The organism is gamma proteobacterium symbiont of Axiagastus rosmarus (assembly GCF_059730925.1).
The window spans coordinates 1,432,445-1,490,115 of sequence record NZ_AP035925.1 but is presented as its reverse complement, the minus strand read 5'-3'; the positions used below and the strand labels follow the sequence as shown (position 1 = coordinate 1,490,115).

The 57,671-nt window shown below is 57.4% G+C and carries 49 protein-coding genes, 1 tRNA gene and 1 pseudogene (2 of these 51 running past the window's edge); 21 read left to right on the top strand and 30 right to left on the bottom strand.

Annotation, left to right across the window (positions count from 1 at the left end; all coding sequences use genetic code 11):
* The 3 genes in view from AC6I8F_RS06860 to yejF are tightly spaced (each overlapping or abutting the next) and all read left to right on the top strand, a layout consistent with a single transcriptional unit that may run on beyond the window.
* Positions 1 to 201, top strand: partial view of a microcin C ABC transporter permease YejB gene (locus tag AC6I8F_RS06860; RefSeq protein WP_059009158.1) — the end only. It extends 891 nt beyond the left edge of the window; the window shows 201 of its 1,092 coding nt (coding positions 892-1,092); its start codon lies off the left edge, out of view; its stop codon occupies positions 199 to 201.
* Entirely contained in the window at positions 201 to 1,223 is a 1,023-nt protein-coding gene (locus AC6I8F_RS06855) for an ABC transporter permease (RefSeq protein WP_058780318.1), read from the top strand. The genes AC6I8F_RS06860 and AC6I8F_RS06855 overlap by 1 nt, the downstream gene beginning before the upstream one ends.
* On the top strand, positions 1,224 to 2,813 hold the full coding sequence (yejF, locus tag AC6I8F_RS06850; protein WP_348879205.1) for a microcin C ABC transporter ATP-binding protein YejF: 1,590 nt from the start codon (positions 1,224 to 1,226) through the stop codon (positions 2,811 to 2,813).
* On the opposite strand, the gene AC6I8F_RS06845 is transcribed toward yejF, so the two are convergent.
* The 3 genes from AC6I8F_RS06845 to rsuA all read right to left on the bottom strand — a co-directional run bounded on the left by AC6I8F_RS06845 (position 2,807) and on the right by rsuA (position 5,393).
* Complete coding sequence (locus AC6I8F_RS06845) at positions 2,807 to 3,133, bottom strand: YejG family protein (protein ID WP_021509254.1); 327 nt, start codon at positions 3,131 to 3,133, stop codon at positions 2,807 to 2,809. The genes yejF and AC6I8F_RS06845 overlap by 7 nt on opposite strands.
* Positions 3,134 to 3,464: 331 nt before the next feature.
* Entirely contained in the window at positions 3,465 to 4,658 is a 1,194-nt protein-coding gene (locus tag AC6I8F_RS06840; RefSeq protein ID WP_021509253.1) for a Bcr/CflA family multidrug efflux MFS transporter, read from the bottom strand.
* A gap of 12 nt (positions 4,659 to 4,670) precedes the next feature.
* Positions 4,671 to 5,393, bottom strand: coding sequence for a 16S rRNA pseudouridine(516) synthase RsuA (rsuA, locus tag AC6I8F_RS06835; protein WP_021509252.1), 723 nt, complete (start codon positions 5,391 to 5,393; stop codon positions 4,671 to 4,673).
* 225 nt (positions 5,394 to 5,618) lie between these two features.
* On the opposite strand from rsuA, the gene radD reads away from it, so the two are divergent.
* Entirely contained in the window at positions 5,619 to 7,373 is a 1,755-nt protein-coding gene (radD, locus tag AC6I8F_RS06830) for a DNA repair helicase RadD (protein WP_498028659.1), read from the top strand.
* 131 nt (positions 7,374 to 7,504) lie between these two features.
* A complete protein-coding gene (gene rplY / locus AC6I8F_RS06825; RefSeq protein WP_010618083.1) occupies positions 7,505 to 7,789 on the top strand; it encodes a 50S ribosomal protein L25 in 285 nt (94 codons plus the stop codon).
* 64 nt (positions 7,790 to 7,853) lie between these two features.
* On the opposite strand, the gene yejK is transcribed toward rplY, so the two are convergent.
* Complete coding sequence (yejK, locus tag AC6I8F_RS06820) at positions 7,854 to 8,858, bottom strand: nucleoid-associated protein YejK (protein ID WP_498028658.1); 1,005 nt, start codon at positions 8,856 to 8,858, stop codon at positions 7,854 to 7,856.
* A 158-nt stretch (positions 8,859 to 9,016) separates the two neighbouring features.
* On the opposite strand from yejK, the gene AC6I8F_RS06815 reads away from it, so the two are divergent.
* From AC6I8F_RS06815 to AC6I8F_RS06805, 3 genes are all read left to right on the top strand, one after another.
* Positions 9,017 to 9,244 (top strand): YejL family protein, encoded by a 228-nt coding sequence (locus AC6I8F_RS06815; protein WP_021509249.1) that lies wholly within the window; start codon positions 9,017 to 9,019, stop codon positions 9,242 to 9,244.
* A gap of 23 nt (positions 9,245 to 9,267) precedes the next feature.
* A complete protein-coding gene (gene yejM / locus AC6I8F_RS06810) occupies positions 9,268 to 11,016 on the top strand; it encodes an LPS biosynthesis-modulating metalloenzyme YejM (protein WP_159378539.1) in 1,749 nt (582 codons plus the stop codon).
* Between the two features lie 72 nt (positions 11,017 to 11,088).
* Positions 11,089 to 11,165: transfer RNA gene (locus AC6I8F_RS06805), tRNA-Pro, on the top strand.
* Between the two features lie 116 nt (positions 11,166 to 11,281).
* Here the strand turns inward: AC6I8F_RS06805 and AC6I8F_RS06800 are convergent.
* Positions 11,282 to 11,554: a hypothetical protein gene (locus AC6I8F_RS06800; RefSeq protein WP_132465053.1), complete on the bottom strand. Its 273-nt coding sequence runs from the start codon at positions 11,552 to 11,554 to the stop codon at positions 11,282 to 11,284.
* Positions 11,555 to 11,696: 142 nt separating this feature from the next.
* Positions 11,697 to 12,200 (bottom strand): hypothetical protein, encoded by a 504-nt coding sequence (locus tag AC6I8F_RS06795; RefSeq protein WP_394517295.1) that lies wholly within the window; start codon positions 12,198 to 12,200, stop codon positions 11,697 to 11,699.
* A gap of 393 nt (positions 12,201 to 12,593) precedes the next feature.
* On the opposite strand from AC6I8F_RS06795, the gene AC6I8F_RS06790 reads away from it, so the two are divergent.
* Positions 12,594 to 12,797, top strand: a complete 204-nt coding sequence (locus tag AC6I8F_RS06790) for a hypothetical protein (protein WP_010618078.1) — start codon at positions 12,594 to 12,596, stop codon at positions 12,795 to 12,797.
* Between the two features lie 76 nt (positions 12,798 to 12,873).
* Complete coding sequence (locus tag AC6I8F_RS06785) at positions 12,874 to 13,599, top strand: 4'-phosphopantetheinyl transferase family protein (RefSeq protein ID WP_498028657.1); 726 nt, start codon at positions 12,874 to 12,876, stop codon at positions 13,597 to 13,599.
* Positions 13,600 to 13,752: 153 nt separating this feature from the next.
* Here AC6I8F_RS06785 and AC6I8F_RS06780 read toward each other — a convergent pair whose 3' ends face one another.
* The 3 genes from AC6I8F_RS06780 to apbE form a co-directional block, all read right to left on the bottom strand.
* Positions 13,753 to 15,405 carry a multidrug ABC transporter permease/ATP-binding protein gene (locus tag AC6I8F_RS06780; protein ID WP_498028656.1) on the bottom strand — a complete coding sequence of 551 codons (1,653 nt, stop codon included), beginning with the start codon at positions 15,403 to 15,405 and terminating at the stop codon, positions 13,753 to 13,755.
* A gap of 86 nt (positions 15,406 to 15,491) precedes the next feature.
* On the bottom strand, positions 15,492 to 16,133 hold the full coding sequence (alkB, locus tag AC6I8F_RS06775; protein WP_059009149.1) for a DNA oxidative demethylase AlkB: 642 nt from the start codon (positions 16,131 to 16,133) through the stop codon (positions 15,492 to 15,494).
* 17 nt (positions 16,134 to 16,150) lie between these two features.
* Positions 16,151 to 17,182, bottom strand: a complete 1,032-nt coding sequence (apbE, locus tag AC6I8F_RS06770) for an FAD:protein FMN transferase ApbE (RefSeq protein ID WP_498028655.1) — start codon at positions 17,180 to 17,182, stop codon at positions 16,151 to 16,153.
* 401 nt (positions 17,183 to 17,583) lie between these two features.
* Here apbE and AC6I8F_RS06765 point away from each other — a divergent pair, with 401 nt between their 5' ends.
* Positions 17,584 to 17,739 carry a hypothetical protein gene (locus AC6I8F_RS06765; protein WP_325969186.1) on the top strand — a complete coding sequence of 52 codons (156 nt, stop codon included), beginning with the start codon at positions 17,584 to 17,586 and terminating at the stop codon, positions 17,737 to 17,739.
* Between the two features lies 1 nt (position 17,740).
* Here the strand turns inward: AC6I8F_RS06765 and AC6I8F_RS06760 are convergent, their stop codons facing one another.
* Positions 17,741 to 18,196: a nuclear transport factor 2 family protein gene (locus AC6I8F_RS06760; protein WP_498028654.1), complete on the bottom strand. Its 456-nt coding sequence runs from the start codon at positions 18,194 to 18,196 to the stop codon at positions 17,741 to 17,743.
* 97 nt (positions 18,197 to 18,293) lie between these two features.
* On the opposite strand from AC6I8F_RS06760, the gene AC6I8F_RS06755 reads away from it, so the two are divergent.
* On the top strand, positions 18,294 to 18,857 hold the full coding sequence (locus AC6I8F_RS06755) for a TetR/AcrR family transcriptional regulator (RefSeq protein WP_058769916.1): 564 nt from the start codon (positions 18,294 to 18,296) through the stop codon (positions 18,855 to 18,857).
* A 22-nt stretch (positions 18,858 to 18,879) separates the two neighbouring features.
* Here AC6I8F_RS06755 and ompC read toward each other — a convergent pair whose 3' ends face one another.
* A complete protein-coding gene (ompC, locus tag AC6I8F_RS06750) occupies positions 18,880 to 19,989 on the bottom strand; it encodes a porin OmpC (protein ID WP_031280043.1) in 1,110 nt (369 codons plus the stop codon).
* An 893-nt stretch (positions 19,990 to 20,882) separates the two neighbouring features.
* On the opposite strand from ompC, the gene AC6I8F_RS06745 reads away from it, so the two are divergent.
* Genes AC6I8F_RS06745 through rcsB form a run of 3 tightly spaced genes read left to right on the top strand, consistent with a single transcriptional unit; the run spans position 20,883 to position 25,371 of the window.
* Positions 20,883 to 22,037, top strand: a complete 1,155-nt coding sequence (locus AC6I8F_RS06745; RefSeq protein ID WP_498028653.1) for an MFS transporter — start codon at positions 20,883 to 20,885, stop codon at positions 22,035 to 22,037.
* 24 nt (positions 22,038 to 22,061) lie between these two features.
* Positions 22,062 to 24,719, top strand: a complete 2,658-nt coding sequence (gene rcsD, locus AC6I8F_RS06740; protein ID WP_498028788.1) for a phosphotransferase RcsD — start codon at positions 22,062 to 22,064, stop codon at positions 24,717 to 24,719.
* 1 nt (position 24,720) lies between these two features.
* Positions 24,721 to 25,371 carry a response regulator transcription factor RcsB gene (gene rcsB / locus AC6I8F_RS06735; protein ID WP_013509853.1) on the top strand — a complete coding sequence of 217 codons (651 nt, stop codon included), beginning with the start codon at positions 24,721 to 24,723 and terminating at the stop codon, positions 25,369 to 25,371.
* Positions 25,372 to 25,413: 42 nt separating this feature from the next.
* Here the strand turns inward: rcsB and rcsC are convergent, their stop codons facing one another.
* Both rcsC and gyrA read right to left on the bottom strand, forming a co-directional pair.
* Positions 25,414 to 28,266: a two-component system sensor histidine kinase RcsC gene (gene rcsC, locus AC6I8F_RS06730; protein WP_498028652.1), complete on the bottom strand. Its 2,853-nt coding sequence runs from the start codon at positions 28,264 to 28,266 to the stop codon at positions 25,414 to 25,416.
* Positions 28,267 to 28,433: 167 nt separating this feature from the next.
* The gene (gene gyrA / locus AC6I8F_RS06725) at positions 28,434 to 31,073 is read right to left on the bottom strand and encodes a DNA topoisomerase (ATP-hydrolyzing) subunit A (RefSeq protein WP_498010183.1); all 2,640 of its coding nucleotides are present in this window, start codon (positions 31,071 to 31,073) and stop codon (positions 28,434 to 28,436) included.
* Between the two features lie 176 nt (positions 31,074 to 31,249).
* Here gyrA and ubiG point away from each other — a divergent pair, with 176 nt between their 5' ends.
* The 4 genes from ubiG to yfaE all read left to right on the top strand — a co-directional run bounded on the left by ubiG (position 31,250) and on the right by yfaE (position 36,356).
* Positions 31,250 to 31,975, top strand: coding sequence for a bifunctional 2-polyprenyl-6-hydroxyphenol methylase/3-demethylubiquinol 3-O-methyltransferase UbiG (gene ubiG / locus AC6I8F_RS06720; protein ID WP_498028651.1), 726 nt, complete (start codon positions 31,250 to 31,252; stop codon positions 31,973 to 31,975).
* A 627-nt stretch (positions 31,976 to 32,602) separates the two neighbouring features.
* Positions 32,603 to 34,888 carry a class 1a ribonucleoside-diphosphate reductase subunit alpha gene (gene nrdA / locus AC6I8F_RS06715; RefSeq protein ID WP_021509231.1) on the top strand — a complete coding sequence of 762 codons (2,286 nt, stop codon included), beginning with the start codon at positions 32,603 to 32,605 and terminating at the stop codon, positions 34,886 to 34,888.
* 74 nt (positions 34,889 to 34,962) lie between these two features.
* A complete protein-coding gene (gene nrdB, locus AC6I8F_RS06710; RefSeq protein WP_021509230.1) occupies positions 34,963 to 36,093 on the top strand; it encodes a class Ia ribonucleoside-diphosphate reductase subunit beta in 1,131 nt (376 codons plus the stop codon).
* 2 nt (positions 36,094 to 36,095) lie between these two features.
* A complete protein-coding gene (yfaE, locus tag AC6I8F_RS06705; RefSeq protein WP_021509229.1) occupies positions 36,096 to 36,356 on the top strand; it encodes a class I ribonucleotide reductase maintenance protein YfaE in 261 nt (86 codons plus the stop codon).
* 363 nt (positions 36,357 to 36,719) lie between these two features.
* Here the strand turns inward: yfaE and AC6I8F_RS06700 are convergent, their stop codons facing one another.
* Both AC6I8F_RS06700 and elaB read right to left on the bottom strand, forming a co-directional pair.
* Complete coding sequence (locus AC6I8F_RS06700) at positions 36,720 to 37,916, bottom strand: nicotinamide mononucleotide deamidase-related protein YfaY (protein WP_059009139.1); 1,197 nt, start codon at positions 37,914 to 37,916, stop codon at positions 36,720 to 36,722.
* Positions 37,917 to 38,069: 153 nt separating this feature from the next.
* Positions 38,070 to 38,378, bottom strand: a complete 309-nt coding sequence (gene elaB / locus AC6I8F_RS06695) for a stress response protein ElaB (protein WP_021509227.1) — start codon at positions 38,376 to 38,378, stop codon at positions 38,070 to 38,072.
* 288 nt (positions 38,379 to 38,666) lie between these two features.
* Between elaB and AC6I8F_RS06690 the strand changes: the two genes are divergently transcribed.
* Complete coding sequence (locus tag AC6I8F_RS06690) at positions 38,667 to 40,325, top strand: glucan biosynthesis protein D (RefSeq protein ID WP_031280040.1); 1,659 nt, start codon at positions 38,667 to 38,669, stop codon at positions 40,323 to 40,325.
* A 28-nt stretch (positions 40,326 to 40,353) separates the two neighbouring features.
* On the opposite strand, the gene AC6I8F_RS06685 is transcribed toward AC6I8F_RS06690, so the two are convergent.
* The 14 genes and pseudogenes from AC6I8F_RS06685 to AC6I8F_RS06620 all read right to left on the bottom strand — a co-directional run bounded on the left by AC6I8F_RS06685 (position 40,354) and on the right by AC6I8F_RS06620 (position 56,133).
* The gene (locus tag AC6I8F_RS06685; RefSeq protein WP_021509225.1) at positions 40,354 to 40,806 is read right to left on the bottom strand and encodes a GNAT family N-acetyltransferase; all 453 of its coding nucleotides are present in this window, start codon (positions 40,804 to 40,806) and stop codon (positions 40,354 to 40,356) included.
* 175 nt (positions 40,807 to 40,981) lie between these two features.
* On the bottom strand, positions 40,982 to 42,439 hold the full coding sequence (gene nuoN / locus AC6I8F_RS06680) for an NADH-quinone oxidoreductase subunit NuoN (protein WP_058769913.1): 1,458 nt from the start codon (positions 42,437 to 42,439) through the stop codon (positions 40,982 to 40,984).
* Positions 42,440 to 42,445: 6 nt separating this feature from the next.
* Entirely contained in the window at positions 42,446 to 43,966 is a 1,521-nt protein-coding gene (gene nuoM / locus AC6I8F_RS06675; protein WP_031280038.1) for an NADH-quinone oxidoreductase subunit M, read from the bottom strand.
* 208 nt (positions 43,967 to 44,174) lie between these two features.
* A complete protein-coding gene (gene nuoL / locus AC6I8F_RS06670; RefSeq protein ID WP_498028650.1) occupies positions 44,175 to 46,010 on the bottom strand; it encodes an NADH-quinone oxidoreductase subunit L in 1,836 nt (611 codons plus the stop codon).
* Positions 46,007 to 46,309, bottom strand: coding sequence for an NADH-quinone oxidoreductase subunit NuoK (gene nuoK, locus AC6I8F_RS06665; RefSeq protein ID WP_013509877.1), 303 nt, complete (start codon positions 46,307 to 46,309; stop codon positions 46,007 to 46,009). Before nuoK ends, nuoL begins: the two co-directional genes overlap by 4 nt.
* Positions 46,306 to 46,857 carry an NADH-quinone oxidoreductase subunit J gene (nuoJ, locus tag AC6I8F_RS06660; protein ID WP_021509221.1) on the bottom strand — a complete coding sequence of 184 codons (552 nt, stop codon included), beginning with the start codon at positions 46,855 to 46,857 and terminating at the stop codon, positions 46,306 to 46,308. The genes nuoK and nuoJ overlap by 4 nt, the downstream gene beginning before the upstream one ends.
* A 10-nt stretch (positions 46,858 to 46,867) precedes the next feature.
* Positions 46,868 to 47,410: an NADH-quinone oxidoreductase subunit NuoI gene (nuoI, locus tag AC6I8F_RS06655; protein WP_021509220.1), complete on the bottom strand. Its 543-nt coding sequence runs from the start codon at positions 47,408 to 47,410 to the stop codon at positions 46,868 to 46,870.
* A gap of 11 nt (positions 47,411 to 47,421) precedes the next feature.
* Positions 47,422 to 48,399, bottom strand: a complete 978-nt coding sequence (gene nuoH / locus AC6I8F_RS06650) for an NADH-quinone oxidoreductase subunit NuoH (protein ID WP_021509219.1) — start codon at positions 48,397 to 48,399, stop codon at positions 47,422 to 47,424.
* Positions 48,396 to 51,119 carry an NADH-quinone oxidoreductase subunit NuoG gene (gene nuoG / locus AC6I8F_RS06645; RefSeq protein ID WP_498028649.1) on the bottom strand — a complete coding sequence of 908 codons (2,724 nt, stop codon included), beginning with the start codon at positions 51,117 to 51,119 and terminating at the stop codon, positions 48,396 to 48,398. Before nuoG ends, nuoH begins: the two co-directional genes overlap by 4 nt.
* Before the next feature lie 100 nt (positions 51,120 to 51,219).
* Complete coding sequence (gene nuoF / locus AC6I8F_RS06640) at positions 51,220 to 52,560, bottom strand: NADH-quinone oxidoreductase subunit NuoF (protein WP_031280037.1); 1,341 nt, start codon at positions 52,558 to 52,560, stop codon at positions 51,220 to 51,222.
* A 2-nt stretch (positions 52,561 to 52,562) separates the two neighbouring features.
* A pseudogene (gene nuoE, locus AC6I8F_RS06635) lies at positions 52,563 to 53,106 on the bottom strand (NADH-quinone oxidoreductase subunit NuoE).
* Positions 53,081 to 54,880, bottom strand: a complete 1,800-nt coding sequence (nuoC, locus tag AC6I8F_RS06630) for an NADH-quinone oxidoreductase subunit C/D (protein WP_031280036.1) — start codon at positions 54,878 to 54,880, stop codon at positions 53,081 to 53,083. The pseudogene nuoE and the gene nuoC overlap by 26 nt, the downstream one beginning before the upstream one ends.
* A gap of 116 nt (positions 54,881 to 54,996) precedes the next feature.
* The gene (locus AC6I8F_RS06625; RefSeq protein WP_021509214.1) at positions 54,997 to 55,674 is read right to left on the bottom strand and encodes a NuoB/complex I 20 kDa subunit family protein; all 678 of its coding nucleotides are present in this window, start codon (positions 55,672 to 55,674) and stop codon (positions 54,997 to 54,999) included.
* A 15-nt stretch (positions 55,675 to 55,689) separates the two neighbouring features.
* On the bottom strand, positions 55,690 to 56,133 hold the full coding sequence (locus AC6I8F_RS06620; protein ID WP_021509213.1) for an NADH-quinone oxidoreductase subunit A: 444 nt from the start codon (positions 56,131 to 56,133) through the stop codon (positions 55,690 to 55,692).
* Positions 56,134 to 56,610: 477 nt separating this feature from the next.
* Between AC6I8F_RS06620 and AC6I8F_RS06615 the strand changes: the two genes are divergently transcribed.
* Positions 56,611 to 56,745: a hypothetical protein gene (locus tag AC6I8F_RS06615; protein WP_254919513.1), complete on the top strand. Its 135-nt coding sequence runs from the start codon at positions 56,611 to 56,613 to the stop codon at positions 56,743 to 56,745.
* Between the two features lie 48 nt (positions 56,746 to 56,793).
* Here the strand turns inward: AC6I8F_RS06615 and lrhA are convergent, their stop codons facing one another.
* Positions 56,794 to 57,671 carry the 3' portion of a transcriptional regulator LrhA gene (gene lrhA, locus AC6I8F_RS06610; protein ID WP_021509211.1) on the bottom strand. It continues 46 nt past the right edge of the window, so only the last 878 of its 924 coding nucleotides appear in the window; its start codon lies off the right edge, out of view — the gene reads right to left on this strand; the stop codon is at positions 56,794 to 56,796.

Here is a 57,671-nt window from a genome sequence, read left to right as displayed (position 1 = left end):
TTCACCAGCTCGGTGCTGATCGAGGTGATGTTCTCACTCAACGGCATGGGGCTGCTCGGCTATGATGCCACCATTCAGCGCGACTATCCGGTGATGTTCGGCACGCTGTATATCTTTACGCTGATTGGCCTGCTGATGAATATTCTCAGCGATCTGACCTATACGCTGGTCGATCCACGCATTGATTTTGAGGGCCGCTGATGCGTTTATCTCCCGTTAACCAGCAGCGCTGGCAGCGCTTTCGTCATAACCGGCGCGGCTACTGGTCGCTGTGGCTGTTTCTGCTCATTTTTGTGCTGTCGCTGGGCGCGGAATTATTAGCCAATGACAAACCGCTGCTGGTGCACTATCAGCAGCGCTGGTACGCACCGCTGCTGTTTAACTACAGCGAGAGCGATTTTGGCGGCCAGTTTGCCACGCCGGCCGATTACCAGGATCCGTGGCTGAAGCAACGTATTGACCAGCAGGGCTGGGCGCTGTGGGCCCCCATCCGCTTCAGCGACAGCACCATTCATTTCGCCACCGACGTGCCCTTCCCGTCACCGCCGTCCGCGCAAAACTGGCTGGGTACCGATGCTAACGGTGGCGATGTACTGGCGCGGTTGCTGTACGGCACGCGCATCTCGCTGCTGTTCGGTTTGCTGTTAACGCTGTTCTCCAGCGTGATTGGCATTGTGGTGGGTGCCCTGCAGGGCTACTTTGGCGGCCGCGTTGACCTCATCGGCCAGCGATTGATTGAAGTGTGGTCCGGCATGCCGACGCTGTTCATGCTGATTCTGCTCTCCAGCGTGATTCAGCCCAATTTCTGGTGGCTGTTACTGCTGACGGTGATCTTCGGCTGGATGAGCCTGGTGAGCGTCGTGCGCGCTGAGTTCCTGCGCACGCGTAACTTTGATTATATCCGCGCCGCGCGCGCGCTGGGCGTGAGCGATAGCCGCATCATGCTGCGCCACATGTTGCCCAACGCCATGGTCGCCACGCTCACCTTTCTGCCGTTTATCCTGTGCGGTTCGATTACTACCTTAACCTCACTGGATTTTCTCGGCTTCGGCCTGCCGGTGGGCTCGCCGTCGCTGGGCGAACTGCTGCTGCAGGGAAAAAACAATTTACAGGCACCGTGGCTTGGCCTTTCCGGCTTCTTCGCCCTCGCCCTGCTGCTGTCACTGCTGATTTTTATCGGCGAAGCGGTACGCGATGCCTTTGATCCGAGCCGGGGGCGCTAAATGAGTTTGTTAACGGTGAATCATCTGGCGGTGGCGTTCGGGCCGCGCCGCGTGGTGGAAGATATCTCGCTGCGCATTGACGCCGGCGAAACGCTGGCGCTGGTGGGCGAATCGGGATCGGGCAAGAGCGTGACGGCGCTGTCGATTATGCGTCTGCTGCCGCAGCCGCCGGTGAGTTATCCGCAGGGCGAGATCCTGTTTGACGGGCGCGATGTGTTACAGGCCAGCGAACGTGAGATGCGCGGGCTGCGCGGCAACCAGATGGCGATGATTTTTCAGGAGCCGATGGTGTCACTCAATCCGCTGCACAGCGTGGAAAAGCAGCTGTATGAAGTGCTGTCGCTGCACCGTGGCATGCGGCGTGAAGCGGCGCGCGCTGAGATTCTCAGCTGCCTCGATCGCGTAGGCATTCGCCAGGCCGCGACGCGCCTGCAGGATTTTCCGCACCAGCTGTCCGGCGGCGAGCGCCAGCGCGTGATGATCGCCATGGCCTTGCTGACCCAGCCCAAACTGCTGATTGCCGATGAGCCCACCACGGCGCTGGATGTCACGGTACAGGCACAGATTTTACAGCTGCTGCGCGAACTGCAGCGCGAACTGAACATGGGCATGCTGTTCATTACCCATAACCTGAACATTGTGCGTCAGCTGGCCCACAGCGTGACGGTGATGCGCAACGGGCGCGAGGTGGAACACAACCGCTGTGACGCGCTGTTTCGCCAGCCGCAGCAGCCTTATACCCGCGAGCTGCTGGCCGCCGAGCCGGACGGCGCGCCGGTACCGCTGATCGACGCGCCGCCGCTGTTGCAGGTGAATAATTTGCAGGTGGGTTTCCCGATTCGCCGTGGACTGCTGAAGCGCACCGTGGCGGAAAAAACCGCGCTACACAATCTCAGTTTTACCCTGCGGCGCGGCGAAAGCCTCGGGTTAGTCGGCGAATCCGGGTCAGGCAAAAGCACCACCGGCCTGGCGCTGCTGCGCCTGATTGCTGCGCGCGGCGAGATCTGGTTCGACGGCCAGCCGCTGCATCAGCTGAGCGCGAAGCAGCTACTGCCGCTGCGCCAGCGCATTCAGGTGGTGTTTCAGGATCCCAACTCTTCACTCAATCCGCGCATGACGGTACAGCAGGTGATTGCCGAAGGGCTGGCGGTGCACCAGCCGCAGCTCAGTGCTGCCGAACAGGAAGCCAGAGTCATTGCGGTGATGGAAGAGGTTGGTCTGGAGGCAACGAGCCGCAGCCGCTACCCGGCGGAATTCTCTGGCGGTCAGCGCCAGCGTATCGCCATTGCCCGCGCGCTGATCCTGCAGCCGCAGCTGATCGTGCTGGATGAACCCACCTCGTCGCTGGACCGCTCGGTGCAAAAGCAGATCCTCACCCTGCTGCGCCGTTTACAGCAGCAGCATCAGCTGGCGTATCTGTTTATCAGTCACGATTTGCAGGTGGTGCGCGCGCTGTGTCATCAGCTGGTAGTGTTGCGCCAGGGTGAAGTGGTGGAACAGGGTGAATGCGAAGCGCTGTTCAACGCGCCCGCAGCAGAGTATACGCGTCAGCTGCTGGCCTCCGCGCAGGGCGAGATCGGGCCTCAGTGACCGTCAAAGGTTTCGGCGATCGCCACGCCCTGATTTTTCAGACAGCAGTTAGTGGCGCTCTCGTCGCCGCGCTGAATCAGCAAACACGGCTGCCCTTCACATTCGGCAATTTTGCACTCGACCTGAATCTGCGCCAGCGTTTCCTGGAGCTGCTGCAGGATCTCTAGCGCCGGATGGCCATCATGGCTCAGCAGGCGCAGCGCGACCAGATCCCCGTCATGCGCGCCGTTCGCTGCTTCCTGGCGTTCAATGGCGCCGGCATGTTCCAGCGACCAGCGGTAAAGTTGTGGTAAACGATGCACAACCGAGAGTTGCAGCATAGTGTTTCGGTTCCCAGAGACAGTAACGTTATTCACAACGGACGACTTCATCGCGGTGAATCCCCACCTGGCAAGCTCAGCATACGGACGTCAAGGATAGCCTTCTCGTTTTAAGCACAAAGCGTGATGCAACTTTATTATTTGCGAGCTTTCTCGCATTTATGCCTATGTTTACCGCGTTACGCGGCGCTTAACAATCATTTTAGACGCAATGCCGTTACTTTTTTATCAATTAATTTTCACAATATGGAAACATTAAGCAGAGCGAGAGCGCGGAGAGGGGCAAATCAGGAGGTGAAATAACAGCGGGCTAAGCATAGACCCGCCGCCATCACGCGGTGTGGCGCGGACGGGCGGCGTAGCTGAACAGCACGATTGAGACGGTAGCGCACAGCGCGATGGTGGCGACCATTGGCCAGGCGCTGTTGACGCTGACCAGCGACAGCAGCGCGCCAACCAGCGCACCGACGCCGAAGCGCAGCGTACCGGCCAGCGAGGATGCGGTGCCGGCCATATGGGGAAATTCGTCGAGGATCACCGCCATCGCATTGGAGGAGACGGTCGATACGCAGCCAATGAACATTGCCACGCCAAACACCAGCGGCAGGAAACCGAGGTTGAGCGCGCTGACAATCAGCAGCCAGATGCCCATGGCAAACTGAATCAGCAGACCGAGGCGGAACATCGCCAGCGGTCCGAAACGGCGCACCGCGCGGCTGTTAATCAGCGTCATGACAAACAGAAACACCACGTTGAGGCCAAAGTAGTAGCCGAAATTCTGCGGCGACACATGGTTCACTTCAATGTAAACAAACGGCCCGGCGTTAAGAAAGGTAAACAGCCCGGCAAACGAGAAGCCGCTTGCCAGCATATAGCTGAAGGCGCGTTTGTGCCGCACCAGCGCGACAAAATTGCTCAGCGTGGTGCGCAGGTGAAAACGCTGCCGCTGCTCGGGCTTAAGCGTTTCGCGGATCTGCGTTACCACCAGCACGGTGGTAATCAGTGCGGCCAATGCCAGCGTCCAGAAGATGGCGTGCCAGTTCCACAGCAGCAGCAGCCAGCCGCCGATGATCGGGGCCAGCAGCGGCGCAATGGTGGTGATCAGCATGACAAACGACATCATGCGCGAGAAATCTTCTTTCGAATAACTGTCGCGCATCAGGGCGTTAATCACCACGCTGGCCGCGGCGGCGGAGAGCCCGTGCAGGAAACGCATCAGAATCAGCTGGTCAATGGATTGCGACAGCGCACAGGCTGCCGCCGCGCAGGCAAAAATCAGTGTGCCAAGCACAATCACCGGTTTACGTCCGTAGCTGTCCGCCAGCGGGCCATATACCAGCTGACCAATGGCGAAGCCGAGGATGTAGAGATTCAGCGTCATCTGTACGCTGCCGGCCGACACCGCGAATTCACGGGCGATTTGCGGCATTGCCGGCAGATACATATCAATGGAGAGCGGCATCAGCATGGCCAGCAATCCCAGAATCACCACTAATCCCACCGGTGAATTTTTTTCCTTACGCACCACTGTCTCCCGCTATTTACGCTGTTTCAGTTCGTCCGGCAGGCCGATGCTGTTGATTTCCGCCTCGGTCAGTTCACGGTATTCGCCTTCACCGAGCTCCTCATCCAGCACAATCTCACCGATGCTTTCACGATGCAGCGCCGTGACGTGGTTGCCCATCGCCGCAAACATACGTTTCACCTGGTGATAGCGCCCTTCACTGAGGGTGAGGCGCGCGGCTTTCTCATCGAGGATTTCCAGCTGCGCCGGTTTGGTCAGATCTTTCTCGTTGTGCAGCTGAATGCCGGCAGCAAATTTTTCGATCAGCCCCGCATCAAGCGGCTGCTCCAGTTCCACCAGGTAGGTTTTCTCCAGGTGATGGCGCGGAGAGGTAATGCGATGCGACCACTGACCATCATCGGTCAGCAGCACCAGCCCGGTGGTATCAATATCCAGCCGCCCTGCCGCGTGCAGTTTGAACGCCGCCGGCTCCTCAATGAAATAGAGAATGGTGGGATGATCCGGATCGTCGGTGGAGCAGACATAGCCCTGCGGTTTATTCAGCATGAAATAGCGCGGGCCCTGCTGCACCGTCAGCGGATTGCCGTCGTACTCTACGGCATCGTCCGGCAGGACTTTATACGCGGTGTCGCGCACCACTTCGCCATTGATGGTGATCTTTCTGCCACGTATTTCACGGCCGGCGATGGCACGGCTAACTTCCAGTTGCTGAGATATGAATTTGTCGAGTCGCATGAATTCGCTTTTTTGCCTGTTACTGCGGAGGGGAACTGAAACGGCGTTTGCCCGGTAAATCATTTACAGCGTAGCGCGGCGGCCACGGCATAATTGAGCGCAGGGTTAACCGTTGAAAAAGTGTGGGCAGTATAGCCTGAACATTCGCCTGCTAATAGTGCCGATCCTGCGTTTCAGCCACTTTCATGGCATAATGCGCGTCCGTTCCAGAAAAAGCCGGTTCCCATGTCGTTTACCCTGCGCCCCTATCAGCAAGAAGCCGTTGATGCCACCGTTGCCCATTTTCGCCGCCACGCCACGCCAGCGGTGATTGTGCTGCCAACCGGCGCCGGCAAAAGCCTGGTGATCGCCGAACTGGCGCGGCTGGCGCGCGGTCGCGTGCTGGTGCTGGCTCACGTCAAAGAACTGGTGGAGCAGAACCACAGTAAATATCAGGCGTATGGCCTGCAGGCGGACATCTTCGCCGCGGGCCTGCAGCGCAAGCAGAGCGACGGTAAAGTGGTGTTCGGCAGCGTGCAATCAGTGGCGCGCAATCTGGCCAGTTTTGACAGCGCCTTTTCGCTGGTGATCGTCGATGAGTGCCATCGCATCAGCGACAACGAAGAGAGCCAGTATCAGCAACTGTTCGCCCATCTGCGCCAGCACAATCCGCAGCTGCGTCTGCTGGGGCTGACCGCCACGCCATTCCGCCTGGGCAAAGGCTGGATTTACCAGTACCACTATCACGGCATGGTGCGCGGCGATGATAATGCGCTGTTCCGCGACTGCATCTACGAATTGCCGCTGCGCTATATGATCAAACATGGCTTTCTGGTGCCGCCCGAGCGGCTGGATATGCCGGTGGTGCAGTATGATTTCAGTCGGCTGATCCCGCAGAATAATGGCCTGTTCAGTGAGGCCGATCTTAACCGCGAACTGAAACAGCAGCAGCGCGTCACGCCGCAGATCATGCGACAGATCATCGAGTTCGCTGAGACGCGCCGCGGCGTGATGGTATTTGCCGCAACCGTTGAACACGCGCGGGAAATTCTCAGCCTGCTGCCGGAAAACAGTGCGCTGGTATCGGCGGAAACCCCGGTGAAGGAGCGTGACCGGCTGATTCAGCAGTTCAAAGCGCAGCAGCTTAAGTTTCTGGTTAACGTGGCGGTGCTGACCACCGGCTTTGACGCGCCACACGTCGATTTGATCGCCATTCTGCGCCCGACCGAATCGGTCAGCCTGTATCAGCAAATTGTCGGTCGCGGGTTGCGGCTGGCACCGGGCAAAACCGACTGCCTGATCCTTGATTACGCCGGAAACCCGCACGATCTCTTTACGCCCGAAGTCGGCGCACCGAAAGGCGCCAGCGATAACCAGCCGGTACAGGTGTTTTGTCCGGCCTGCGGCTTTGCGAATACCTTCTGGGGCAAGGCGACCGAAGATGGCCACGTCATTGAGCACTTTGGCCGCCGCTGTCAGGGCGTGCTCGACGATGACGAGGGCAATCGCGCGCAGTGCGACTACCGTTTCCGCTTTAAAAGCTGCCCGGACTGCGGTGCAGAAAATGATATCGCCGCGCGTCGCTGCCAGCAGTGCGACAAGGTGCTGGTCGACCCCGATGATATGCTGAAAGCGGCGCTGAAGCTGAAAGACGCGCGCGTACTGCGCTGCAGTGGTATGACGCTGGCGCACGGACGCGATGATGAAGGCGAATGGCTGCAAGCCACCTATTTTGATGAGGATGGCACCAGCGTCAGCGAGCGCTTTCGCCTGCGCACTCCGGCGCAGCGCACCGCCTTTGAGCAGCTGTTTATGCGGCCACATCAGCGTGCGCCCGGCGTGGAGCTCGGCTGGCAGACCGCCGCCGATGTGGTGGCGTTGCAGCCGCTGCTGCGCCATCCCGATTTTGTGGTGGCGCGCGCCAAAGGCCACTTCTGGCAGGTGCGGGAAAAAATGTTCGATTATCAGGGACGCTATCGCCGCGCCAACGAGCTGCGCTAAGCGGCGGAATCATTTGCCCCGCTGTGGCAATCCGGCTATAATGCCGCCCGCTTTTGCATCCGTAAAAGCGTATTGAATAACCGTCCTGTTGCTGGGTCGCCTGTAGCAGGAACTATAGAAGAGATCTTAAGATGTTCACTATTAATGCAGAAGTACGTAAAGAGCAGGGTAAGGGTGCGAGCCGCCGCCTGCGCGCAGCGAACAAATTCCCGGCCATCATCTATGGCGGTAAAGACGCTGCGGTTTCTATCGAACTGGACCACGACGCTGTGATGAACATGCAGGCTAAGCCTGAGTTCTACAGCGACGTGCTGACTCTGGTTGTTGACGGTAAAGAAACCAAAGTTAAAGTTCAGGCTGTTCAGCGTCACCCGTTCAAGCCAAAACTGCACCACATCGACTTCGTTCGCGCTTAATCGCTAACGGGTTGACGAAAAAACGCCGCATCTGCGGCGTTTTTTTATGGCGCAAATCCGGCGATCACTGGCCGCCGGTACGACGCTGCAGCTGATCGCGCAGATTCGGCGGCGTGCCTTTGATGGTCAGCGTATCGGTGGCCGGATCCCAGAAAATGCGCTCGCCCAGCAGCATGGCATCAAAGTTAAGCGTTAATCCCCCGCCGCTACCGGCAAATTTCGTCAGCTGACGCAGGGTGCTGCGGTCGGCCGGGAAATGTTCCTCCAGCTCATAACCCTGTTCCTGGGTAAACGCCTGAAAGGTTTTTTCGCCCAGTTGCGGCAGCTCGCTGGAGAGATCTTCCAGCGCAATCTCCTCGCCCGCCTGCAGCTGTTCATTGCAGTAGCTGTAGACCTGCTGGCGATAGTTCTGGCGCTCATTTTTATCCAGGCTGGACTCGGCACAGTAATCATCTACCGCCTGCAGCAGCCCGCGGTTCTGTGCTTTGGTGTCCAGACCGACGCTGGCGCCGAGGAAATCCATGAAGAAATCGGCCACTTTGCGCCCCACGCGTCCGCGCAGGAAGGTCAGGTAGCGCGTGGATTCCGGGTTGGTTTCCCACTCGGTGAGATCGATACGTGCCACGATATCGGCATGGTTGATGTCCAGATAGTGCGTGCTGCTGATGTCGAGCTGCTCGTTAACGCGCATGCTCGACTGGCTGTTCAGCACCGCCACCAGCAGATACTCCACCGCCAGATAGCGATAGTGCAGAAACAGCACCACGCCGCCTTCGGCGAACGGGTATTTGCTCAGCTCGTCGCGCAGGCGTCCGGTAGCCGCACGGCTGAACGCCAGGAAGTCATCCTGCCCTTTGCGGCAGTTGCGCAGCGCTTCCGCCAGCTCGCTGTCTTCATTAAACAGGCCGTAAGCCTTGCTTTTGGCGCTATAGACGCGGTGTAACTCTTCCGCCATCTCTTCCACCGCCTGCGTGGCAGGTAACAGGGTATCGCGCAGCACCAGTTCCAGCTGGTTTTCATCACGTTTGACTAACTGATGCAGGGCAATCTGGTCGATATCCAGACTCATGGTAGACTCTCCTTTTGGCTCAGGCGCGTATTCAAACACCGCCCGCAGCCGCTTTCAACTGCGCGCACAAACTGATCGTTCTGCTTGCGATAAAATTGCGGAAAAAAGTGCGTTGTTACGGTAATATACCGCGTTTTCACACTTGATTAGTCGACGATATGCCACAATCATCCCGTTACAGCGACGCGCGCGTCGAACAGCTTCTCGCGCAGCTGGCGCAGGTTCTTGAAAAAGACAAAGCGCCAACCGATCTTTCCCTGATGGTGTTGGGGAACATGGTGACCAATTTGATCAACACCGACATCGCACCGGCCCAGCGCCGCAGCCTCGCCCGCTCGTTTGCGGAAGCGCTGCAGTCTTCCGTGCGCGATGACAACGCCCACTAAATTGCAGATTTGACCTCATAAATATGGTAACCAACCGGCAGCGCTACCGTGAAAAAGTCTCCCAGATGATCAGCTGGGGGCACTGGTTTGCCCTGTTTAATATTCTGTTTGCGCTTATTTTAGGCAGCCGCTACCTGTTGGTCGCCGACTGGCCCTCTTCCCTCGCCGGCCGTATTTATGCGTTTACCAGCTGGATTGGCCATTTCAGCTTTATCGTGTTTGCCGCTTATCTGCTGATTATCTTCCCGCTGACCTTTGTCGCCATGTCGCAGCGGTTGCTGCGCGTGCTCTCCGCCGTGGTCGCCACGGCCGGGCTGACGCTGATTATGGTCGACAGCGCGGTGTTCAACCGTTTCCATCTGCACCTCAATCCGGTGGTGTGGGAACTGGTCGTCAACCCCGATCAAAGCGAGATGGCGCGCGACTGGCAGCTGATGTTTATCAGCGTACCGCTGATTTTCCTCGTTGAGATGCTGTTTGCCACCTGGAGCTGGCAAAAGCTGCGCAGCCTGAACCGGCGTTCGTTTGGCAAGCCGCTGGCCGCGCTGTTTATCAGCGCCTTCTTTGCCAGTCATCTGCTGTATATCTGGGCGGACGCCAACTTCTACCGGCCGATTACCATGCAGCGTGCCAACCTGCCGCTCTCCTATCCGATGACCGCACGGCGTTTTCTGGAGCGACACGGCCTGCTGGATGCGCAGGAGTATCAGCGCCGTCTGGTGCAACAGGGGGATCCGGAAGCGCTGTCGGTGCAGTATCCGCTCAGCGATATTACGTTCCGCGATGGCGGGACGCGCCACAACCTGCTGATTCTGACAGTGGACGGACTGAACAATGCCACGGTGGATAAAGCGCTGCCGTCGCTTAATCAGTTCGCCAGTGAAAACGTGCGCTTTACCCAGCATTACAGCGCCGGACTGCAGCCGGAAAAAGGCCTGTTCGGTCTGTTTTACGGTATCTCCTCCAGCTACATGGACGGCGTGCTGGCGGCGCGCATGCCCTCTGCCCTGCTCGGCGCGCTGAACAGTCAGGGTTATCAGTTCGGCCTGTTCTCTTCCGATGGCTTTAGCCAGCCGCTGTACCGTCAGGCGCTGCTGGCGGATTACAGCCTGCCGCAGGCCGACACCCAGCCTAACAGCACCACGGTGACGCAGTGGCAGAACTGGCTCAATGGTCAGAAAGGCGGTGCGCCCTGGTTCTCATGGATTGCGCTCAACGGCGTGACGGTAACCGGCGACAGCACCAAAGCGCGCCAGCGCAGCTATATGCGCCAGGCGACAAACGTGGATGAACAAATCGCGACGGTGCTGCATACGCTGCAGCAGAATGATGCGCTGAAAAATACCGTGGTGGTGATCACGGCGCAGCGCGCCATCACCTTCGACAACAGCGATAATCCGGGCAACCGCGCGACGCTGCAGGTACCGCTGGTGGTGCACTGGCCGAATACTCCAGCGCAGAGCATCGATCGCCTGACCGATCAGCAGGATGTGATGACCACGCTGATGCAGCGCCTGCTGCACGTGCGCACCAATCCGGTTAACTATTCACAGGGTGAAGATCTGTTTGCCGCGCAGCGCAGCCATAACTGGGTCGCCAGCAGTGAAGATGGCAAACTGGTGGTGACTACGCCAACGGTGACGCTGGTGCTCAGCAACAACGGTAACTACAGCGCGTACGATGCCCAGGGCAAAGAGCTGAAAGATCATAAACCTCAGCTGGCGCTACTGTTGCAGGTGCTGACGGAAGAGAAACGGTTCACGGCAAACTGATTAATTATGAGGCAGTTAAGCTGCCGGCATATTGCAATCGCCAACGGAACCAGTAGTATAACCCTCCACGTTCGGCACGTAGCGCAGCCTGGTAGCGCACTGTCATGGGGTGTCAGGGGTCGGAGGTTCAAATCCTCTCGTGCCGACCAAAATCCCAAAGAAAAGCAGCCTTTTACGGCTGCTTTTTTTATTGGCTGAACTTTGCGAGAGTAAAACCCGGCGCGCCCCTGGCGCGATGGTTTTCAGCGCGCGGACTGCCACGCGTCTACGGGTTAAACGTTAGCGGAACTTCCGTCTCGCAGGGTTGCACCAGAATCAGCGGGCATTTCTTCACCTTGCACGCCTGCGAATAAGCCAGCTCGCACACTTCGCAGATATCGCGTACGTCCGACTCATATTCATACTCCATGAAGTAGCGAAACGTACCGCTGCGCGTGTCACTGCGCCAGAAGCGTTGCGGTTCCAGTATTTCATCCAGCTGCCTGAAGGTCAGGGCTGAGGGGTTGTGAAAACCCACTCTTACACGATATTTAGTCATGCCCTGATAATTATCGAGTTTCCGCTGCGTTGCCAGCCGGAAACAATTCTCGCTGGGATAGGGAAAATCTTTGCTGTGGATAACGCATCGGGTGCCGCAACCAAACGCGCGACGATCGCGGCACAGATGAACGGCTAAACCGTCAGCGTTTGATTTTTAAATCATCATCCCAGCGGTCTGCCGCCGCGTGCGCGGGATCGTGATCCTGCAGCAAAAACTCGCCGTTTTGCTGGGCGATCTGCTCACCGGTATCGGTAATCGCGTTTTGAATAAATACCTTTGCCTGCGCGCCATTCACAAAGGTGAGCTGATGGAAGGCGGTTTTGTTGCCCCAGTCTTTTGACGGCGTTGAAATATAGCGGATGGTGTAACTCTGGTCCTCAACGCTGCCCTGCATCACGTAGAGGCCATAATGATTTTCGCCCTGCGACAGGATCTTATACACCCCGTTGCTGTAGTAATAAATCACCGCATCCGGGAACGGCTTTTCATCATAGAGTTTACGGTAGTGCAGTTTATGCACAAAGGTGGGTTTGCCGGGCACTACTTCAATATTGCCCTGCGCATTCTGGAAGCTGAGATCTGCTGCCTGTGCAGCGCCTACGCTCATGCAACCCAGTAACATTATGCCAGCCAGTTTTTGCATCGTTCGCTCCTTAGCCTCTTCGTCAGCCACCAGCATGTTACGCCCACGCTTTATCCCGCTTAAACGAAGCGGCTATCGATGTGTGATGGGCTTCATAATACAGCCACCACAGGAAGGATAGAGATGGAAAATGACGGCGCCATTACCGCGCCAGACGCGGCTATTCGTCACCACTGCGACAGGCCCTGACCTTACTGTTTAGGGTGCAAAATCCTGCAGTATAATCTTGCATCACACTTCATTCATGCTGCGAATCAGGCACTTAACTGAAGTCAGCAAAGCCGACCGGGATCACGTTTTTACTGATTTGTGACAGCAATTCATTAAAGTGAAACAAAACTGTCACAGATTTCCCCTACCCTAAAGCTCCCGTTTATTTGATGGAATCTCGTTATGGTCATCAAAGCAAAAAACCTGCAGGATGCGGAAGAACTCCTGCACTCAGGCATCAGCAAAGTGGAGCTGGCGTATGATATTGGCAGCGATGATTTCTTCCGCCTGGCGAGCCACTGGTGTGACCGTGGTGCACGCATTACCAAAGGCCACCACCATTTTGTGGTGCAGATGAAGAGCTTCGCTATCCCGCCAAATCGCTAACCCGCAGCAGCCTTTTCGGCTTGCTCTGCCCGCGGCTGACTGGTAAAACACGCTTTTCCATCAGCCGTTACTCGTTATGTTCTCAGCCGAAACGCCCCTGCCGCTGCCCGCTTGTGGTTTTATCACCGCCGCTGGCCACACCGCTGAATCGCTATCGCTGGCGTGGTGCCGCTTTGATCGGCAACAGTGGCACGCCGCTTTACCTGCGCAGTGGCAACTGCCGCTGCCGTCCGCGCTACAGCAGGCAGCCAGCAAACGCAAAATTGAATATCTCGCCAGCCGCTGGCTGGTGCGGCAACAGCTGGCGCAGCTGGGAATCACTGATTTTGTGCTGCACAACGCGCCGGATCGCTCACCGTGCTGGCCGGCAGGCATCCGTGCTTCACTGTCGCACAGCCATGACTGCGTGGTGCTGGCCGCGACGCGTGAGGCATTGTATGTGGGCATTGATGTTGAGCAGGTGATGGCAGAGGAAACCGCGCAGGACACGGCGGAACTGCTGATGAACGCGCAGGAGCGCGCGCTGCTTGAGAGCCAGCCGCTGCCCTTTGCGCAGACGGCAACGCTGCTGTTTTCGCTGAAAGAGAGTCTTTATAAGGCGTTATGGCCGCGGCTGCATCAGCCCATGGCGTTTCATCAGGCTGAGCTGATCGAGCTCGACCTGCCGCAGCAGCGCGCCAGGCTGCAGCTGTGTCAGGATTTCAGCGCGGAATTTACCCGCAGCACCGTGCTGGACGCACGCTTCTGGCTGCAACCGGCGCGCGTGATCACACTGCTCACTCACCCGGCCTGCACGCAATAAAAAACCGGCGCGGAATGAGCCCGGGCCGGTGACAACACAAGACGACAGAAGTGTTCCAGGGAGGCAGAGACGAGGATCTCTGCTGCCATTCACTGTATCCCGCTGACAACGTCTTGCCCAATAAGGGTTTTTGCTAAGCTTTGCCGCCAGCCGTCAATGGCCGGTATCGGTGCGTTTGACGGCATCCAGCGTGGCCATTTCGCGCTCGCGGCCGGTCAGCTCGCTTAACTGCCCATCGCGCATTTCCAGCAGCCGGTCGGCATGAATAAAGTAGTGATCGTCATGGCTGATGGCGAACACGGTTTTGCCGGATGCCTGGAGCCACGGCAGCAGCTCGCGGTAGAAGATACGGCGGAAGTGCGGGTCCTGATCGGCCGCCCACTCATCGAGCAGCAGGATATCGCGCTCCTCTGCCGCCGCCAGCAGCAGAGCAAGCCGCTTGCTCTGCCCTTTCGACAGCTGCAGGTTGAGTACCCGGTTGCCTTCCAGCTTCAGCTTGTCCTGCATTTTCAGCCGCTCCAGCCACTGCTGCACCAGCGCCGGATTAGCCGGCTCACCACCACGACGAATCAGGCGGTCAAACAGGTGCACGTCAGTGAACACCGCCGAGAAGTGCTGGCGATAGGCATCAAGGTTATGCCAGTCCACCTCTTTACCGTCCAGCAGCAGGCGGCCTGAGTGCGGCTGATACAGGCCGGTCAGCAGCATCGCCAGCGTGGATTTACCGCTGCCGTTACCGCCAATCAGAAACACCAGTTCACCGCGGCGCAGCGTCAGGTTGATCGGCCCGACGGCAAAACCGTGCTCGCCATAATGGAAACAGACGTCGCGCAGCTCCAGCGTCTGCCAGTCGCTCACCGTCGGCAGCGCTTTGAAACCGGCGCTATAGGGGGCCAGATCGAAGGTATTAATTTTCCGCAATGCCACCTGTGCGCTGAGCAGCGTCGGCAGCGCGCCAACTGCCGCCAGCAGCGGCGTGCGCAGGAACAGCAGCGTCAGCGAATAGGTCGCGGCGACAGCGGTATTGGCCCAGCCCAGACCGTTGGCCATGAAGAACACAATACCAATCGCGCCGAGCATCATAATGTTCGACCAGTTCACCGCGCTGAGATGGAAGGTATCGGCGCGCACAATGTGACGACGATAGTCCGTGGCATTTTCCTGATACACGGTGTCGTAAATCAGTTGGGCGCGCTCGCGGTTAAGCTGCAGCTCTTTGCGCCCTTCAATGATGGTCTGAAAATCGCGGTACAGCTCGTCCTCGATGTCGCGCAGCTTCGCCATGTGCTGATAGACGCGCGACACCAGCAGCCAGCCGCCGATCAGCGTCACCACCAGCCATAGCGTGGTGATCAACAGCATTTGCGGTGACAGCCACGCCAGATAGATCGCAGAACCCAGCGTAATAATGATGCCCTGAATCAGCTCCGGCAGGCGCACAAACGCGATAGTGATGGCACGCACGTCGCTGGTCAGGCCGGCCAGCAGCTGAGCGTTACCAATCTGCTCAATGCGTTCAACCCGGGTATCCAGAATACGTTTGATAAACTCACCGCGCAGCCGCCAGACAAAATGGTGGCCGAGCTGAGTCAGCGCCAGCTGCGACGCCAGCGTCACCGCCATCAGCAGAAACAGCTGGGCGAGAAAGCCCGGCAGCACGGTGAGCGATGTATTGACTGCTACGATCAGTTCATTATTGATGTAGGCGATTAGCCCGATACCCAGCGCGGCGCTGAGCAGCGTCAGCACAATCACGCCGATAAACGGCCAGCGGTACTGGCGAAAAACAACCTGAAGCAATGCCATTAAAAATTATCCAGAGGTCAACCAGGCAGCCTGCAGTTTAATGGCGCTTCGGGTGAAGGCAAGAATAATTCTCATCCGTTTTACGGTTACTGGGCGCGGCGGAAGGTCAGGTTGTAACGGAACGCGCCAGCCTGCGGATGGATGCCCGCTTTTAGCGGCAAAATGCCGTGATAGCGCAGGCGCGACGGACCGCCCCACACCACGATATCGCCGTGCTCCAGCAGCACGCGCTGCGTTGCATCGCCGCGCTCGAAACCGCCAAACTGAAAAACGGCCGGCAGGCCAAGCGACACCGAGACAATCGGCTGGCGTAAGTCTTTCTCATCCTTATCCTGATGCAGCGTCAGTTTGGCGCCGGGCTCATAGCGGTTAATCAGGCAGGCGTCCGGATTGAAACCGGCAAAGCCGGCCTCCTGCGCGGTCTGCTGCGCCAGCGTGCGGAACAGCGCGGGCATCGGCGGCCATTTACGGCCGCTGCTGACATCCTGTTCGGTGTACTGGTAACCGCGTGAATCGGTCGACCAGCCGAAATCGCCGCAGTTGGTCATGGCGACTGACATGCGATGTCCACCCGGCGTGATGCGATGGGCAAACGGGTTAAGGGCCGCGACGTCATGAATCGCCGCCAGCAGCGCATCGGCCTGCTCGCGCGCCCGGCGACGCAGAATCACCGCGCCCTCGGCAAGCGGTTCCTGCCATGGCGCGTCTTCACTAAATAGATCCAGCACAGTTACCTCCTGTCAGGTCAGGGCTGATCGATAAGAAACGATTTGAACTGTGGCGACATCCAGTGACTGAAGCCGTCGCCCTGCTTCGTAATCAGATACACCGCCAGATGCTGTTTCAGCGCCAGCGCTTTGGCACGCTCGGTGCCGAGCACCATCAGCCCGGTGTCCCAGCCGTCGGCTTCCAGCGCAGTGGTGGCAATCACCGTGGCTGAGACCAGCCGGTGATCGATGGGCCGGCCGCTGGCCGGGTCGATCACGTGCGAGATGCGTTTGCCATCCAGTTCATAATAGTTGCGATAGCTGCCGGAGGTGCTGATTCCGTGCCCCTGCAGATCGACGCGTGCCTCCACCGCGTTCTCGCGATCGGTCGGTTTCTGGATGGCGACCCGCCACGGCTGCTGGCTGGCATTCAGGCCGCGACTCAGCACCGCCCCGCCCACCGACACCAGATAATTAGTGATGCCCTGCTGCTCCATCAGCCGCGCCAGGTGATCGGTGGCGTAGCCTTCGCCCATGGTGGAGAGATCAACATACAGGCCAGGCAGATCTTTCTGCAGCCACTGGCCGTTCACCGTTTCAATCACGCGCAGGTGCTGCAGGCCGGTCTGCGCTTTGGCGGCGGCGATGGCGGCATCCGATGGCGTATGCGCCGGCTGCTGCGCCGGGCCAAAGCCCCACAGATTCACCAGCGGTCCGACGGTAATGTCCATCGCGCCGCCGGTCAGCTGGCCGATGCGCAGCGCGCGGGTGACGATATCGGCCATATCGGCACTGACCGGGTGGGGATCCTGTCCCTGATACTGGTTGAAGCGCGACAGCACTGAGTCCTTTTTCCAGGTGGAGAGTTCGCCATCGTCGCGATCGAGCTGCTGCTGAATCGCCTGCTGCAGCGCGGCCTTACGCTGAGTATCTACGCCCGCCAGACTCACGCGCCACACCGTTCCCATGGTTTTGCCTTCCAGCACCAGCGCCTGCTGCGCCGTTTTTTGCTCGCACCCGCCGAGCAGCAGTGCTACCATGCCGGTCAGCAGAATGTTCTGAAAATTCATCAAATCCTCGTCTGTAACTCATTACTACAGCCTATTACAAAGCATAACTCGCTTGTAAAACCGTCTAAAGCTGCTTGAAGTTAAACACAGGCTGGCACAGCATACTGCGTTCCTGCACGAGAATCCTTACAGGAGCGACAGATGATTTATATGATTCTTGCCATCACCGCCGGTTTGTTTTTTTACGGTAGCTTTCGTTGCTGGCAGCACTACCGCCATCGCCTGATTCAGCACTATCCGTCGCGCCGGCGTTAAGCTAGTGCACCAGCGTCGCGCAGTCTGCACCGCTTCAGCGCTGGCGCAGTGTAACAAAGCGGCTAACAGGCGCGTGGCGCTGAGAGCGGTGGCATGGCATGAATTGTGCAGCGTTGATGTCAGGTTGAACATCAGCGAGGTGCACTATGAGCAAGGCAACAGGACAAAATGACAAATGGCAGCGCTGGCTAAGCTTTTCCGCCTTCACGCTGGCGGGCGTGGCGCTGGAGGGCAGCCTGCCGCCTGCGACAACACCTCCGCAGCAGGCGGCTAAGGCCAGACGCTGGCGTAACGCGCAGTAAATTACAGACCCAGCTCGCTCAGGCCCGGATGATCGTCCGGGCGTCTGCCGGCGGGCCAGTGAAACAGCCGCGCTTCAGCGCTAATCGGCAAATCGTTGATGCAGGCGAAGCGCTGAATCATCAGGCCATCGGCACCAAAGTGCCAGTTTTCATTGCCGTAGCTGCGGAACCAATTGCCGCTGTCATCATGCCATTCATAGGCAAAACGCACCGCCAGCTTATCCTGGTGCCACGCCCACAACTCTTTGATCAAACGATAATCCAGCTCGCGAACCCATTTGCGCTGCAGAAAGGTCACGACCTCCGCACGGCCATTGACGAATTCGCTGCGATTGCGCCAGCGGGTATCTTCACTGTAAACCTGCGACACGCGCTGCGGATCGCAGCTGTTCCAGGCATCTTCCGCCATACGCACTTTTTCTAAGGCACTTTGATGATCGAACGGGGGGATGAGCATTTTTTATCTCCTGATGATGTAGACAGGTCTGTCTACTTGATTCATCCTGCCGTATGTAGACAATTCTGTCTACCCCCGAAAACAGGAATTTTTTCTTATGCTCGCACCCCTGCTGTTTGATGCCAGCGCCAGCGCGCGTGACCGCATCCTGCTCAGCGCGCAACAGCTGTTTTATGCGCAAGGCATCCGTGCTACCGGCATCGATAAAGTGATTGCCGCGGCTGGCGTGACCAAAGTGACCTTCTACCGCCACTTTCCGGCCAAAAATGACTTAATTCTGGCGTTTCTGCAGCAGCGCCATCAGCGCTGGATGAGCGGCTTTCGCAGCGCGCTGGCGCAGCAGCCTGCCATCAACGTGGCGCTGCCGGCTGCGTTACTGAGCTGGTTTCAGGAGGAGGATTTCCGCGGCTGTGCGTTTATTAATAGCGCGGCAGAACTGGCTGATACCCTGCCGGAAGCGAGCGCCCTGATTCGCCAGCACAAGCGGGAGATGGCGGCCGCCATTGCCGAAAGACTCAGCACAGCGCAGCAGGATAAAACCGGGCAGATCGTGTTGCTGGTGGATGGCGCAATCGTGCAGGTTCAGATGGGGGAAGCGGCGCAGCAGGTGACGGCAACGCTGCAGGCGGCGCTGAACGCGCTGCTGGAGAGCAGAGCGTGACCCGCAGGCCACGCTCTCCGGCTTAGAACTGGTAAACCAGGCCCAGCGCAACGATGTCGTCGGTGTTGATACCGGCCGCATCGGTGAAGTTGTTGTCGTCCAGCAGGTTGATCTGGTAATCAACATAGGTCGACATGTTTTTGTTGAAGTAATAGGTCGCACCCACGTCGACATATTTTTTCAGGTTCTGGCTGCCGTAACCTTCGATATCGCTGCCGCGTGAGGAAACGAAGGCCAGAGACGGACGCAGACCGAAGTCAAACTGATACTGTGCCACCAGTTCCCAGTTGTCCGCTTTGTTGGCGTAGCCGTACGCAGCGGAATCCACCGCGCCGAAGCGGGTTGCGTTGTAAGAACGGGTGTACATCGCCGCCAGATACACGTTGTTAGCGTCATATTTCAGACCGCCGGTGTAGGCTTCGGCTTTATCACCGCGACCGAGAATGCCTGGCGCGTTGCCGTTCTGATTGTTGGTACGGTCAGACTGGAACATCGCCGCACCCAGACCGAAGCCGGAGCCCAGATCGTAGGTGGTGCTCAGGCCCCAGCCATCGCCATTCTCACCCAGGACATCACGACCGGAAGAGGATTCGGTTGGGTTGTCGTTTTTGCCCTGATACTGCACGGCAAAGTTCCAGCCATCCACCAGGCCGAAGAAGTTGCTGTTGCGGTAAGTCGCCAGGCCGTTGCTGCGCTGGAACATGAAGTTGTCCGCGCCGTAGGTGTCACCACCAAACTCCGGCAGCACGTCAGTCCAGGCGCCGATGTCATACAGTACGCCGTAGTTACGGCCGTAGTCGAACGATCCCGCATCACCGAATTTCAGACCGGCGAAGCCGACACGGGTGTAGCTGTTGGCGGTGCCCTGCGATTCTGCGGTGTTCAGCGCAGCCTGGTACTCCCACTGACCGTAGCCGGTCAGCTGGTCGGTCACCTGAGTTTCACCTTTAAAACCAAAACGCAGGTAAGACTGGTCACCGTCCTGGCCATCGTTGTCCGAGAAATAGTGCAGGCCGTCTACTTTGCCGTAGAGGTCTAATTTGTTGCCATCTTTGTTATAAATTTCAGCTGCGCTTGCTGAGCCTGCCACCAGCAATGCAGGAATCATCAGGGAGAGAACGCGACGTTTCATTTTATTACCCTCTGTAATGTGCCTTTTATATGTGCCACTGCTAACTGAATGCTTAAAAATTCAGCCGGCAAGCCATTGTTATTTTATGGAGAGCAATAATCTATCACGAAAATGATACTAAATTTCCGAAAGTGTTTCATTGTATTAAATAGTTATTTCTAAATGTAAATTTCGCGGAACTAATAATCAGCACGCATCGGCAAAAAATATCGCACTAATTGATAAACCGAATTTTATTCATTTAAATACATAGAGATAAGATGAGATAAGCTGCCGCACTGAATGATAAAACTTAACGCCACTCAGCGCATACAATTACTCCCGCTATCATCATTTATTTCATTATTACCTTCATTCACCCCGAATGAGAGATTTACCCTAATTCCCGCCGGACATGATTGTCCGGCATTTTTTTTGCCCGCTATTTCTCACCGCGCTTGTCAATTTATGTAAACCTGCTTAGCTGGGTTAAATTAAGCACGCTTCACCCCGCCATTATTTGCCGCTTTTCGCACCTTTTGTTTATCTCTTAGCCGTTACTGAGCAATGTTAATTTCCGGCCGTAATAAAGTTGGACAGGAATATAGCCGATGCGCTTGCCGCACCGCTGGAAAAATATTCTTTACCACTATTCAGTCAGTTAGCGCTGCCGCAGCAATCGATTTTCACCCCAACTTAAGCCAAATTTTCACAGAATCTGTCGGTTTACTAAGAGCCAGAGAGCTTATGAAGTCCAGGAAATGTCTGGAAAAGCGCAGCGCCTGGTAAAAGATCGGTAATATGCTGTTTTCTGGCGACCATTTTTGCCCCGCTCTTCACCTTCATTGAGCGGTGCCGCGCCAGCTTTAATGCTAAACTTCGTCGCTCGAACGACTTATGACAACGACACCTTTATGACAGCACTGGACGCCGCACAGCCCAACAAATTGCATCAGCGTGTCAATCTGGGAACACGCCTCGTTTTTCTCATCGCCGGTTTAAGCATGTCTGCCTGGGCGCCGCTGGTGCCGTTTGCCAGCCAGCGTCTCCAGCTGACGGGCGCGTCGCTGGGCGGCCTGCTGCTGTGTCTCGGCATTGGTTCACTGGCGGCAATGCCGGTGACCGGTGCGCTGGTGGCACGCTTTGGCTGCCGCCGCGTTATGCTGTGCTCCACGCTGGTGGTGCTGACAGTACTGCCGCTGCTGGCGACGCTGGATGTGATGTGGCTGATGGCCGCCACGCTGATGGTGTTCGGTGCCGGGCTCGGCATGCTGGATGTGGCCATGAATGTGCAGGCGGTTGAGGTTGAGAAAGCGGCGGCGAAGCCGATGATGTCCGGTTTCCACGGTTTCTTCAGCCTTGGCGGTATTCTCGGCGCCGGCGCGGTCAGCCTGTTACTTGGTGCGGGTCTGACACCGCTGCAGGCAGTCGGCGTTATCATGCTGCTGATGGTGCTGCTGTTGCTGTGCAGCCTGCCGACGCTGATGACAGAGCGCCTGCATCAGCCCGATCAACCCTGGCTGGTGATCCCGCGCGGCTGGGTCGCCTTCCTCGGTTGCCTGTGCTTTATTCTGTTCCTTGCGGAAGGCGCGGTACTCGACTGGAGCGCCCTGCTGCTGCTGCAAAGCCCGGGCATGAGCGTGGCGCACGCCGGTCTGGGGTACGCCATCTTCTCCATCGCCATGACCATAGGTCGTCTGACGGGCGATAAAGTGATTCAGCGCTTTGGCCGCTATCCGGTGATGCTGACTGGTGCGCTGGCGGCGGCAGCCGGCATGACGCTGGCGGTGCTGCTGCCATGGCCGCAGGCGGCGCTGCTGGCCTTTTTGCTGGTGGGCTTTGGCCTGGCCAATACCGTGCCGATGCTGTTTAATGCCGCCGGTAATCAACAGGATATGCCGGCCAATCTGGCGATTTCCGCCATGACAACGCTCGGCTATGCGGGTATTCTTTCAGGCCCGGCTTTAATCGGCTTTATTTCCCAGTGGCTCAGCCTGAGCGGCGCGTTTTTACTTATCGCCCTGCTGCTGCTGGCGGTTGCCGCCAGCGCCCGGCTGGTCGCGCGTTAATTGCAGGATCCTGAGACACCTATGCTGCCTTATAAATTTCCGCTGACCTCCGGCAACGTAACGCGCTTTTTCGTGGTGTTTAACCTGGTGCTGTTTCTCGCGCTCGGTGCCATGGTGCATAACAGTGTGAATGCGTGGATCATGGAAAAGCGCTACGCCATGACCGACCTGGCGCGCGCGATGCAAAAACGCATTGATGCTTACCGCTTTGCCACCTGGCAAATCTATGAAAATCTCGCCACCAGCGCCGCGGGCTCGACGCCGAGCAGTAGCCTGCAGGAGACGCGCCTGCGCCCGGATGTTTACTATCTGGAGAAAACCCGCCGCAAGACCGAAGCGCTGATTTTTGGCTCGCACGACAGCAGCACGCTGGATATGACGCTGCGCATGTCCAATTATCTCGATACGCTGTGGGGCGCTGAAAATCCGGCGTGGTCGATGTACTTCCTCAATGGTCAGGACAACAGCCTGATCATGATCTCGACCCTGCCGCTCAAGGATATGGCGACGCGCTATAAAGAGAGCGCGATCAATACGCTGGTGGACAGCCGCCGCGCCGAAATGCTGCAACAGGCCAATGCGCTGGACGAACGCGAAAGCTTCTCGCCACTGCGCCACTTTGCCTGGCAGAACGATCACTACTTCACGCTGCGCACCACGTTTAACCAGCCAGGTCATTTAGCCACGGTGGTGGCGTTCGATCTGCCGGTTAACGATTTGATTCCACGCAGTATGCCGCTGGAGAATTTCCAGCTGCGCCAGGATGCCAGCCAGCCCGGCAGCGCCACCAGCGATGACGCCAGCAGCGAAAGCACCGCAGTGACGCTGGTTAACCCGAACCTGGAGATTGCCGCCACGCTGCCCAGCACCTCGCTCCAGCTGGTGTACCAGGTGCCATTCGCCAGCCTGGCGATGGATACCCTGCACAACCTGATGTGGCCGCTGCTGATCAACCTGTTGCTGTTCCTGCTGTCTATTGCCGGCATTACGCTGCTGCGCCAGCAGTCACTGCGACCGAATGAGAACCAGAGCGCTGAGCTTGATTCGCTGCGTATGCTGAATGAGGAGATCGTCGCCAGCCTGCCGGTCGGGCTGCTGGTGTATGACTTTGGTACCAATCGCACCCTGCTGAGCAACAAAATCGCTGAGCATCTGCTGCCGCATCTCAATCTGCAGAAGATCATCAATATGTCCGATCAGCATCAGGGCGTGCTGCAGGCTACCATCAATAACGAAGTGTATGAGATTCGCCACGCGCGCAGCATGCTGTCGCCGCACACCCAGCTGTTTATGATGCGCGATCAGGATCGCGAGCTGCTGGTGAATAAGAAGCTGCAAAAAGCGCAGCAGGTGCTGGATCGCAATCACCAGATGCGTCAGCAGCTGATGCAGAATCTTGGCCATGCGCTTAATCGTCCGCTGCAGAGCATGGTGACGCAGCTGGTGCAGCTCAGCCAGCGCGATGACGACGAGGGCGTGCTGGATCTACTGGATGAGAGCCAGGGTCTGGCACGGCTGGTGGATGATATCGTCCTGCTCAACCGGCTGGAAGCCCACGACTGGTCGCCGGATGCGGGCGTGTTTAACCTGCAGGATCTGCTCGATGAGATTGCGCTGGAGAGCCTGCCGCTACTGCGCCGCAAAGGACTAACGCTGGTGGTCAACAATCAGCTGGCCAACGACGAGATGCGCTTTGGTGATCGCCGCGCGCTACGTAAAGTCCTGACCACGCTGATGCACTACGCGCTCACCACCACGCAGTGGGGCAAGATTTCCCTTGATATCAAAGCCAGCGACAGCAAAGCCAACAGCGTACTGTTCCAGCTGGTGGATACCGGCTCAGGCCTGACCGGCGACGAGCTGGCCAACGTCGATTTCCCTTACCTCGGCGAAACCACGCAGGACCGTTACGGTCAGGCGTCTGGCATGGCATTTTTCCTGTGTAAGCAGCTGTGCAAACAGATGGGCGGCCAGCTGGAGATTATCGCCAAACCGGATATCGGCACGCGCTATAACATTCAGCTGCCGCTGGCGCTGGAGCAGCAGAGCGAGCAGGAAGAGAAACTGCTGGAAGGCGTGACGGCGCTGGTGGATATCGCGGTCGAAGACGTACACAAAATTGTCTGCCGCCACCTCGAGAACTGGGGGGCAAATTGCCTGACCTCGGACGAACGCTTGTCCGGGCAGGAGCATGATGTGCTGGTGACGGACGATCCGGCGCGCCTGCAGGGCTGGGCGCTGTTACTGGCGGGCGACGAAATGGGGCATCACGCCCTCAACGACCAGCAATTCCGGGTCAATTTCAATCTCAGCAATGCGCTGCTTGATGCGCTGCTGGACCTGATTGAGAAGCAACTGGCTCACGATTCGATAGAGGAGAGCGACGACGATGAGGCTGCCACGCCGCTGCTGAGCGGCGGCTATTTCCAGCTGTTTACGGAGACAGTACCGCCAGATGTGAAGAGACTGTATACTGAGTCGGCGGAGAAGGACTATCCCTCGCTTGCTCAGACAGCGCATCGCCTGAAAGGCGTGTTTGCCATGCTCAATTTACTGCCGGGTAAACAGCTTTGTGAAGAGTTAGAACAGCACATTAAACTGTGCGACGATTTAACCATTAAAAATACCACCAGTGAAATTGACGCGTACGTCAACCAACTGCTGCAGCAAGGTAACCAATAAGATGAATAACCTGAATGTAATTATTGCCGATGACCATCCAATCGTTCTGTTCGGTATCCGTAAATCTCTGGAACAGATCGAATGGGTGAATGTGGTAGGTGAGTTTGAAGACTCAACAGCACTGATCAATAGCTTGTCCAAACTGGATGCCAACGTCCTGATTACCGATCTGTCGATGCCGGGCGAAAAATACGGCGACGGCATCACGCTGATCAAGTACATCAAGCGTCACTATCCGGATCTCTCCATTATTGTTCTGACCATGAACAATAACCCGGCGATCCTGAGCGCGGTACTGGATCTGGATATCGAAGGCATCGTGCTGAAGCAGGGTGCACCAACTGACCTGCCAAAAGCGCTGGCAGCCCTGCAGAAAGGCAAAAAGTACACGCCGGAAAGCGTGGCCAAACTGCTGGAGAAAATCAGCGCCGGCGGCTACGGCGACAAACGTCTGTCACCGAAAGAGAGCGAAGTGCTGCGTCTGTTCGCCGAAGGTTTCCTCGTTACCGAGATCGCCAAGAAGCTGAACCGCAGTATCAAAACCATCAGTAGCCAGAAGAAATCAGCAATGATGAAGCTGGGCGTGGATAATGATATCGCGCTGCTGAACTACCTCTCTTCCGTCAGCGCCACTCAGGTCGACAAAGAGTAATCCCTGCGGCGGTGCTTCGGCACCGCCTCTCCTCTGCCCTGCTTATCCTTCCCGGCTTTTGCGAACACGTTCTGCATACAGCGCCAGCGTGGTTTTCAGCACATCCAGCGTCACCGGTTTTGACAGGCAGTTATCCATGCCGGCATCCATACAGCGCTGTTTCTCTTCCGCCAGTGCGTTAGCGGTCACTCCAATCACCGGGAAAGCATGCCCCAACTGTCGCAGACGCTGCGTCAGCCGGTAGCCGTCCATGTTTGGCATGTTGACATCGCTCAGTACGATATCGATATGGTTACGGCTGAGCACGTTGAGCGCATCCACGCCGTCCTGCGCCGTTTTGGTCTGATAGCCCAGCGTGCCGAGCTGTTCAGACAGCAGCATGCGGTTAATCGGATGGTCATCAACGATCAGCACCATGATGTCTTCATAGCTGGAGGCCTGCTGCGGCACCGGCAGTTCCAGCGTAGTCGCCGTTTCACTGTCGATGGCAATGCGATAAATCCGGCCCAGCAGCAGCGGCAGATCGTGCAGCGTCGCGCTGCTGTGCACCCACTGTCCCGGCGTCGTTTCCTGCGGCATATCAATGTGTTCACCGCAGATACGGATGCGCGCGCGTACCGTCTGCGCTGGCGCGTCGTGGTGATCGCAGATCATCACATCGTCCGCCCCAGCCCGCCCCTGATAGTGCGCGACCTGGATGCCCTGCTGCTGAAGCAGACGCAGCAGGAAGGCCGCCAGATAGTCGTTGCGCAGGTCAAGCCAGATGGCTTTTTCCTGCAGACCATCCAGCAGCGGCGGCGCGGGTTGCTGTCCGGCGTAGATCGGGATACGCACCACGAACTGGCTGCCCATGCCCGGTTCAGAGTCGACTTCGATGTCGCCATCCATCATGTTGATGAGCTTTTCACAGATCGCCAGTCCCAGCCCGGTGCCCTGGAAATTACGCTGCACGCCGGAGCCGACCTGGAAGAACGGGTCGAACAGGCGCGTGATCTCTTTTGCCGGGATTCCCACGCCGGTGTCGCGCACGCGAAACGCCAGATATCCCTCTTTCACATAGGCGTGCAGGATAATGCAGCCGGTGTGGGTGAACTTGATGGCGTTGTTCAGCAGGTTGGAGATCACCTGCTGCAGGCGCAGCGGATCGCCATCCAGTGCCAGCGGCACATCGTTCTCGATGAACACATACAGCGTCAGGCGCTTGCGCACCACCAGCGGCAGATAGTTGCTGGCAATATGGTTGACCACCTCACGCGGCGAGAAGGGACGCGGCTCAATCTTCAGCTGCTCGGACTCGATCTTCGAGAAGTCGAGAATATCGCTGATGATTTTCAGCAACAGGCTGGATGAGTTGTTCATCGCCGTGACCAGCGAATCCACGCCCTTCGGCAGCGATTTGGTCTGCAGCAGATCGAGGTTACCGATAATGCCGTACAGCGGCGTCCGCAGTTCGTGACTGACGGTAGCAAGGAACATCGACTTGGACTGGCTAGCCTGCTCGGCGGCGTGCGCCATCTCCTGCAGCGACTGCTCCATGCGCACGCGCGCCGAGACGTCGACCAGCACGCAAATCGCTACGTTCTCGTTGCGGTAGCGCGAATGCACAAAGCTGATTTGCAGGTTAGTGTTACTGCCGGTCAGCATATCGACAAAATTAACCTGCTGGCCGCCGATGATTTCGTTCAGCCGCAGGCGATCTTCCTGCGTCAGCAGCGTCAGATAGTTATGCGCCAGTTCATTACTGAGGATGTTGGTGCCATCGCTGGTACGCAAAATACAGATGCCGACCGGCGCTGACGCGACAATCTTGCGGTTGAACTGCTCGTGCTCCTCCAGCCGGTGAGCGTTGTCTTCCGCCGGCAGGAACATGCGGCGTTCGAACACCCACGCCAGGGTAAACAGAATCAGCGCGCTGAGGATATTGAGCAGCAGCGCGTTAATCAGCATCAGCTTGAGCTGATCCATCAGCACATCGGTCGACAGCGACCACACCACATTGAGGCTGGACGGCGGCAGCGGCTTTTTCAGCACCAGCTGACGATAGCCGTCAAGATAACCAAACCAGGTGCTGTTATCCGGCAGATCGTCCAGCGAATAACCGGGTCCGCCGCGTCGTGAGCTGATCAGCGGGCGATAGTTTTCGTCGGTGATGGTGGCCACCAGCGGCAGCCCGCCGGGCTGAATAAATTCATCCAGGCGAATGTTCTGCTCCACGCCGAGCAGCGCCTGCAGTTTGTTGGCGACATAGACCGGCACCACCATGTAGAAGTTGCCGATGCCTGGCTGGCTGCTGTTGGTAATCCAGTACATTGGATTACGCCGCTCTTCCTCGTTGCCGCTGCGGTAGTGCAGCACGTTTTCGCGCAGCGCCTTCAGGCTGCGTTCGCGATCGACCGGATTATTGTTACCGATGGTGAAGTCTGCCAGGCACTGATTTTCGCCGCCGATAAAGAACACTCGATTGAGTTCATAAGCTGTGGCAAAATTGCTTTTCCAGTAGTTAATGAAATAGCTCAGGGAATCGAGCGAGTTACGCCAGGTGTTGCTCATTGACGTGCAGTCACCGTCGGTAAACAGCGGCGTAAACTGCGGCAACGTGCTTTTGCCGCCCGGCATGCCGTTGAGCATATCCAGCCCGTTGACGCTGCTGCTCAGGCGATTCTCAGTGATGTATTTCAGCTCGCGCATCACATCCGCGGAGTGGCGCACATACCATTCGGCCTGACCATAATTAGTGGCAAACTCCTGGCGCACCGCGTTCTCTTTCTCGTGCAGCACATTGATGATGTAGAAAGTGGTCAACAGCGCACCCAGCGACCAGAGCAGCAGTGCCAGCGCACGAAACAGGTAGCGCGAGATGCGAAGCGTGGTGCGAAAGGAGACGAGATATTTCAAAAGAGACTCACTGGCGGCAAGGGTTATCGGGACGTTGAAAAGTTCTCATACACTAGCTTTATCAGGGCGAAAAAGCCAGTTGGCACGCGACTTTGGGAGTGAAAGTCAGACAAAAAAAACGGCAGGTCGGTTGCCCTGACCTGCCGCTTGTGACAGACAACGAACGGTTACTCTTCGTCGTCTGTTTCCGGTGTGTCGTCGTCGCTGTCGACTTCCGGCGCGATATCGTCTTCGCCTTCTGCCACGCTGCCGTCGATGGCGTCGAGTTCTTCCTCTTCCACCGGTTCAGCGACGCGCTGCAGGCCAACCACGTTTTCATCTTCCGCGGTACGAATCAGGATCACGCCCTGCGTATTACGGCCCACCACGCTGACTTCCGACACGCGGGTACGCACCAGCGTACCGGCATCGGTGATCATCATGATCTGATCGCTATCCACCACCTGTACCGCGCCAACCACTGGCCCGTTACGCTCGGTGACTTTAATCGAGATCACGCCCTGCGTAGCGCGCGATTTGGTCGGATACTCGCTGTTAGCAGTACGCTTGCCGTAGCCGTTCTGCGTTACGGTGAGAATCGCGCCCTCTTCACGTGGCACAATCAGCGACACCACTTTGTCGCCTTCGGCAAGCCTGATGCCGCGTACGCCCGAAGCCGAACGGCCCATGGCACGCACCGCGCTCTCCGCGAAGCGCACCACCTTACCGGCAGCAGAGAACAGCATCGCTTCGTCGTTACCGTTGGTCAGCGCCACGCCAATCAGCTCATCGTCTTCACGCAGGTTGATGGCAATGATGCCGGCACTGCGCGGACGGCTGAACTCCTGCAGCGCCGTTTTCTTCACGGTACCGTCTGCGGTCGCCATGAAGATGTTGAAGCCTTCGGTATATTCGCGCACTGGCAGAATCGCGGTGATACGCTCGTTGGCTTCCAGTGGCAGCAGGTTGACGATCGGACGACCGCGCGCGCCACGGCTGGCTTCCGGCAGCTGATAGACCTTCATCCAGTAGAGGCGGCCACGGCTGGAGAAGCACAGAATGGTGTCGTGGGTGTTGGCCACCAGCAGACGATCAATAAAGTCTTCTTCTTTAATGCGCGCCGCCGATTTGCCCTTACCGCCGCGACGCTGGGCTTCATAGTCTGACAGCGGCTGGTATTTGACGTAGCCCTGATGCGACAGGGTGACCACCACATCTTCCTGGTTGATCAGGTCTTCGATGTTGATGTCAGCGCTGTTAGCGGTGATTTCCGTGCGGCGTGCATCGCCAAACTGATCGCGCATCGCCACCAGCTCTTCACGGATCACTTCCATCAGGCGCTCGGCGCTCTGCAGGATGTGAATCAGTTCGGCGATCTGGTCCAGCAGCTCTTTGTACTCGTCGAGCAGTTTTTCATGCTCAAGGCCGGTCAGTTTCTGCAGACGCAGATCAAGAATGGCCTGTGCCTGCTGCTCGGTCAGGTAGTAGCGACCGTCGCGAATACCAAACTCCGCTTCCAGCCACTCCGGACGCGCGGCGTCGTCACCGGCACGTTCCAGCATGGCGGCGACGTTGCCGAGATCCCACGACTGCGCCAGCAGGCCGCTTTTCGCTTCGGCTGGCGTCGGAGCCCGACGAATCAGCTCGATAATCGGATCGATGTTGGCCAGCGCAATCGCCAGACCTTCAAGGATGTGCGCACGATCGCGCGCTTTACGCAGTTCGAAGATGGTACGACGCGTCACCACTTCACGGCGGTGGCGAACGAAGGCTTCAATAATCTCCTTCAGCGTCATGATCTTCGGCTGGCCCTGATGCAGGGCAACCATATTGATGCCGAAAGAGACCTGCAGCTGCGTCAGCGAGTAGAGGTTGTTGAGCACCACTTCGCCGACCGCATCGCGTTTCACTTCAATGACGATACGCATGCCGTCTTTGTCAGATTCGTCACGCAGGCCGCTGATGCCCTCAACGCGCTTCTCTTTCACCAGCTCGGCAATTTTCTCGATCAGGCGCGCTTTGTTCACCTGATACGGGATTTCATTGACGATGATGGTTTCACGACCGGTTTTGGCGTCGGTTTCGATCTCGCCGCGCGCGCGGATGTAAATTTTACCGCGCCCGGTGCGGTAGGCTTCTTCAATGCCACGACGACCGTTGATAAAGGCAGCAGTCGGGAAATCCGGCCCGGTAATGTGCTCCATCAGCCCTTCGACGCTGATGTTTTCATCTTCGATGAACGCCAGGCAGCCGTTGATCACTTCCGTCAGGTTGTGAGGCGGAATGTTGGTCGCCATGCCGACGGCAATACCGGAGGAGCCGTTGATCAGCAGGTTAGGAATTTTGGTCGGCAGGACTTCTGGGATCTGCTCGGTGCCGTCATAGTTCGGCACAAAGTCGACCGTCTCTTTTTCCAGGTCAGCCAGCAGTTCAGAGGAGATCTTCGCCATGCGCACTTCGGTATAACGCATCGCTGCGGCGGAGTCGCCGTCGACCGAACCGAAGTTACCCTGACCGTCGACCAGCATGTAGCGCAGGGAGAACGGCTGGGCCATGCGCACGATACTTTCGTACACAGCGGAGTCACCGTGTGGGTGATATTTACCGATAACGTCACCGACCACACGGGCAGATTTTTTATAGGGTTTGTTCCAGTCGTTACCCAGTTCGCTCATGGCAAAAAGCACACGGCGATGCACCGGCTTCAGGCCATCACGTACATCGGGTAAGGCTCGGCCAACGATGACCGACATGGCGTAATCGAGGTAGGAGTTTTTCAACTCTTCTTCGATATTGACCGGTGTAATTTCTCTCGCAAGGTCGCTCATGGAGCCGCTATCCCTCTACATAATCCCGGATTTTAAAGGTGCGAAAGTATATCACATCGCTTGCGTGCGGTGAACGTAAAGCAGGGTTTTGTGGCGCTTTTCCTTTGCGCTGAGAGATGCCTCGCAGGGTTTATGCGTTTATACTGGTGGCATATTTTGTCAGGAGTCATGATTCAATGAATGAACAACCGCAGGAAAGCCGCCAGAACGTCGACCACGCCGAAATTGCTAAGTTTGAGGCGGTTGCATCACGCTGGTGGGATTTAGAGGGTGAATTTAAGCCGTTGCACCGCATCAATCCCCTGCGTCTTGGCTGGATTGCCCAGCACAGCCATGGACTGTTCGGTAAGAAAGTGCTGGATGTCGGCTGCGGCGGCGGCATTCTCGCCGAGAGCATGGCGCGCGAAGGCGCTGAGGTCACTGGTCTGGACATGGGCGCCGAGCCGCTGGAGATCGCGCGTCTGCACGCGCTGGAGAGCGGCGTAAACATCAACTATGTGCAGCAGACGGTTGAAGCCCATGCGGCCAGCCACGCCGGTCAGTACGACGTGGTGACCTGTATGGAGATGCTGGAGCACGTACCCGATCCGCGTTCCGTGGTGCTGGCCTGCGCCCAGCTGGTGAAGCCGGGCGGCGAAGTGTTCTTCTCTACCATTAACCGTAACCCGAAAGCCTGGCTGCTGGCGGTGTTTGGTGCCGAATACGTGCTGCGCATGGTGCCGCGCGGTACCCATGACGTGAAGAAATTTATTCGTCCTGCCGAGCTGCTGAACTGGGTGGATGAGACCGCCCTGCGTGAACGCAACATGATTGGCCTGCACTACAATCCGCTGACCAACCAGTTCCGCCTCGGCCGCGGCGTGGACGTCAATTACATGGTGCATACCCACCGTCAGGCGTAAACGACCTGTTTCGCCTGCCCGCCCGTGGGCAGCGCTGTTGTAGCGGCGCGATGTATTACGCGAAAAATCGCGCCGCTATGGAATCTACGACCAGCAATTTACTCATCTGAATGGCATAACGCCCTGCACGCCGCCAGTCCTCCTTTCACTTCCGACCGCCCCCGGTTTATCACGCGCTGGCCCTATCCAGATCAATTTCCTTTTAGACGCTGCGATGCGCTTTTTGTAAGGTGAAAAGGTCATAAAAAATTCATAAGCAAACGCAGATAAGTTCGCTGCTGACGGAGCGGCGCGGGCTTTTTTCGCCTGGGAAATTTCCCGAATCGCAGCGGTTGAGCAATAAACACGCGCTCGATCAAAAATTGAAAAAAAACCTGTTATCCGTTGACACCAGGTGCAGGCCTTGTGGCGTGGGGATCCAGGATTTTCGCCACCCCCCAGGGCGTAAAATTTTGTGAAAATCAACTCTTGTGATGATCCGATTGCTGACTAGAATACTCACCATATTGTTGTTCAAACTTTCCGCACCCCCTATATATAGTGTTTATCCACAGGCTTACTCACAATGAGCCGCCTGTGAATAGACGGGGGATAATTTTGTATTTCATGGACAGGTAAACACGCGACATGAACCAAAGTCTGCTCGTTACGAAACGCGATGGCCGCCAGGAGCGCATCGACCTCGATAAGATTCACCGGGTGCTGGACTGGGCAGCTGAAGGGCTGAACAATGTCTCCGTCTCGCAGGTTGAGTTGCGTTCGCACATCCAGTTTTACGATGGCATCAAAACCTCGGACATTCACGAGACCATCATCAAAGCAGCGGCCGATTTGATCTCCCGTGACGCGCCTGATTACCAGTACCTGGCCGCGCGTCTGGCGATCTTCCACCTGCGTAAAAAAGCGTATGGTCAGTTTGAGCCGCCGAAGCTGTACGACCAGGTAGTGAAAATGGTCGAGATGGGCAAATACGATCGCCATCTGCTGGAAGACTACAGCACCGAAGAGTTCGAGCAGATGGACGGCTTCATCGACCACTGGCGCGACATGAACTTCTCCTACGCGGCAGTGAAGCAGCTGGAAGGCAAATATCTGGTGCAGAACCGCGTCAGCGGTGAAATCTACGAGAGCGCCCAGTTCCTGTATATTCTGGTCGCCGCCTGCCTGTTCTCCGGCTATCCGCGCGATACGCGCATGGATTACATCAAGCGTTTCTACGATGCGATCTCCACGTTCAAGATTTCGCTGCCTACGCCTATCATGTCCGGCGTGCGCACCCCGACCCGTCAGTTCAGCTCCTGCGTACTGATCGAGTGCGGCGACAGCCTGGATTCCATCAACGCCACCTCCAGCGCTATTGTGAAATATGTGTCACAGCGTGCCGGTATCGGCATCAACGCGGGTCGCATTCGTGCGCTCGGCAGCCCAATCCGCGGCGGTGAAGCGTTCCACACCGGCTGTATCCCGTTCTATAAGCACTTCCAGACGGCGGTAAAATCCTGCTCGCAGGGCGGCGTGCGCGGCGGTGCGGCAACGCTGTTCTACCCGATGTGGCATCTGGAAGTGGAAAGCCTGCTGGTGCTGAAAAACAACCGCGGCGTTGAAGGCAACCGCGTGCGTCATATGGATTACGGCGTGCAGATCAACAAGCTGATGTACACCCGCCTGCTGAAAGGCGAAGACATCACCCTGTTCAGCCCGTCCGACGTGCCAGGCCTGTATGACGCGTTCTTCGCCGATCAGGATGAGTTTGAGCGTCTGTATACCAAATATGAGAAGGACGACAGCATCCGCAAGCAGCGCGTGAAAGCCGTCGACCTGTTCTCGCTGATGATGCAGGAACGTGCCTCAACCGGCCGTATCTACGTGCAGAACGTTGACCACTGCAACACCCACAGCCCGTTCGATCCAGCCATTGCGCCAGTGCGTCAGTCTAACCTGTGCCTGGAGATTGCGCTGCCGACCAAACCGCTGGAAGACGTCAACGACGAAAGCGGCGAGATCGCGCTGTGCACCCTGTCCGCCTTCAACCTCGGTGCGATTGAAAGCCTGGACGATCTGGAAGAACTGGCGACGCTGGCAGTACGTGCGCTGGATGCCCTGCTCGATTACCAGGACTACCCGATTCCGGCGGCAAAACGCGGTGCGATGGGCCGTCGTACCCTGGGTATTGGCGTGATCAACTACGCCTATTACCTGGCGAAACACGGTGTGCGCTACTCCGACGGCAGCGCCAACAACCTGACGCACAAAACCTTTGAAGCCATTCAGTACTGGCTGCTGAAAGCCTCCAACGAGCTGGCGAAAGAGCAAGGTGCCTGCCCGTGGTTTAAAGAGACCACTTATTCGCAGGGCATTCTGCCGATCGATACCTACAAAAAGGATCTCGACAGCGTATGCAATGAGCCGCTGCACCTTGACTGGGAAGCGCTGCGTGAGTCGATTAAAACCCACGGCCTGCGCAACTCCACGCTGTCTGCACTGATGCCGTCTGAGACCTCTTCGCAGATTTCGAACGCCACCAACGGTATCGAGCCGCCGCGCGGTCACATCAGTATCAAAGCGTCGAAAGACGGGATTCTGCGCCAGGTAGTACCGGAGTATGAGCGTCTGAAAGATCAGTACGAACTGCTGTGGGAGATGCCATCAAACGACGGCTATCTGCAGCTGGTTGGCGTGATGCAGAAGTTTATCGATCAGGCGATTTCATCGAACACCAACTATGATCCAGGCCGTTTCGCCAATGGCAAAGTGCCGATGAAACAGCTGCTGAAAGATCTGCTGACCGCGTACAAATTTGGCGTGAAGACCCTGTACTACCAAAACACCCGTGACGGTGCCGAGGATGCGCAGGACGATCTGGCGCCGTCTATTCAGGACGATGGCTGCGAAAGCGGCGCCTGTAAAATTTGATCGAAAGGCGCCTGCGGGCGCCTTATCGTGTCTGGGCCAGCAGCGGCTGGCCCGTTTCACTTTTGGACTTAGTCATGGCTTACACTACTTTCTCACAGAACAAAAATGACCAGCTGAAAGAGCCGATGTTCTTCGGCCAGTCAGTGAACGTTGCCCGTTTCGACCAGCAGAAATACGACATCTTTGAAAAGCTGATCGAGAAGCAGCTCTCTTTCTTCTGGCGTCCGGAAGAGGTTGACGTCTCGCGCGATCGCATCGACTATCAGGCGCTGCCGGAGCACGAGAAGCACATCTTCATCAGTAACCTGAAGTATCAGACGCTGCTGGATTCCATTCAGGGCCGCAGCCCGAACGTAGCGCTGCTGCCGCTGATTTCGATTCCCGAACTGGAAACCTGGGTAGAAACCTGGGCGTTCTCCGAGACCATCCACTCACGCTCGTACACCCACATCATCCGTAATATCGTCAACGATCCGTCACTGGTATTTGATGACATCGTGACTAACGAGCAGATTCTGGCGCGCGCGCAGGATATCTCGAAGTATTACGATGATCTGATCGAGATGACCAACTACTGGCATCTGCTGGGTGAAGGCACGCATCAGGTGGCGGGCAAGAGCGTGACCGTGAACCTGCGTGCGCTGAAGAAGCAGCTGTATATCTGTCTGATGAGCGTTAACGCGCTGGAAGCAATCCGCTTCTACGTCAGCTTTGCCTGCTCGTTCGCCTTTGCCGAGCGCGAACTGATGGAAGGTAACGCCAAGATCATTCGTCTGATCGCCCGTGACGAAGCGCTGCACCTGACCGGCACCCAGCATATGCTGAACCTGATGCGTACCGGTGAAGACGACCCTGAAATGAAAGAGATCGCCGCAGAATGTCGTGACGAGTGTTTCGATCTGTTTAAGAAAGCGGCCGAGCAGGAAAAAGAGTGGGCTGAGTATCTGTTCAGCGGCGGCTCAATGATTGGTCTGAACAAGGACATTCTGTGCCAGTACATTGAGTACATCACCAATATCCGCATGCAGGCGGTGGGCCTTGATCTGCCGTTCCAGACGCGTTCTAACCCGATTCCATGGATTAACTCGTGGCTGGTGTCAGATAACGTGCAGGTGGCGCCGCAGGAAGTTGAAGTGAGCTCCTATCTGGTGGGTCAGATCGACTCCGAAGTGGGCGAAGACGACTTCAACGATTTCCAGCTGTAAGCATGAGCCGTTCCGTGGTAATCCTGCGCAGCTCCGGCTCCCGGCTGGAGTGCGCAGACGAACACCCTAATCTGCTGACGACGCTGGAAGCACACAATGTGTGCGTCGAGTTTCAGTGTCGCGAAGGCTACTGCGGCTCCTGCCGCATGCGTCTGCTGAAAGGCGAAGTGGATTATGCGGAAACCCCACTGGCGTTTATTCAGCAGGGCGAGATTCTGCCCTGCTGTTGTAAGGCCAGAGGGGAGATTGAGATCGAGCTGTAACCTGCCGCTACACCAAACCCAAAAGTCCTTTAATGCTGCAACATCCATACAGGTCGTCAGAGAGGTTGCCGCTTGCTGCACCGGCGTAAATCCATCCCTGGAGCCTGCCGCCGCGCCGTCCTGGCGCGGAGGCTGCTGCAAGCGGCAACCTCCCCCACGCCCTATCAGGCTTCTTCATTGCGGTAACAGAACGTCACCCTGCAGCGACACCAATGCTAACGGGAAGAGGGGATGTTGAGCTAAGCCGGACGTCACGCGGCAAGGATGCCGCGTGTCGAGGCCCGCAGGGAGCGGGTTTTGCCGTTCCGGGCGTGCTCAACTTCCCCTCTGACCTTGCTGATGATGACCGCCAGCACAATCGGGTTAGCTCTTCACCGTCTCCAGAACATCAATCCAGCCGTGACCGGTACTGACTTCACTGCCGTGCAGCCAGCGGCGCAGCATATTCATCGCCATCATCGCTACCACTTTCTGCCGGGTTTCCAGATTGTGCCGCCCGTGGGTAAATTTCACCCGCTGGCCCCAGCTGGCTTCCGGTGTGTGCAGCGCAATCGACACTTCCCCTTCCTGCAGATCGCCAACCGACAAGGCCAGCACTGTACCCTGCTGAGCGGCTAACTGACGCGTGCGCGTAACCTGCGCTTCCAGCGACTCCTCACGTGCCGGCAGCAGCTCAGCGGCGCTAAGCGGCACCTGCGCGGCGGCCAGCTGCCAGTGCAGCAACCCGGCCGTGTATTGTTCGCTCAGAGCAAGGCGGAAGCCGCGATCGTGCAGTTCCCGCGCCAGCACGGCCGGCAGCCCTTCAAAGCCTTCAAAAATGGTGCACTCGGCCAGCAGTAACTTAACCTGCTGCCACACCTGCTCCATCGCCACGCGCTGGCTGGCCGGGCCGGTCAGTTTGATCTCAATGATGGGCATCGACGAACGGTAGCCCATCACGACGCCTTCCGGCAGCGGCAGCGGTTCAAGCTCGGCGGCAATATCGCTCTCGCCGCGGCCAAAGGTGGTCAGACGCAGGCACAGCGGGGGTTCTGGCAACGCAAAACGCGCCTTAAGACGCGGAATAATCTGCTGCTCAACCATCACTTTGAATTCTGACGGCACGCCGGGGGTAAAGAATATCCAGCAGCGATTAAGCTGCAGGGCAAACCCACAGGCGGTGCCGACCGGGTTATCGATCAACTCGGCATTGGCCGGGATCTCCGCCTGCTTGCGATTACTGGGTGCCATGAGCCGCCCGCGGCTGGCAAACCAGGCTTCCATCTTCTCCAGCCACGCCTGCTGCAGCACCAGCTCGCTGCCACTGGCGGTGGCCGCTGCCTGGGCGCTGAGATCGTCGCTGGTCGGCCCGAGACCGCCGTTCACAATCAGCACGTCGGCAATCTGACTGCGACTCTGTAGCGCTTCAACCAGCGAGCTCATCGCATCGCCGACCGTACTGCGACTGGTCATCGGCAGGCCGTGCTGAAACAGCACATCGGCCAGCCACGCAGCGTTGGTATCGACAATCTGCCCATGTAACACTTCATCGCCCGTTGAGAGCATTTCGACACGTATCACGATCTCTTCTCCTTATCCCTGTGGCTTTCACTGTAGGGAGCGCGCAGGCGAAACACAATCGCCGCCGGTGCGAAATAGCGGGTTAATCGCGATGCGGAAAGGAAACAGCGGGAAAGCAGGAATCGGGCGCGACGGACATCGCGCCCACGGGGATTAACGGCGCGCCAGCAGCAGGCCAACAAACAGACCGGCAGCCGCACCGATACCAATGCCCTGCCACGGTTTTTCATGCACGTAATCGTCGGCACGATACGCTGCCTGTTTGGCACGATAGTAATAGCTGTCGGACGCCTGGCTCACGCGATTCTTCACGTCTTCCAGCGCCTGCTCGGCTTTCTGCTTCAGTTCGATATATTTCTGGTCCGCCGGATCGCCCGAGGAGCGCAGCACTTCTTCCAGCGTTTCCGTCAGCAGCGCCAGATCGTCATCAAGACGGGTTTCAAATTGATCGGTAGATGACATGTTCACAATCCTCCATGTTTAAATGCGGTGTCGATTAACTATAGTCATAAATTGCGTTTTTGCGCCGCGCCGTCATCCGCTGACTGCGCTTTTTGCCGCGCTGAACGCAAAGTTATGTCATCCGGGGCGTTGCACGCGGAATTGTGCTTCGTTTATTTGATTAATCTGATAAATTTTCAGCGGACTGAATTTTTTATTTTCGCCACTGTCGTAACCCCCTGTAGCCTGACGCTAAATGTCTTGCGACAGCCTCAATACACCCGAGCAGCTAAGGAAAAGATTTCCGGCATGAATCGTAGAAAATTTATGAAAGCGTCCATGGCCCTCTCTGCCGTTAGCGGCATGACCGGGCTCTCCTCGCTGTTTGCGCAGTCCGCCTGGGCCGATGATGGCATCGCCGACGGAACCGCCGTGCGCTTCGATTTCGATGTGCTGAAAAAGAAAGCCGCGGCGCTGGCCAAACAGCCCTGGGGCGGCGCGCCCGGCCCCCTGCCCGCGACCCTGGCCAATCTGACACCGCAGGCGTATAACGAAATTCAGTACGACGCTAACCACTCACTGTGGAACAACATCGCCGACCGCGAGCTGGATGTGCAGTTCTTCCACGTTGGCATGGGCTTTAAGCGCCGCATTCGCATGTTCTCCGTGGACGCCGCCAGCCGCGAGGCGCGGGAAATCCACTTCCGTCCGGAACTGTTTAATTATCACAACGCCAACGTGGATACCCAGCAGCTGGTGGGTAAAACCGACCTCGGCTTTGCCGGTTTCCGCGCCTTTAAAAAGCCGGAGCTGGCGCGACGCGACATCGTTTCTTTCCTCGGTGCCAGCTACTTCCGCGCGGTAGATGAAACCTACCAATATGGCCTGTCAGCCCGTGGCGTCGCGGTTAACACCTTCAGCAATGGCCAGGAAGAGTTTCCCGACTTCACTGCCTTCTGGTTCGAAACACCCAAAGCTGAAGACACCACCTTTGTGGTGTATGCACTGCTGGACGGGGCCAGCGTCACCGGTGCCTACAAGTTCACCATCCACTGCGAAGAAAAACGCGTAGTGATGGAGGTGGAAAACCACCTGTTTGCGCGCAACGAGATTCGTCAGCTCGGTATTGCGCCAATGACCAGCATGTTCAGCTGCGGTACCAACGAGCGCCGCATGTGCAATACCTATCATCCGCAGATTCATGACTCCGATCGACTGGCAATGTGGAGCGGTAGCGGCGAGTGGATTGCCCGTCCGCTGAATAACCCACAGCGCCTGCAGTTCAATGCCTATCAGGATGAAAACCCGCGCGGCTTCGGTCTGCTGCAGCTGAATCATGATTTCAAAGATTATCAGGATGTGATTGGCTGGTATGACAAACGCCCCAGCCTGTGGGTGGAGCCGATCGGTAAATGGGGTAAAGGCGCCATCAACCTGATGGAGATCCCGACGACCGGGGAAACGCTGGATAACATCGTTTGCTTCTGGCAGCCGGCCGAGCCGGTCAAAGCTGGCAGCGAATTTAATTTCCAGTACAAACTCTACTGGAGCCAGCTGCCGCCGGTACGCAGTGGTCTGGCCCGCGTTGATGCCACGCGCACCGGTATTGGTGGCTTCCCGGAAGGCTGGGCACCGGGCGAACACTTCCCGGACCAGTGGTGCCGCCGCTTTGCTATCGATTTCATTGGCGGCGACCTGCAGGCGGCCGCGCCGAAAGGCATCGAACCGGTAATCACCGTGTCGTCCGGCACCTTCAAACAGGTGGAGATTCTCTACGTCGAACCGCTGAAAGGGTACCGTATCCTGTTTGACTGGTATCCGAACAGCGACTCAACCAAACCGGTGGATATGCGCCTGTTCCTGCGCACCAAAGATGAGACGCTGAGCGAAACCTGGCTGTATCAGTACTTCCCGCCACCGCCCGATCAGCGCAAGTACACCGACGACCGGCAGATGACGCCGGGCTAACCTGCACGGCGAGGCCAACACCTCGCCGTTAGTTTTTCTGCATGCCGACGTGCGGAATATTATCTTCCAGATAAACATCCGTGACTGCCCGGAAGCCCAGGCGACCATAAAAGCCTTCCAGATGCGCCTGCGCGGACAGATACACCGCCCGCTGCGGCCAGTGCTGTTCGCAGCTGTTCAGCGCCTGCTCCATCAGCCGATAGCCCAGTTTCAGGCCGCGCGCCTCTTCCGACACAATCACCCGACCAATGGTCACCGGCGAAGAAGCCAGCGCGGGCGTCAGCAGACGCGCATACGCCAGCAGTTTGCCATCAAGAAAGCCCAGCAGATGGCGGTTATCAGCTGTCAAATCCTGGCCATCTATGTCCTGATACGGACAGGCCTGTTCGACGATAAACACCTGATTGCGCAGCGCCAGCACGGTATACAGCTGCTGCGCGGTCAGTTCACTGTGGTGGCAATCAAGCCATTGCATATCCATCATGCTTCCTTGTCTGAGCGAAAAAAGTGATCTTCACAGCCTATCACAGCGCATGCGCTAAACGCAGTGGGCAGCACGTAACAGGGGCTGACACGCGGAGCAATGTGATCAAACTCTCAAATTGCAGGCAAAAAAAATCAGGCCCGCAGGCCTGATTGTGAAGATGACGCACTGTTTACATCAGCGGCTGGGCCAGTTGCACCAGCGTGATGAGCGGCTGCGGATAAACACCGAGCAGCAACACCAGGATAGCGGAGATCAGCACCACCACACCACCGGCGGTGAACGCCCAGTTGGCTGGAGTATCACGAGTGTGCAGTTCCGGCGGGCTGAGGTACAGGCTCACCGTAACGCGCAGGTAGTAATACAGACCAATGGCGCTACCGGCGACAACCGCCGCGGTCAGCCACCACAGATGCGCGTTAACACCGGACGCGATGACGTAAAACTTACCGATAAAGCCCAGCGTCATCGGGATACCGGCCAGCGACAGCATCATCACCGTCATCACGGCGGAGAGAATCGGACGATGCCAGAACAGACCGCGATACGAGTAAAGCGTATCCGCATCCGGACCACGGTACGGGCTCGACATCAGGCTGACCACACCGAAGGCGCCCAGGCTGCTGAACAGGTAACCGGCCAGATAGACGCCGGCGGTTTCCAGCGACAGCTGATGGGTTTTCACCGCAATCAGCGCCACCAGCAGATAGCCAAGATGCGCGATAGATGAATAGCCGAGCAGACGCTTGATGTTGCTCTGCGAAATCGCCATCAGGTTACCGAACAGGATCGAGACGAAGGCAATCACACCCAGCACGGTGCGCACCGCTTCACTGTCGGTTACCGGTGCGTACATGAACAGACGCATGATGACTGCAAAGATAGCGATTTTGCTGGCGGTGGCGAGGAAGGTCGAGACCGGAGCTGGCGCGCCCTGATAAACGTCTGGCGTCCACAGATGGAACGGCACCAGCGACAGCTTAAAGCCAAGACCGATGATCATCAGGCCCAGCCCGACCAGCAGCAGCGGCTGCTGAATCATGCTGTCATTCAGGCTTTTGCCGAGCTGCACAAAGCTCAGGCTGCCGGAATCGGCGTAGACCAGCGCAATACCGAAGATCAGGAACGAGGAGGCCGCAGCCGACAGAATCATGTACTTCAGCGCCGCTTCCAGCGAGCGCTTCTGACGGAAGGCGTAGCCGATAAGACCAAACAGCGGCAGCGACAGCAGTTCGATACCGATGAACAGCGCCGCCAGATGGTTGGCGCTGGCCAGCACAATCCCGCCCAGCGCCGCGATCAGCACCAGCAGATAGAACTCATCTTTGTTGTCCGGAAAACCGGCCAGCCACGGATAAGCAAAGGTGCAGGTTGCCAGACTCGCCAGCATCACCAGCGCGGTATAGAACATCGAATAGCCATCCACGCGCAGCAGCGGCGTGACATCCATGGCGCCCACGTGGCCCACAAACCACAGCGACAGCAGCGCGAGGTTAAGACCGATGACCGTCAGCGTGGCATTAACAAAGTGGTTGCGTCGCCACGCAATGGACAGCATCACAACCACCACCGTCAATCCGACGATTAACAGCGGTAGCAACGCGATCAATTGTTGAGGAGTTATTGTCATGGCGAATTACGGCCTTGTAGTTGAAATTGAAGCGGTAAACCACTGCTGAATATTGCTCATCGCAGCATGGGACGTGTCGAGGATTGGCTGCGGATAAACGCCCAGCAGCACCAGCAGCACGACCAGTACACCGATGGTCAGGAATTCGCGCGGCGACATTCCAGCCAGCGGCTCTTTTGATTTGGCTTCGCCGTAGTAAGCGCGCTGCATCATGATCAGCGAGTACACCGAGGCAAATACCAGGCCGAAGGTGGCAATCACGATAATCAACGGCACCACCTGATAGCTGCCGGTCAGAATCATGAACTCACCCACAAAGTTACCGGTGCCCGGCATACCGAGGTTGGCCACGGCAAAGAACAGCGACAGGCCCGGAATCCACTTGATGCGCGACCACAGGCCGCCCATCTGGCGCATGTCACGGGTATGCAGACGCTCATACAGCTGACCGCACAGGATGAACAGCGCCGCGGCCGACAGGCCGTGCGCAATCATCTGCACCACCGCGCCCTGGAACGCCAGCTGGCTGCCGGTGTAGATGGCAATCAGCACGAAGCCCATGTGCGAAATCGAGGTGTAAGCGATCAGGCGTTTGATATCGGTCTGCGAGAACGCCATCCACGCGCCGTAGAAGATACCGATGATGCCGAGCCACATGGCGATCGGCGCGAACTCCGCCGAGGCATTCGGGAACAGCGGCAGGCTAAAACGCAGCAGGCCGTAAGCCGCCGTTTTCAGCAGGATACCGGCAAGGTCAACCGAACCAGCGGTCGGTGCCTGGCTGTGGGCATCCGGCAGCCAGCCGTGCAGCGGCACCACCGGCATTTTCACCGCAAAGGCGATGAAGAAGCCGAGCATCAGCAGATACTCAACGGTGTGTGACATTGGCGTTTTCAGCAGCTCTTCATAGCTGAACGTCCAGACGCCAGTGGCGTTGTAGTGCACAAACACCAGCGCCAGAATGGCAATCAGCATCACCAGACCTGACGCCTGGGTATAGATGAAGAATTTGGTTGCCGCGCTGATACGGGTTTTCCCGTCAGACGCTTTGTGACCCCAGAGCGCGATGAGGAAGTACATCGGCACCAGCATCATTTCCCAGAAGAAGAAGAACAGGAACATGTCGATGGCGAGGAACACGCCGATCACGCCGCCGAGAATCCACATCAGGTTGAGGTGGAAGAAGCCCTGATACTTTTCGATTTCATTCCACGAGCAGAGTACCGCCATCAAACCCAGCAGGCCGGTCAGCACCACCATCAGCAGCGACAGACCATCCAGCGCCAGATGGAAATTGATGCCAAAGCGTGGGATCCACGACACCAGGAAAGTCGACTGCCACTGCGGCAGGCCCGCAGCCTGCGTCAGCGAATAGCCGCCCTGCAGCCACAGCTGCAGGCCCAGCGCCAGCGTCAGCCCCATGGTGATCAGGGCAATCCAGCGCGGCACCTTCGCGCCAAGGCGCTCAGCCAGCCAGCAAAGCAAGCCCCCAACAAAGGGTATAATTATTAGCCAAGGTAATAACACGGCGTACATTCCCTATTTTCGTCTTCGTTCAGGCTATCGGACGCGCCCGTTTCGCCTCGCCCGCGCGGGCAACGTTCACGTATTACTACGCGCTGGTTGCTGCGCTGGCGAACACCAAACTGACTGCGTTGATCTCACCCGTGCATCAGACAATTTTGAACATTCTTACGTGGGGCGCTAAACCATCGCGCGCCCCGCTCATCAATCGTTAAATCACCAGCATCAGCGCCAGCACCAACACGGCACCGACGCTCATCGACGCGATATACCAGCGCAGATAGCCGTTCTCACTCACCACCAGACCTTTATTACCGATGCGCGACAGCAGCGCCGGCAGGTTCATCAGGGAGTTGAGCGGATCGCGCTGCAGCAGCCAGGCAATGCCAAGGTACGGTTTAACAAATACCTTGTCGTACAGCCAGTCGAAGCCCCAGGCCGCAAACCACCAGGTGCCGAAGAAACGGCCCGGCGCGCTGTTGGCGATGCGGGTGACCAGCTGACGTTTGCCCAGCCACAGCGCGGCGGCAATCAGGATACCGATAATCGCCACGGCACCCGAGGTGATTTCCAGCGCCACTTTGCCGGTTTCACCAAACTCGTTCTGTGGCAGCACGCCCGCCAGCGGAGGCGTAATCAGCGCGCCAACAAAGGTTGAGAGTACCAGCAGCACAATCAGCGGCAGGTGATGCGTAATGCCTTTACCGGCATGCGCATGAATTTTCTCTTCGCCGTGGAACACGATGAAGATCATGCGGAAGGTGTAGATTGAGGTAAGGAATGCACCCACCAGACCGGCGACCATCAAATTGATGTGACCGTTAGCCAGCGCACCGAACAGAATCTCGTCCTTACTGTAGAAGCCGGCGGTAATCAGCGGCAGCGCAGCCAGCGCGGCACCGCCCACCAGGAAGCAGACATACACCAGCGGGATGCTCTTACGCAGACCGCCCATTTTGAAAATGTTCTGCTCGTGATGACAGGCCAGAATCACGGAACCGGAGGAGAGGAACAGCAGCGCCTTGAAGAACGCATGGGTCATCAGGTGGAAAATCGCGGCGTCCCACGCCTGCACGCCCAGCGCCAGGAACATGTAGCCGATCTGACTCATGGTGGAGTAAGCCAGCACGCGTTTGATGTCGGTCTGCACCAGCGCGGCGAAGCCCGCCAGCACCAGCGTAATCGCACCAACGATACCCACCAGATGCAGCACTTCCGGCGTCAGCAGGAACAGACCGTGGGTGCGGGCAATCAGATAGACGCCTGCGGTTACCATGGTGGCAGCGTGGATCAGCGCGGAGACCGGCGTCGGACCGGCCATCGCATCGGCCAGCCACGTCTGCAGCGGCAGCTGTGCCGATTTACCCACGGCACCGCCCAGCAGCATCAGCGTCGCCCACTGCAGCATGTGGTTGTCCGCCGCGAAGTGCGCCGGGGCCAGCTCCATCAGCTCACGGAAGTTCAGCGTACCCAGCTCGTTGTAAAGAATGAACAACGCAAAGGCGAGGAACACGTCACCGACACGGGTGATGATGAAGGCTTTCATCGCCGCTTTGCCGTTTTCCGGATTGCTGTAGTAGAAGCCAATCAGCAGGTAGGAACACAGCCCTACCCCTTCCCAGCCGAGGTACATCAGCATCAGGTTATCGGCCAGCACCAGCACCACCATGCTCGCGATGAACAGGTTAGTGTAAGCGAAGAAGCGTGAATAGCCCTCTTCACCGCGCATGTACCACGAAGCGAACATGTGGATGAAGAAGCCGACGCCGGTGACCACCGACAGCATGGTCAGCGACAGACCGTCCAGCACCAGGTTCACTTTAATGTCAAAGTTACCGACGTGCATCCAGGTCCACAGCGCCTGGGTAAATGGCTGCTGGCCGTGACTGAAGAAGTCGACACCCACAAATACGGTGGTCAGCGCCGCAAGGCCCACTGACCCCATCCCCACCGCAGCCGACAGGTTCTCCGACCAGCGACCACGGGAAAACGCCAATAGCAGGAAGCCAATCAGCGGAAATAATACGGTTAAATAGAGAAGATTCATCCGCGCATCTCGCTCACTGTGTCAATGTTCAGCGTCTGACGACGACGATAGAGCTGGAGCAGCAGCGCCAGACCAATACTGGCTTCCGCCGCCGCGAGGCTGATTGCCAGGATGTACATCACCTGGCCGTCGGCTTGTCCCCAGTAGCTGCCTGCCACCACCAGCGCCAGCGCTGCGGCGTTGATCATGATCTCCAGACCGATCAGCATAAACAGCAGGTTGCGGCGCAGTACCAGCGAGGTCAGGCCGAGAACAAACAGCACAGCAGCCAGAATCAGGCCGTGTTGTAACGGGATCATGCGTGCTCCTCCTTATTGGCCGCCGCGTCTGACACGCGGTTGCTCAGCACTTCGCCCTGACGATCTTCACGTCCGATATGGAACGCCACCACCAGACCGGCCAGCAGTAGCATTGACGCCAGCTCAACCGCGAGAACATACGGGCCAAACAGACTGATGCCCACCGCTTTGGCATCGATGACGGTGCCATCAATACCCTGGTCGGTCGCGGTCAGGATGGCGTAGATCATCACCACCAGCAGTAGCAGCGAGACAATGCCCGGACCGATCCACAGCGACGGCTTCAGCCATTCGCGCTCCTGATCCTGCTGGGTTTTACCCAGGTTGAGCATCATCACTACGAACACAAACAGCACCATGATGGCACCGGCATAGACGATGATCTCCAGCGCACCGGCAAAATAGGCACCCATTGAGAAGAACACGCCGGCAATCGACAGCAGCGAAACAATCAGGTACAGCAGCGCATGTACCGGATTGGTGTGGGTGATGACGCGCAATGTCGTCAGCACCGCCACCAGTCCGCAAAGATAAAACGCAAATTCCATACCTGGCTCCTTAAGGTAATAAGCCTTTAACGTCGATCGGTTTGGCTTCGTTTTCCGCGTCGCCTTTGTCTTTACCGTCGATCGCCATACCTGCCATGCGGTAGAAGTTGTACTCCGGATATTTACCCGGACCGGAAATCAGCAGGTCTTCCTTCTCATACACCAGATCCTGACGCTTGAACTCACCGAGTTCGAAGTCCGGCGTCAGCTGAATCGCGGTGGTCGGGCACGCTTCTTCACATAAACCACAGAAGATGCAGCGCGAGAAGTTGATGCGGAAAAATTCCGGATACCAGCGGCCATCCTGCATCTCCGCTTTCTGCAGCGAAATACAGCCGACCGGGCAGGCAACGGCGCACAGGTTACAGGCCACGCAGCGCTCTTCGCCGTCCGGATCGCGCGTCAGCACGATACGGCCACGGTAGCGCGGCGGCAGATAAACCGGCTCTTCCGGATACATCTGGGTTTCGCGCTTGGCGAAGGCATGCATGCCAATCATCCAGATACTGCGCACTGTCGTGCCGAAGCCTACGACAATATCTTTTAAAGTCATCTCAAAACCCCTTACTGCGCGTTGTACAGAATCACTGCGGCAGTCGCCAGCAGGTTCAATAACGTCAACGGCAGACATACTTTCCAGCCGAACGACAGCACCTGGTCATAGCGTGGACGCGGCAGCGCAGCACGAATCAGGATAAACATCACCATAAAGAACGCCGTTTTCAGGGCGAACCAGATGAACGGCGGCAGGAACGGACCGTGCCAGCCACCGAAGAACAGAGTGACGATCAGCGCCGAAACGGTAGTAATGGCCACGTACTCACCGACAAAGAACAGGCCGAACTTCATCCCTGCATATTCGATGTGGTAACCGTCGGCCAGCTCCTGTTCCGCTTCCGGCTGGTCAAACGGATGACGGTGGCACACCGCGACGCCAGCAATACAGAAGGTCACGAAGCCAAAGAACTGCGGGATGATATTCCACAGGTGCGTCTGGCTCTCAACGATGGCGTTCAGGTTAAAGGAACCCGCCTGCGCCACCACGCCCATCAGCGACAGGCCGAGGAACACTTCATAGCTCAGGGTCTGCGCGGAGGCACGCATTGCACCGAGCAGCGAGTATTTGTTGTTACTCGACCAGCCCGCGAACAGTACGGCGTATACCGCCAGACCCGCCATCATCAGGAAGAAAAGCAGACCGATGTTCAGGTCGGTGACCATCCAGCTCGGCGAAACCGGCACAATCGCAAACGCCAGCAGCAGCGAAACGAAGGCGATGACCGGTGCCAGGGTAAAGATAAAGCGATCGGTAAACGGCGGAACCCAGTCCTCTTTAAAAAACATTTTGATCATGTCCGCCGCCAGCTGCAGCGAGCCGCCCCAGCCTACGCGGTTCGGTCCATAACGGTTCTGCCACAGGCCGAGCAGACGACGCTCGGCAAAGCTCATGAAGGCACCACAGGCCACCACCACCAGCAGGATGACAATGGCTTTCACCACCTGCAGGATGATGTCAATAACGTCCGGTGTCAGCCAGCTCATTGCGCTGCCTCCTGCAGTTTGTCAATTTGCGCACCCGCGAGGAACGGCGGTACACCCGGCATGCCGAGCGGCAGACCCACCTGCCCCGCCTGCAGTGCCGCAGAGACGCGCACCGGCAGACGCAGCGTTTCACCGGCGCAAACCAGCTCCACGGACGCACCGTTATTAACGCCCAGCTTCTCAGCATCTGCCGGGTTGATCACCAGCGTGGCCGCTGCCATGCGTTTCTGGAAGGTTGGCGAACGCTGAGTCATCTCTTCACTACCAAACAGCTGATAGTAAGGTGCCACGCGATACTGACTGCCGCCCACGAAGCGTGCCGGAACCTGGCTGAACCAGTCCAGTGCACTTTCGCTGGCTTCAAACAGACGCACGCCCGGATCGCCATGACGCAGTTTACCGCCCACTTCCGCCTGGAACTTGTTCCACGCCTGCGGTGAGTTCCAGCCTGGTGCCCAGGCAAAAGGAATCTGCGAACGCGGTGCCGACGGCTGGTTGTTACCTTCCATGGAGAAGGCAAACATGGTGTCTTTATCCTGCGGCTGACGCGGTTCGTGCACGCTGATGTTGGCGCGCGCGGCGGTACGGCCACTGGCACGATGCGGTGAACGCGCCAGTTTCTGGCCACGAATACGGAAGCTGGCGTCCGGCGCCGCGTCCTTAATCCCTTTCAGCTGCGGCAGCGCCACAATCGCGGCATCAATCACGTGATCGAGTTGTGTCCAGTCAATCTGGCGGCTCTCGACGGCGCTGTGCAGCGAATGCAGCCAGCGCCAGCTCTCCAGCATCACCACGCTATCGTCGTAATAGGCCGGATCGTAAACCTGGAAGAAGCGCTGGGCGCGACCTTCATGGTTGATGGAGGTGCCGTCGCTCTCGGCAAAGCTGGCGGTGGAGAGCACCAGACCGGCTTTCTCCAGCGTGGCCGTGCGTTGATGATCAACCACGATCACGTGCGCGGTGTTATGCAGTGCCGCATCGACGGTGGCTTTCGGCGCGTGACGGTAGAGATCGTTCTCCAGCACCACCAGCGCTTCCGCTTCGCCTTTATCCAGCTGCTCCAGCGCGCTGTCCAGCGACTGGCCGCCCATCAGGCCGAGACCGAAGCTGTTAGCGGCACCGGCGAGGAAGGTAATACCGACGTCAGCACCGCGCGCTTTCAGCGCTTTAGCCACGTTGGCTGCCGCTTCAATCATTGCCGTGCTGCCCGAGTGGGTGCCGGAAATGATCAGCGGTTTTTTCGCGCCGGCCAGCGCCTGGACCACCACGTCCAGCTTGCCGTTCAGGCTGCTGTCAAAGTCGCTAACCGCCGGTGCGCTGTCATCCAGCGCGTGTGCGATGGCGAAGCCCAGGCGTGCCTGATCTTCCACCGGTGCGCGATAGCTCCACGCGGCGATATCATCGAGACGGGTTTCATCAACGTTAGTGACAAACAGCGGATGTTTGGCGTGCTGACCAATGTTGAGGATGGCGGCGATCTGCCAGTCCGCGACTTTCTGAGCGGCGGCCATTTCGCGTGCTTTGCCTTTAACGGCCTGACGCACCGACAGCGCCACGCGGGCACCAACCTGAGTCAGGTCTTCACCCAGCACCAGCACGGCGTCATAGCTTTCAATTTCACGCAGCGATGGCGTATAGATACCGCCCTGCTGCAGCACTTTCAGCATCAGCTCAACCCGCGCCTGCTCAGCTGCCGGCATACCGGTTGAGAAGTTTTCCGCGCCCACCAGTTCACGCAGCGCGAAGTTGCTTTCAATACTGGCGCGAGGTGAACCGATACCGATCACCTTCTTCGCCTGACGCAGGATATCCGCGGCGGCATTAACCGCCTGCTCTGCGTTCAGCGTGATGCGGTCGCTACCGCGCAGCTGTTCCGGATGACGCGGACGATCTTTACGGTTTACGTAGCCATAGCCGAAACGGCCACGGTCGCACAGGAAGTAGTGGTTCACCGATCCGTTGTAGCGGTTTTCGATACGACGCAGCTCGCCATAGCGCTCGCCCGGGCTGGTGTTACAACCCACGCTGCACTGCTGGCAGATGCTGGGCGCAAACTGCATATCCCACTTACGGTTATAGCGTTCAGAGTGGGTTTTATCGGTGAACACGCCGGTCGGGCAGATTTCTACCAGGTTACCGGAGAATTCGCTCTCCAGCGTGCCATCTTCCGGACGTCCAAAGTAGACGTTGTCATGCGCGCCGTACACGCCAAGATCTTTGCCATCGGCGTAATCTTTGTAGTAGCGCACGCAGCGGTAACAGGCGATACAGCGGTTCATCTCATGCGAGATAAACGGCCCGAGATCCTGATTCTGATGGGTACGCTTGGTAAAACGGTAGCGACGGAAGCTGTGTCCCGTCATTACCGTCATATCCTGCAGGTGACAGTTACCGCCCTCTTCGCACACCGGACAGTCGTGCGGGTGGTTGGTCATCAGCCACTCCACCACGCTTTCACGAAACTCTTTCGCTTCGCCATCGTCGATGGAGATAAAGGTGCCGTCAGACGCAGGCGTCATGCAGGACATGACGAGGCGACCACGGGTATCTTCGGCATTCTGGAATTGCTTCACCGCGCACTGGCGGCAGGCTCCCACGCTTCCCAGCGCCGGATGCCAGCAAAAATAAGGAATATCAAGGCCCAGAGACAGACACGCCTGCAGCAGGTTGTCCGCTCCGTTCACATCATATTCTTTACCGTCTACATGGATTGTAGCCATAGTGAACATGCTTCCGTAAGGCTCGTCCGCAGACGAGCGTTAAACATCTAATTCCTGCCCCGCAGCCTCAGGCCCGGGCGATTCCGTGTACGACGGCGGCTTACCAGCGCGCTTTCAGCAGGTTAGGCTGAATCCCGCCAATGGCGCGGGTATTGCCAAACACCTGCGGCGCAATGCCGGCTTCAAACTCGTCACGGAAATATTTAATCGCGCTCTGCAGTGGCTCAACGGCACCCGGTGCGTGGGCGCAGAACGTCTTGCCCGGACCGAGCTGGCGGCACAGCTGCAGCAGGGTTTCGATATCCCCCGGCTGGCCTTTTTTCTGCTCCAGCGCACGCAGGATCTTCACGCTCCACGGCAGACCGTCGCGGCACGGCGTACACCAGCCGCACGACTCGCGCGCAAAGAACTCTTCGAGGTTGCGTACCAGCGACACCATATTGATTTCGTGGTCGACCGCCATCGCCAGCGCGGTACCCAGACGGCTGCCGGCTTTGCCGATGCTGGCAAATTCCATCGGCAGGTCGAGGTGCTGCTCGGTCAGGAAGTCGGTACCGGCTCCGCCCGGCTGCCAGGCTTTGAACTTCAGGCCATCGCGCATTCCGCCGGCATAATCCTCGAGGATTTCACGCGCGGTGGTGCCAAACGGCAGCTCCCATACGCCCGGATTTTTCACCCGGCCGGAGAAGCCCATCATCTTGGTACCGGTGTCTTCGCTGCTGGAGATGTTTTTGTACCACTCCACGCCATTCAGGAAGATCGCCGGCACGTTGGACAGCGTCTCAACGTTGTTGACGCAGGTCGGTTTGCCCCAGACGCCGGCACTGGCCGGGAACGGCGGCTTGGAACGCGGGTTAGCGCGGCGCCCTTCCAGCGAGTTGATCAGCGCGGTCTCTTCGCCACAGATATAGCGGCCCGCACCGGTGTGAACAAACAGCTCGAAATCGAAGCCGGTACCAAGAATGTTTTTGCCGAGATAGCCCGCGGCAGTAGCTTCGGCAATCGCACGACGCAGGTTTTCCGCGGCTTCGATGTATTCACCGCGCAGGAAGATGTAGCCACGGTAGGCTTTCAGCGCAAACGCACTAATCAGCATGCCTTCCACCAGCTGGTGCGGCAACTGCTCCATCAGCAAGCGGTCTTTATAAGTGCCAGGCTCCATCTCATCAGCGTTACACAGCAGGTAACGGATGTTCATGGATTCATCTTTGGGCATCAGGCTCCATTTCAGGCCGGTGCTGAAGCCCGCACCGCCGCGCCCTTTCAGGCCGGAATCCTTCACCGCGGCGACGATCTCGTCCTGGCTCATGCCCTTCAGCGCCTTATCGGCGCCAACGTAGCCGTTTTTACTGCGGTATTCATCGAACCATACCGGCTGTTTGTCGTCACGCAGACGCCAGGTCAGCGGATGGGTTTCCGCAGTACGAATGATCTGTTTAATGGTCATTGATACTGCTCCAGCAGGTTGGCGATGCCTTCCGGCGTCAGGTGAACGTGGGTATCTTCATCCACCATCATGGTCGGGCCTTTGTCACAGTTGCCGAGGCAGCAGGTTGGCAGCAGCGTAAAGCGGCCATCCGGCGTGGTTTGTCCCGGCTTAATGTTCAGGTTCTGCTCCAGCGCCGCCTGAATGCCCTGATAACCGGTGATGTGGCACACCACGCTGTCGCAATAGCGGATCACGTGTCGGCCAACCGGCGTACGGTAGATCTGGCTGTAAAACGTCGCCACACCTTCTACGTCGCTGGCCGGAATGCCCAATACCTCAGCAATTGCGTTGATGGCACCGTCCGGCACCCAGCCGCGCTGCTTCTGCACGATCTTCAGCGCTTCAATCGACGCCGCGCGCGCATCTTCGTAGTGATGTTTTTCATGCTCAATAGCGTGGTGCTCGGCCTCGCTCAGCACAAAGACCTCAGTCGGGTCGATGGTTTGAATGGCAATTTTTTGATCGTGCATAATTAGCGGTCCACGTCTGACATAACAAAATCGATACTACCGAGGTACACGATCAGGTCGGATACCAGGCTGCCGCGGATCACCGAAGGGATTTGCTGCAGATGCGGGAAGCTCGGCGTGCGCACGCGGGTGCGGTAGCTCATGGTGCTGCCATCGCTGGTCAGGTAGTAGCTGTTAATCCCTTTCGTCGCTTCAATCATCTGGAACGATTCGTTGGCCGGCATTACCGGGCCCCACGAAACCTGCAGGAAGTGCGTGATCAGGGTTTCAATGTGCTGCAGCGTGCGCTCTTTCGGTGGCGGCGTGGTCAGCGGATGATCGGCCTTGAACGGCCCTTCCGGCATGTTTTTCAGGCACTGCTCAAGGATACGCAGCGACTGCCACATCTCTTCCATCTTCAGCTGCACGCGGGTGTAAGCGTCGCTGATGCCGGCGCCGACCGGCACCTCAAAGTCGAAGTTTTCATAGCCGGAATAGGGACGCCATTTACGCACGTCGAAATCCAGACCGGTAGCGCGCAGACCGGCACCGGTGGTGCCCCACGCCAGCGCTTCGTCCATGTTATAGGCGGCCACACCCTGCGAACGGCCCATCAGCACGGTGTTGCGCAGCGCAGCTTTGTCGTACTCTTTCAGACGCTTCGGCATCCAGTCGAGGAACTCGCGCAGCAGACGTTCCCAGCCTTTCGGCAGATCGTGCGCCACACCGCCGATGCGGAACCACGCCGGGTGCATACGGAAACCGGTGATCGCTTCCACCACGTCATAAATTTTCTGACGGTCGGTAAAGGCAAAGAACACCGGTGTCATGGCACCGACGTCCTGAATAAAGGTGGAGATGTACAGCAGGTGGCTGTTGATACGGAACAGCTCTGACAGCATCACGCGAATCACATTCACGCGATCCGGTACGGTGATGCCCGCCAGCTTTTCCACCGCCAGCACGTAAGGCATTTCGTTTACGCAACCGCCGAGGTACTCGATACGGTCGGTATACGGAATATAGCTGTGCCACGACTGACGCTCGCCCATCTTCTCCGCGCCGCGGTGGTGGTAACCCACGTCCGGCACGCAGTCGACGATCTCTTCGCCATCCAGCTGCAGAATGATGCGGAAGGCACCGTGCGCTGAAGGGTGGTTCGGACCGAGGTTGAGGAACATGAAGTCCTCATTGGTGGTGCCACGCTTCATGCCCCAGTCTTCCGGCTTGAAGGTCAGTGACTCCATCTCCAGATCTTCTTTCTGCTTAGTCAGCGTGAAAGGATCGAACTCGGTGGCGCGCGCCGGGTAGTCTTTACGCAGCGGGTGCCCTTCCCAGGTCTGCGGCATCATGATGCGCGTCAGGTGTGGGTGGCCGTTGAAGGTGATACCAAACATCTCCCAGGTTTCGCGCTCGTACCAGTTGGCGTTGGCGAAAATTTTGGTGATGGTGGGCACATTCAGATCGTTTTCAGACAGCGCCACCTTGAGCATGATGTCGCGGTTGCGTTCAATCGACAGCAAGTGATAGAAAACGGAAAAATCCGCGGCGGGCAGACCGGCGCGGTGAGTACGTAAACGCTCATCGAAACCGTGCAGGTCATAGAGCATGACGTACGGCTTCGGCAGCTTACGCAGGAATTCAATGATTTCCAGTAGCTGTTCACGCTTCACCCAAACGACCGGAATGCCGGTGCGGGTGGCCTGAACGGTAAAGGCATCCGGCCCAAAACGGTTACGCAGCTCGCCGATCACCGGATCATCCAGGTGATCCCGGGTTTGCCATGCAGGCTGAGCGAGATCTTGCGTGGTTAAATCTGTCATACGTTACTCACCATTCCGGCCTGTAATCAGGCACTCAAAAGAAGGCGTCAGGATGGCGGCACACACTACGTTGTCATTATCTGCTGCGGCCGTGGCTCCATCCGTGTACGGGGTGCTTAAACTTCGTCTGGGGTTCTCAGGTTGGTGACGGCAATACGCTCACCACGCTTTCTTTCACGCTCAGACTGCATATTGGCGCGATACACGCCCTGATCGCCAACCACCCACGAGAGTGGACGACGTTCTTTGCCGATGGACTCACGCAGCAGCAGCAGCGCCTGCATGTAAGCTTCCGGACGTGGCGGACAACCCGGGATATACACATCAACCGGCAGGAATTTATCCACACCCTGCACCACCGAATAGATGTCATACATGCCGCCGGAATTGGCGCAGGCCCCCATCGAAATCACCCATTTTGGTTCCAGCATCTGGTCATACAAACGCTGAATCACCGGCGCCATTTTGGTAAACGGCGTACCGGCGATCACCATAAAGTCAGCCTGACGTGGCGAGGCGCGCATTACTTCCGCACCGAAACGCGCCACATCATGTACTGCGGTGAATGACGTGGTCATTTCCACGTAGCAACAGGAAAGGCCGAAGTTATACGGCCAGAGAGAGTTTTTACGACCCCAGTTCACCATGTCATGCAGGGCGTGCTCGAGCTTGCCCATATAGACGCTGCGATGAACGTGCTGCTCCAGAGGATCGGTAACAATCTCCTGTTTCTGCAGGGGATAACGGTCGTTATCGCCCCCGTTCGGGTCTACGCGTGTCAGCGTGTAGTCCATCTTATTGCCTCGCTTTTACTGCTTATGAGGGTTGGTGTGACTGTGGCTGACCGGGCTCGATTTGACGACTACGCGACGACGCGCAGGCGCCCAATCCAGCGCACCGATGCGCACCAGATAAACCAGGCCTGCCAGGAGCACCAAAATGAAAATTGCGGCTTCGACAAAGCCGACCCAGCCGCTTTCGCGAATGGAGGTCGACCATGCGTATAGATAGAGGGCTTCGACGTCGAAAATGACGAAAAACATCGCAACCAGATAGAATTTTGCCGAGAGGCGGATATGGGTATCACCGACGGATTCGATACCGGATTCAAACGGCGTGTCTTTATGACGCGCGCGTGCACGTCCACCTAACAACCAGCCACCGGTTAACATAAAGGCACACAGGCCAAACGCGATAACAATGAAAACAATAAACGCCCAGTGATGAGCGATGACTTCTGTGGTTGTTGACATACTCTTTGCTTACTCATCAAAAGTGGCGATGGCATCCTGCACTGTCGCAGCAAACACACCACATCGATTCAAGGGAAGGATAAAAAACCTTATAAACTTTGCTGTCTTTATCAATTAAGCAGCAATTTTATGGGGTTTTTTACTCCTTTCTATAACCTTTTGTCAACTTTGACAAAAGTATCCAAACATTAATTTACACCCGCATCATATTATTAACATATGCACCCCTGAGCGCCAGCTAAATCGCTTCAGTTTGTACGGTTAATTTCAGTGTAGCGGGTATTCACATGCATGGATCGTGCGTTTAACAATCATAGTTTGACAGGTCTTGCGCGGATTTCCCCCCCCTTATCGGGGGTATTTTTTTGATCCAGAACACATATTGACGTTTTTTGCTGGAAAAACCGGCAGGCGGTCTGACGAAAGACGGAGATAAAGTTGGCACGAAATGATAAATAAATTCCGCGCAGGATGAAAATGAAACACATTTCACTTTTCAGGAAGTTAGTGAAATTATCAGGTGCAAATCGTGCTAAAAAAGCGGAAATAACCGCCATAAAAAAAGCCTTAGCTGATTTTCATCAGGCTAAGGCTTTTTTCTCTAACTTTTAACAATTATCTGGCATGCCGGTTGTGCCGGATTACCAGTAACGGTCAACCTTACTCTTCATCATCCAGCAGCAGCGTACCGTCCGGATTCGCACTCAGATTGTAAGGATCGTTAGTGGACTGCATCGCGTTGAAGATGGCCAGCGCCAGCTCATTATCGCTGTCCGGATTACGGCACAGCAGATATTGCGTATCCGGCAGCACCGGCAGGCCTTCTGCCGCCCCCATCACGCGCAGCTCCGGGCTCATCATTTCAACCGGACGCGCGGTGACACCCAGCCCCGCTTTTACCGCCGCACGTACCGCCGCCAGCGTGGAAGCCACGTAGGAGATACGCCACGGGATACCCGCTTCGTTGAGATGATCGATCGCCATGTCACGGTACGGGCTTGGCTCATCCAGCAGCACCAGCGGAATGGCTTCACCGCGCTGGAAAATATAGTCTGCAGCGCAGTACCACAGCGTTGGCGAGGTGCGCAGCACCTGGTAGGTGAAGTTACCCGGACTGGAGGTGGTCACCACCAGATCCACTTCGCCCTGGTTCAGCATCTCCATCATAAACGGATTACGCTTCACGCGGACGTCGATTGCCAGTTTCGGATACACTGACGTTACGCGGTTAAGCAGAAACGGCAGAATGGTATCAGAGGTATCGTCAGACGCGCCAATCGTCAGCACGCCCTGGATATTGCTGTACATTAAAGAAGTGCAGGCTTCATCGTTGAAACGCAGGATCTTCCTGGCGTAGCCAAGCAGCTGAATGCCATGCTCAGTCAGCAATTTGTTACGTCCATGTCTGGCAAACAGCTCTTTACCTACCAATTGTTCCAGACGTTGCATCTGCTGGCTTACGGCTGATTGCGTTCTGCATACTGCTGCAGCGGCGGCTGCAAAGGTATTCAGGTCAGCAACGGCGACAAAAGTACGCA

What these genes read in the sequence shown, in the direction of transcription:
- AC6I8F_RS06855 (WP_058780318.1), top strand. Translation starts at nt 201, where the DNA reads ATGCGTTTATCTCCCGTTAACCAGCAGCGCTGGCAGCGCTTTCGTCAT.
- yejF (WP_348879205.1), top strand. Translation starts at nt 1,224, where the DNA reads ATGAGTTTGTTAACGGTGAATCATCTGGCGGTGGCGTTCGGGCCGCGC.
- AC6I8F_RS06845 (WP_021509254.1), bottom strand. Translation starts at nt 3,133, where the DNA reads ATGCTGCAACTCTCGGTTGTGCATCGTTTACCACAACTTTACCGCTGG.
- rsuA (WP_021509252.1), bottom strand. Translation starts at nt 5,393, where the DNA reads ATGCGACTCGACAAATTCATATCTCAGCAACTGGAAGTTAGCCGTGCC.
- radD (WP_498028659.1), top strand. Translation starts at nt 5,619, where the DNA reads ATGTCGTTTACCCTGCGCCCCTATCAGCAAGAAGCCGTTGATGCCACC.
- rplY (WP_010618083.1), top strand. Translation starts at nt 7,505, where the DNA reads ATGTTCACTATTAATGCAGAAGTACGTAAAGAGCAGGGTAAGGGTGCG.
- yejK (WP_498028658.1), bottom strand. Translation starts at nt 8,858, where the DNA reads ATGAGTCTGGATATCGACCAGATTGCCCTGCATCAGTTAGTCAAACGT.
- AC6I8F_RS06815 (WP_021509249.1), top strand. Translation starts at nt 9,017, where the DNA reads ATGCCACAATCATCCCGTTACAGCGACGCGCGCGTCGAACAGCTTCTC.
- yejM (WP_159378539.1), top strand. Translation starts at nt 9,268, where the DNA reads ATGGTAACCAACCGGCAGCGCTACCGTGAAAAAGTCTCCCAGATGATC.
- AC6I8F_RS06800 (WP_132465053.1), bottom strand. Translation starts at nt 11,554, where the DNA reads ATGACTAAATATCGTGTAAGAGTGGGTTTTCACAACCCCTCAGCCCTG.
- AC6I8F_RS06795 (WP_394517295.1), bottom strand. Translation starts at nt 12,200, where the DNA reads ATGCAAAAACTGGCTGGCATAATGTTACTGGGTTGCATGAGCGTAGGC.
- AC6I8F_RS06790 (WP_010618078.1), top strand. Translation starts at nt 12,594, where the DNA reads ATGGTCATCAAAGCAAAAAACCTGCAGGATGCGGAAGAACTCCTGCAC.
- AC6I8F_RS06785 (WP_498028657.1), top strand. Translation starts at nt 12,874, where the DNA reads ATGTTCTCAGCCGAAACGCCCCTGCCGCTGCCCGCTTGTGGTTTTATC.
- AC6I8F_RS06780 (WP_498028656.1), bottom strand. Translation starts at nt 15,405, where the DNA reads ATGGCATTGCTTCAGGTTGTTTTTCGCCAGTACCGCTGGCCGTTTATC.
- apbE (WP_498028655.1), bottom strand. Translation starts at nt 17,182, where the DNA reads ATGAATTTTCAGAACATTCTGCTGACCGGCATGGTAGCACTGCTGCTC.
- AC6I8F_RS06765 (WP_325969186.1), top strand. Translation starts at nt 17,584, where the DNA reads ATGAGCAAGGCAACAGGACAAAATGACAAATGGCAGCGCTGGCTAAGC.
- AC6I8F_RS06760 (WP_498028654.1), bottom strand. Translation starts at nt 18,196, where the DNA reads ATGCTCATCCCCCCGTTCGATCATCAAAGTGCCTTAGAAAAAGTGCGT.
- AC6I8F_RS06755 (WP_058769916.1), top strand. Translation starts at nt 18,294, where the DNA reads ATGCTCGCACCCCTGCTGTTTGATGCCAGCGCCAGCGCGCGTGACCGC.
- ompC (WP_031280043.1), bottom strand. Translation starts at nt 19,989, where the DNA reads ATGAAACGTCGCGTTCTCTCCCTGATGATTCCTGCATTGCTGGTGGCA.
- AC6I8F_RS06745 (WP_498028653.1), top strand. Translation starts at nt 20,883, where the DNA reads ATGACAGCACTGGACGCCGCACAGCCCAACAAATTGCATCAGCGTGTC.
- rcsB (WP_013509853.1), top strand. Translation starts at nt 24,721, where the DNA reads ATGAATAACCTGAATGTAATTATTGCCGATGACCATCCAATCGTTCTG.
- gyrA (WP_498010183.1), bottom strand. Translation starts at nt 31,073, where the DNA reads ATGAGCGACCTTGCGAGAGAAATTACACCGGTCAATATCGAAGAAGAG.
- ubiG (WP_498028651.1), top strand. Translation starts at nt 31,250, where the DNA reads ATGAATGAACAACCGCAGGAAAGCCGCCAGAACGTCGACCACGCCGAA.
- nrdA (WP_021509231.1), top strand. Translation starts at nt 32,603, where the DNA reads ATGAACCAAAGTCTGCTCGTTACGAAACGCGATGGCCGCCAGGAGCGC.
- nrdB (WP_021509230.1), top strand. Translation starts at nt 34,963, where the DNA reads ATGGCTTACACTACTTTCTCACAGAACAAAAATGACCAGCTGAAAGAG.
- yfaE (WP_021509229.1), top strand. Translation starts at nt 36,096, where the DNA reads ATGAGCCGTTCCGTGGTAATCCTGCGCAGCTCCGGCTCCCGGCTGGAG.
- elaB (WP_021509227.1), bottom strand. Translation starts at nt 38,378, where the DNA reads ATGTCATCTACCGATCAATTTGAAACCCGTCTTGATGACGATCTGGCG.
- AC6I8F_RS06690 (WP_031280040.1), top strand. Translation starts at nt 38,667, where the DNA reads ATGAATCGTAGAAAATTTATGAAAGCGTCCATGGCCCTCTCTGCCGTT.
- AC6I8F_RS06685 (WP_021509225.1), bottom strand. Translation starts at nt 40,806, where the DNA reads ATGGATATGCAATGGCTTGATTGCCACCACAGTGAACTGACCGCGCAG.
- nuoN (WP_058769913.1), bottom strand. Translation starts at nt 42,439, where the DNA reads ATGACAATAACTCCTCAACAATTGATCGCGTTGCTACCGCTGTTAATC.
- nuoL (WP_498028650.1), bottom strand. Translation starts at nt 46,010, where the DNA reads ATGAATCTTCTCTATTTAACCGTATTATTTCCGCTGATTGGCTTCCTG.
- nuoK (WP_013509877.1), bottom strand. Translation starts at nt 46,309, where the DNA reads ATGATCCCGTTACAACACGGCCTGATTCTGGCTGCTGTGCTGTTTGTT.
- nuoJ (WP_021509221.1), bottom strand. Translation starts at nt 46,857, where the DNA reads ATGGAATTTGCGTTTTATCTTTGCGGACTGGTGGCGGTGCTGACGACA.
- nuoI (WP_021509220.1), bottom strand. Translation starts at nt 47,410, where the DNA reads ATGACTTTAAAAGATATTGTCGTAGGCTTCGGCACGACAGTGCGCAGT.
- nuoH (WP_021509219.1), bottom strand. Translation starts at nt 48,399, where the DNA reads ATGAGCTGGCTGACACCGGACGTTATTGACATCATCCTGCAGGTGGTG.
- nuoG (WP_498028649.1), bottom strand. Translation starts at nt 51,119, where the DNA reads ATGGCTACAATCCATGTAGACGGTAAAGAATATGATGTGAACGGAGCG.
- nuoC (WP_031280036.1), bottom strand. Translation starts at nt 54,880, where the DNA reads ATGACAGATTTAACCACGCAAGATCTCGCTCAGCCTGCATGGCAAACC.
- AC6I8F_RS06625 (WP_021509214.1), bottom strand. Translation starts at nt 55,674, where the DNA reads ATGGACTACACGCTGACACGCGTAGACCCGAACGGGGGCGATAACGAC.
- AC6I8F_RS06620 (WP_021509213.1), bottom strand. Translation starts at nt 56,133, where the DNA reads ATGTCAACAACCACAGAAGTCATCGCTCATCACTGGGCGTTTATTGTT.
- AC6I8F_RS06615 (WP_254919513.1), top strand. Translation starts at nt 56,611, where the DNA reads ATGAAACACATTTCACTTTTCAGGAAGTTAGTGAAATTATCAGGTGCA.